A 44,399-nucleotide genomic window follows, 5' to 3' on the forward strand; every position below is an offset into this window, starting at 1 on the left:
GTCGGCGGATTGTGGTCATGCGCTCCGGTGAAAATGCCAAGGCGGTGATCGGCCGGGTCAAGGCCAAGCTGGAAGACCTGAAAAAGGGGCTGCCCGAAGGGGTATCCGTTGTCACCGCTTACGACAGGAGCAGCCTCATCGACCGGGCCATGGATACCCTCAAGCATGCCCTGATCGAGGAAATCCTGCTGGTCACCCTGGTACATATCCTTTTCCTCTGGCATTTCCGCTCCATCCTGATCGTTACGGCGCCGCTTCCCCTGGCGGTGCTCGCCTCGTTCATCGGCATGTACTATACGGGGATCAACTCCAACATCATGAGCCTCGGGGGGATTGCCATCGCCATCGGCGTACTGGTGGATGCCGGGATCGTCATGAACGAGAACGTCATCCGCCATGCCGGCCAGTGGGGGCCGGGGTACGAGAAGCATATCCTTTCCATCACCGAGAAGGCCGCCCACCAGGTGGGCCGCCCCATTTTCTTCGCCATGGCGATCATCATCCTCGCCTTCGTCCCGGTCTTCGCCCTGACCGGGATGGAAGGAAAGATGTTCCATCCCCTGGCGTCCACCAAGACCTTTGCCATGGTCGGCTCGTCCATTCTGGCGGTTACCCTCGTGCCGGTGCTCTGCTCGCTGCTGGTCAGGGGGAGGCTGCACCGTGAGGACGAGAACCGGTTGATGAAGGCACTGGTGAAAGGCTACAAGCCGGTGCTGACGTGGGCGCTTTCCCACCGCAAAATGACCCTCGGCAGCGCCGCTCTACTGTTCGTCTTTGCCCTGTTTCTTGCCTCCCGCATCGGCACAGAGTTCATGCCCCCCTTGGACGAGGGGAGCCTCCTGTTCATGCCGGTGACCCAGCCCAATATCTCCATCGGCGAGGCCAAGCGGCTGGCAATGGCCCAGGACCGGATAATCAAGGGGACGCCGGAAGTGGAGTACGTCCTGGGGAAGGTGGGGCGGGCGGATACGGCCACCGATCCTTCACCCCTCTCCATGTTCGAGACGATCATCCTCCTGAAATCGCGTGATAGGTGGCGTCCGGGGATGACGACGGAAAAGCTGGTGGGGGAGCTGAACGAAAAGCTGCAGATTCCCGGGGTGGCCAATGGCTGGACCATGCCGATCATCAACCGGATCAACATGCTTTCCACCGGCGTCCGTACCGATCTGGGGCTGAAGATCTTCGGCAGCGACCAGGAAACCCTGGCGCGACTCTCCCTGCAGGCGGCGGAACTGATCAAAAAGATTCCCGGCGCTGCGGATGTGGCCGCGGAGCGGACCCAGGCCGGGGATTACCTGGAAATAGAGGTGGACCGGGAAGCGGCGGCGCGGCATGGATTAAACCCGGCAACGGTCAACGAGACCATCGAGACGGCACTGGGAGGGATGGTCGTTACCAATACCATCGAGGGGCGCGAGCGCTACCCGGTGCGGGTCAGATTCATGCGTGACCACCGCCAGGAACTGGAATCCATCCGGCGGCTGCAGATTCCCCGGGCAGCCTCAGCTTCGCGGCAGGGTGCAGTCCCGCTGGCCACCGCTGCATATCAGCCGGGAGAACCGGGTGACGCCATGTCCCCGGCAGCCATGACCACCCCGTATCCCCAGGGAACGGCGCCTTCCATGGGAGTGATGGCCGACGGCCCGGTGGGGGGACAGGTGCAGCTGGGGCAGGTGACCAGGATCTCCTATGCCCCGGCTCCATCCATGATCAATACGGAAAACAGCTTCCTGCGGTCGGTGGTTTTTCTCAACGTCCGCGGCCGCGACATGGGGAGCTTCGTGGACGAGGCGAAGGATGTCCTGGCCGGGAACCTCAAGCTTCCGCCGGGATATTCCATGGAATGGTCCGGGCAGTACGAGAACCAGCTCCGGGCAAAGCGCACCCTGCAACTGGTGGTGCCCCTGGTGCTCCTCATCATTTTCGTGCTGCTGGTCATGGTCTACCGGTCGATGAAAGAAGCGCTCCATGTGCTTCTGACCGTTCCCTTCGCCCTGACCGGCGGCGTCTATCTCCTCTATTGCACCGGCTACAACTTTTCCGTTGCCGTCTGGGTCGGATTCATCGCCCTCTTCGGCACGGCCGTGCAGACGGGGGTTGTCATGGTCATCTACCTGGAGGAGGCGGTGGAACGGGTGAAGCAGCGGGATGGCCGGCTGACCAGGGATAACCTGCACGAAGCGGTCCTGGCGGGGGCGCTTTTGCGGCTGCGGCCCAAGTTGATGACCGTCACCACCATCGTCGTCGGCCTGGTACCCATCTTCTGGAGCAGCCGCACCGGGGCCGAGGTGATGAAGCCTCTGGCAACGCCGGTCCTGGGGGGGATGGTCTCCTCGTTGCTTCATGTTCTCATCGTTACGCCGGTGATCTTTGCCTGGCTGCGGGAGAGGGAGCTGGCGCAGCTGGAGGAAAGCGCCAGGGTGGGAAAGGCGGAGGGCATCTGAGGGTTTGTGCTGTCATGAAAGGGGGGATAGTTATCAACGGTAAGGTGGTAGTTGCAGTGGCCATGGCGCTTGCATGGCAGCGGCCATGGAGGCGCAGGGAGCACTGAACGGCAAGACGCTGTTGGAGTCGAGATGCACCTCTTGTCACGAGGTGAAAACGGTCATTGCCATGAAAAAAACGCGGCGGCAGTGGCATGGCGTTATCGTCGACATGAGAAGAACTGGTGCAAAGGTGAGTGATGCTGAAGCAACGGCAAGTCAACTACCTTTCGAAACCGGTGAAATAGATCAGGTGGAGGTTGTGGCGGGCGGCTCGGTCCCGGCGCTGCCCGCCATAACTTCCCAGTGCAGGAACGTCTTCAGCAGGAGCAGGATGCTTTTCCCTCCTTGCGCGAGCGCTTTTCCGCCTCCCGCAATTGTGCATTGATCCGGCCGCCGATACGGCCATGACCACCGCCTGAACGGCGCCGATTTCCTGGTCGGTGATTCCCTGTTCCTTGGTCACGCCAAGGTAGTACTCGATTCAGGGGGAGCAGCCAAGGGCCATTGCCGTTCCCAGGTGGATGAGAAGCGTGGTCTTCGGATCGAGGATGTCGTTGTTGCGGGCCGAGTAATAAAAATCGGCGTATTTTTTCTGGTGTTGTTCGGAAAGCATGATTCCTCCTTGAGGTATGGGTGATGGTGGTCGTTAGTGTGAACTAACCCGCACGGGACACTAGCAACAGCCGCTGCCGCCGAGACGGATATTGTGGTCCTTGAGCCATTCGTTGATGATCCCGCTGGCGCAGCCTACCCCGGCATCGACCCGGATGGCAGCGGTCGGGCAGTTCCTTTGGCAGGCTCCGCATTCCATGCAGGCATCCCGGTCGGCAAGGCGCGCCCTTTTGTCCGCAAGGGTGAAGACCTGATGGGGACAGACCTCCAGGCATCTGCCGCAGCCGATGCAGGCGGATTCGTTCAGCTCCAGGGTGGTGGCATTTTGCAGGTATCTGAAACCTTTCATGGTCTTCTCCTTTACAACAACCTGTTGATAATAGGGTTAAACAAATCTACCTGCCACAAACAGCAGGACACCCAGGGCAACGGCTCCTCCATGAGCGGCAGGGCGCGGCCCATCTCCCGTTTCACTCCGGTGCGGGAGGTATAGGTGGAGCAGCCGGTGAAATTGAGGGCGTAGAAGGCGGAAACGGCGGGAAGCGCCAGGAAGGCACCGATAGTTGCCGGCAGGCTCCAGGTGGCACCTTTTCCGGCAAAGTACCACAGGATGCACCACAGCACACCCGTTACGGTTCCCTTGATGGAAAAGCTTTTTCCCGGAAGCCAGGGGAGCAGAAGCGGTGCGGCCACTAGGCCGGCCAGTGTTGCCCCAAGGTAGGCGATTGCTGCCTGTAAACCGCTGGTGGCGCCGCCGAAAAGGGTGCCGCAGAGAAACAGGCAGAGGATGATGACGCGGTCGGCGCCAGGGAGTGCATTACTTCCACAGGTACCAGCACCAGCCTCTCGTAAGTGGAGAAGGTCAGCTCGCCCATGTCGGGGGTCGTCACCTGGCCGTTATCCAGGAATCGCGGCAGGTCCGAGGCCCTGATGGTTGCATAGACAATGGAAAAACCGGTTCGCTGGGCCACCTGGTGTGCCGCAACCCCTGGGGCTCCCAGGATCGGCAGCAGCAGCCGGCGATGGGTCACGATACGTGCCAGCCCGGTCATCTCCAGGCGGTGCACCAGCTCTTCGGTGCCGAAAGTGCCTTTTCCCGCCGCGCACCAGACATTGATGCCGTGGGTTTCCAGCACCAGAAGCCAGACATTGCGCCCGGCCAATTGGTGGCGGACGATGTCGAAGCTCATCTTGTAGTTGGCGGTCACCACCACCTGATCCGAGCCGGTGGGCCGGCCGATGGCGTACAGCCCTGGCGGGACCAGGTAGGACATCCTGCCGATTCCCCAGCGGGCCTTCCACCTGCCGATCAGGTCATGGAAACCAAGATGGGATGAAACCTGCGCCACCTTCCCGGCCTGGGTCTCAAGCCAGCCGGTGAATCCGGGAACCGCCTCGTCAATAATCCCGCCGCCGGCGGGGGGACGAGGACCTCAGCAGGGGGGCTTGGCCGTTTCACCGGCCGGGGTTCCGCATCCAGCCGAAGGGGCATTTATTTCCCCATACGTCTTTAACTGTTCGCTCATGTAGTGCTCCTTAGTTTTACTTGCAACATGCAACTTCTTTTTCTGCGGTTATGGTACAGCAACTGCCTGCTTTCGCCACCGCCTCGTTCAGTAGGGCAAGGGACCGGATGACGCTTTCCCGCTCGAAGGGGGACATGAACGAAAATATCTGCTCTATTTTGCCGGCCATGTACCGGTCGATCTGGTCCAAGACCCGTTCACCTTCGGACGTCAGTCGAAGGAGGTTCACCCGCCGGTCTTCAGGGGAGACCTGTCTTATGAGAAGCTTTCTCCCTTCCAGTGTTCTGATCTGCCGGCTGAAGGTGGTGAGGTCGACGCCCAGCTCATCGGCCACCTGCACCATGGCGGGGTTGCCCACCTGCGGATCTCGAAGAGAATATGGCTCTGTACCAGCGACACCTGTTCGCCGCAGCAGCTTTCACAGCAGGAGGCGTTCAAAAGGCCGAAGCGGCGCGTAAACAACTGTAGGTTTTCTCTGAGTGACTCCATGCTTCCTCCAGAAAGTAAGATAAGATTAAGTGTAATTATTGCAATATGCAAGTAATTTTTGAAAAAATTTTCTTGCGGTAAGATACTGACCCGTTTGTCTTTAAAACAGAGGTCATAATATTAAAGGAGATATTTATGAACGACCCGGTTACACATTCCCTGGAACTGTTTCGCAACGGCCTGTTTTGCTCGGAGGCGATAGTGCAGGCATTCAATGAGGACCTCCAGCTCGGCCTCGATGGGGCGGCCGTGCGCATTGCCACGGTGTTCGGCGCCGGTTTCGGCGGGGCGAAATGCAGTTGCGGCTCCCTTACCGGCGCGCTGGTGGTGCTTGGAGCGGTGCGGGGCCGGACCACGGCAGATGAGTCCGTGGATCTTCTTTTCTCCCAGGCGGCCGAGCTGCACGATACCTTCCGCAAGAGATTCGGCCAGGTATGCTGCCGATGGCTCACCCGTGAGCAGGAATGGGGAGCGCCTGAACACCATGCCTACTGTGAACGGTTCGTGCAGGGAGCTGGGGAAATTTTGCTTGATATTCTCAAGGGCCGGGACGAGCAGCTGACCACGGAAAGGGGAGGAGAGGGCCATGAAGATCATTGACGGAAAACGATTCAAAGCCGTTGTCTGCCACCATTGCCCACTCTGCAGGCATGCGCGGAAAAAGCCCGATTCGTTCATCGGGCGGATCATTCACCAGCGCCATGCCGAAGACTGTCCGTCGTGGCAAGCTGAGCAGGATCTCTATGGGAAGGAGTGAGCGCTGAATTCCATCGGAACGCGGAGAGTCTTTCGCTGTTTTGATGCACATTCGGACGCTGCTATTAATGGGCAAAAGGAAAACAGATGAAAAATACAGTCGAATACCCAGTCTCCAGGCGGGCCGATAGCCGGTCGAAGGCAATTTGGTATGTTCTCCCGGCCTTGGTGCTCCCTTTCCTGCTGCAGCCGGTTACGGGATTCTCCGAGGAGCTGCCGCGGGATACGGGTTACCTGTTTGCGCTGGCTGTTGCCGACAAACCGACCGTCCATGGGGTCGGCGAACGGATCAGGATTGCAAAAGGCTGGAACCTGACCGGATCGCTGAGTTTAACGGCGTGCATGAGGCGGTATCCTTTCCGGGCGATACCGACCCTGATGCCGACGATTTTAAAGAAGAAGCTTATGGTCAGCTTCGGGCCGAGATCCGCATGACTTTTGCCGAGTTGTCCTCGGTCAGAGCCCGGATCGAAGTGATTAAACAGAGCCTGGAGTTGCTGCGGCGCATGGTGCTTACCTCCACCGGTCTCTATGGCGAGGGAAAACTGGACCAGGGCCAGGCTCTGCAGGCACAGCTGGAATGGGAAAAACTGGTGGGCAATCTGCAATTCCTGGAGAAACGGGAGAAAATTTACAGCATTCGCATGAATGTTCTGACCGGCGCCCCTACGGAGAACTCGGTGCCCATCCTTCAACCACTGCAGGAGTATCGGCCGGATTTCGACAGCAGGACCATGATGGAATCGTACAGGTCCCGTCGTTTCCTGGAATTGTTTCAGCAATTGATACGGCAGGAAACTCAGCCCACAGGTGAAGGCTTGCATGGGAGTGATTCCCTGGATGTGGAAGCCGATGCATTCATCACTGTGGTCAGAATTTCTTTGGAAAGCCTTTACCAGCAGGCTCGACGCTATCGTACATCAATTATTCCAAAGGCTGAACTGGCTCATTCCATAAGACTCGAACTTTACAAAAATGGAAAGCAAGATTTCTCCTCGCTGATAGAAGGGCTTCTATACCTTTGCGAGATGCGGAGTGAATACCAGGCCCTGCTTGGAGAGGCCCATGGTTTGAAGGCCCGGGTGGAATATCTGACAGGTGTCGTTATAGATTGAGAATGCAACCGGGGTGTTCCCGGTTGCATCTCTGGTCGAATGGAATAAACAGCTGCATTCAGACAGCTGCCAGGGCCTGATCCAGATCGGCTATCAGGTCGTTTACGTTTTCTATGCCGACAGAAAGGCGTATGAAGTCCGGGGTTACACCGGCGGAGAGTTGTTCTTCCGGTGACAGCTGCTGGTGGGTGGTTGATGCCGGATGGATGACCAGGGATTTGGCATCGCCGATATTGGCCAGCAGTGAGTGCAACTTCAGCGCGTCAATAAACTTCTTGCCGTCCTCGATGCTTCCCCCTTTGATGCCGAACCCTACCATGGCTCCGAACAACCCGCGTGTATGATACTTACTGGCAATTTTGTATGACTGATTGTCGGGAAGGCCGGGATAGTTCACCCAGGCTACCTTGGTGATTTTTAAGGAATTGGGCTACAGCCAGGGCGTTTGTGCTGTGACGTTCCATTCTCAGATGCAGGGTCTCAAGACCCAGCAGGAAAAGGAATGAATTAAACGGGGAAACAGCCGGCCCCACGTCGCGCAGTAGGTGTACCCGCACCTTGATAATAAAGGCAATGTTGCCGAGGGCCTGCCAGAAATTAATCCCGTGGTAGGATGGGTCCGGTTCCGAAAGCTCAGGGAATTTTCCGTTGCCCCAGTTGAAGCTGCCGCCATCCACAATGACACCGCCAATGGATGTGCCATGGCCGCCGATAAACTTGGTGGCTGAATGGACAACGATATCGGCGCCGTGTTTCAGTGGCTGTACCAGATAGGGTGAGGGCATCGTGTTGTCGATGATCAACGGGAGGCCGTTTTCATGGGCGATTGCCGCTACCTTTTCGATATCAAGGGTGTCGAGCTTGGGGTTGCCGACAGTTTCGCCATATATCAGTCTTGTTTTAGGAGTGATTGCCTTGCGGAAATTCTCCGGGTCTGCAGGATCCACGAATCTGACCGTAATGCCCATCTGCGGAAGTGTGTAGTGAAACAGATTATAGGTGCCGCCGTAGAGGCTGGTGGCTGATACGATCTCATCACCGGCGTGGGCCAGAGTCAAAATGGCCAGAGTTATGGCCGATTGACCGGATGCCACTGCCAATGCGGCGACGCCACCTTCCAGTGCTGCTACTCTCTGCTCGAAAACATCGCTGGTCGGGTTCATTATCCGGGTGTAAATGTTGCCGAATTCCTGCAATCCGAACAACCGTGCCGCATGATCGGAATCATTGAAAACAAATGAAGTGGTCTGGTAGATGGGTACTGCCCGTGCGTTGGTTGCGGAGTCAGGTTTTTGCCCTGCATGCAAGGCCAGGGTTTCCGCCTGGTAGTTGATCTGGTCGCTCATAAAATAACCTCTCTCTTTGATTTTTTAGCCACTGGGTTAGTGGCGCCACATGCTCAGTTATCCCTGTGTCTATTGAATTTGAAAAAAAGAAAGAGGCCGGAAAATCCCTTTAAAGATTTTTCCGACCTCCAGTTGTCTGGGCAGTCAGCATGATTGTCGCCAATTTATCAGGGGGGGCTGTTACCGTCAAGCAAAAATATACAAAAACTATCGACTAAATATAAAATGCTTGACAGCAAGTCATTTTTTCGTTATCAATCTATTTAAAAGATAGACTAAAAAGTTTAGTTCTTCAGGAGCCCACTGGATAAACCGGAGGCGGGGATTTTTTCCTTGGCCTCTTTTTTTTTCGGCAGCAGGGAAGGGGAATCATGGCGGCAACTTGCTCGGCACCGGCGAGCGCTACCTTTCCACACCGCTTTTTCGAGATTCAGGTCATGGGCAAGCGGCATCGGTGAAACTTGGGCAGCGAAAGGGGGACCATGTATGAGTGATACGCAAACTGAAAAAACCGGCAATTATCTTTTTCCTCGAAAAAGGAGATCGGGTGGGTTGAAAAGGTATCGCAACGTGCAATTGATGAGGCAAATGGACAAAAGGTAACCGGTATTCTTTCCTGGCTGGCTGTTCTCAACAACCGGTTGCTGGATTACTATGCCGGGGTTGCCCTGCTGGTTTTGTGGGAGCTTGCACCGCGCCTGAAATGGGTTGATTCCAAGTTCATTCCTGCGCCCACGGCCATAATTGCAGAAGGCGCCAAGCTGGCTTCTTCGGGAGAACTGCTGGTTCATATTGCCATCAGTCTGCAGCGGACCTTGCAGGGTCTGTTCTTTGCCCTGATTGTCGCCATCCCGCTGGGTTTTATCCTCGCCGGATGGTTCCCGCGGCTAACTCGCTTTCTCGGGCCACTGCTCAGACTGCTGGGCGAGATCAATGCATTTTCCCTCTTTCCGCTGTTTGTCCTGTTCTTCGGCATTGGCGAGCTGGCCAAATTCAGCATCATCTTCTGGTCCTGCCTCTGGCCGATACTGTTTACTACCATTGCGGGGGTCAGGGGAGTGGACCCTCTTTTCGTCAAGCTGGCCCGCTCCATGGGAAGCGGGCGGCTGCTCCTCTTCTTCAAGGTGCTGCTGCCGGGAGCCCTCCCTTACATTTTTACCGGAATTCGGCTGGGGGCTACGGTCGCCTTCCTCATGCTGATAGCTGCTGAAATGATCGGAGCCAGCACCGGCCTGGGCTGGCTGATCCACAACTCCAATGTCAACTTCATCATGCCCCGCCTCTATCTGGGAGCGGTACTCATTGCCCTCCTGGGAATGGCGCTCGATTATGGGATTCGTTGGCTGGAGTTACGAGTGGTCCGTTGGAAGGAAGCATGAGGTCTTAGTCTGGAAAGCCTGAAAGGAGATCATCATCATGAGCGAAAATACGGGAAAACATTCTCTGTGGTCCTGGTCCAACTGGTTCAACCGCAGTTCAGTTCTTATCTTCTTTGTCGCCTGGGAGCTTGTGCCCCGCGCCGGCGGGTTGCTGGAGACCTTCATCGCTCCACCGTCGGTGGTGCTGAAGACTCTCTGGGAGATATTCAACAGCGGCCAATTGCTTGGACACGTGGGCGTAAGTCTAAGCCGTACTGCTTCAGGCTTCCTTGCCGCGTCGCTGGTAGCCATTCCCTTGGGTTTTTTGCTGGGGGGGAGTTTCAGGACATTGGAGCGCCTCATTAATCCCGTACTTCGTTTCTTCGGCCAGTTGAATCCTTTTTCTCTATTTCCTCTGTTCATCATGCTCTTCGGTATCGGCGAACTTTCAAAAGGGGCGATGATCTTCTGGGTCTGCATCTGGCCGATACTGTTCAATACCATCAACGGGGTCAAGGAGATAGATCCACTACTGATCAAGTCCGCCCGTTCAATGGGGACCGGGATCGTTACCCTGTTTTTCAAGGTCATTCTCCCGGCGGCGGCCCCCGGCATTTTCCTCGGCTTGAAAATGGGCTCTGGTACCGCATTCTTCATGCTGATTGCCGCCGAGATGATCGGTGCCAGCCGCGGTCTTGGCTGGCTGGTCTGGAATGCCCAGATAAACTTTCAGATTCCGCAACTGTTCGCCGCCACCGTCACCATCTCCGTGTTGGGACTGGCGTTGAACGGCATTTTTGCAATCATTGAAAAGGCTCTGCTGGGATGGAAGCAGCATTCCCATGCCTGATCCGGTCCGGCCCACAATGGAGCCGGGAGGCGAAAGTCACTTTGAAGAACAGTCCAATCCACTGCACCATACGAAGAAGAAGGGGTATAGGATGGGTATCGTTACACCACTGAAAACAAAAGATAAACCTTCCTACCCCTGGAATGTTGAAGCACCCCGCTTCTCCTGCGCACCGGGTGGGGTCTATATGGCGACTCTTGCCACCTTTGGCGCCGTGCCCATACTGCATTCGGGGGCAGGCTGCGGCATGTTCCGGAAATCAGGACAGGATCTTGCCGGCGGTCTCAATGGCGCCGGTCCCAACGGCAAGATCGGCACCCCTTGTTCCTGCATGGTGGACGAAGAACATGCGTTGTCCGGCGAGGAAAAACTGCGTGATTTGGTCCGGACCACAGCCGGCCTGGCCTGCGGCGACCTCTATACAGTCATTTCCGGCTGTGTGCCGGCGCTTGTCGGCGACGATGCGGGAGTCGCAGCCAGGGAATTCCGTGGTACCGCGCAGGTCATCCACGTGAATACCTCCGGCTTTGCCGGCAACTCTTACATGGGATACGAGCAGTATTTGGAAGCGGTGATAGACCAGTTGCTTGCGCCGCAGCCAGTGGTAAGAAAGCGCGTCAATCTGCTGGGTATAGTCCCGTACCAGCACGTGTTCTGGAAGGGGAACCTGCAGGTAATCAAGGATCTGCTTGGGCAGATAGGTGTGCAGGCAAACATGATCTTCATTGAAAATGATGGTCTTGAGGCGTTGAAAAGTATTCCTTCGGCAGAGCTGAACCTGGTCTTTTCCGCTTGGTCAGGTGTGAGCACAGCCCGGAAGTTGGAAGAAAAATTCGGCACTCCCCATGTGGTCATCCCGTCGGTGCCGGTTGGGCCGAAAGACACCTCTACCTTTCTCCGCTTTCTCGCTCGCCGGTTGCAACTTAGACGTACCAGAGTTGAAAAAGTCATCGCCGCTGAGGAACATCGGGCCTACCGTTTTGCCGAAAATATTGCCGACATCGCCATGATGGCGCTTCCCCATGCCTGTACCGCCATTGTCGCTGATACCGGTACGGCCATCGGGCTCACCAGGTACGGGAGCAATGAACTGGGATGGCTTCCGAAAGTGGTCGTTATAACCGATGATCCTCCGGAAGAATTCCGGGCCGATATTATTCGTCACCTGACAGAAGGGCTTGAGAGCGCTGTCAAGCCAGAAGTGCATTTCGAGATCGATCCCCACAAGATCCGCCTGCTTTTGCGGGAACATACCCTGCAGCTTGTCCTGGCCAGCTCACTTGAAAAGCATATTGCAACCGATGAACTGAATGCCATGCAGGTGAGCGTTGCTTTTCCCGCCCATGACCGGCTGATCGCCGATCGTTCCTATGCCGGGTATCGGGGCGGGTTGGCGTTGATGGAAGATGTAGCATACAAATACGGTGGGCCTTTATAGGAGAACGCCGGCTTTTGCGCCAGGGCTGCGTAAGTCTACGGCTTCCCTTGTGCGACGTAGCTTCCGCTACGCCTCCGCGGAAATCCTTGACAGCCTTGCCCTGACACAAAATCCAGCGTTCTGCAGCATTGGTGGTTATTCCACTAAAAAACTTAATCCAGGAGCTTACTATGGGAACAATTACAGATACTTTCTATCAGGAATCACCAGATGCCAAGATCGTCGTCAGGGACATCAACCGGGTCTTTTACCTGAAACGGACCAGGACAGAAGGGGCAAGGGAATTATCGCCCTCAAGGACATCAATCTGGAAGTGCAGAAAGGTGAGTTTCTGGTGCTGGTCGGGCCTTCCGGCTGCGGTAAGTCGACCCTCTTGGACATCCTCGCCGGGCTTGCCCAGCCCACCTCCGGCGCGTCTACATCGACGGCAAACAGGTTAGCGGTCCGGCCCTGGATCGAGGCATCGTTCTTCAGGGTTATGCACTGTTCCCGTGGCGGACCGTGCGCCAGAACGTTGAGTTCGGCCTGGAGATCAAGAAGGTTGCCAAAGTTGAGCGCAAGGCGATCAGCGACCATTTCATCAGCCTGGTTGGCCTGGATGGCTTTGCCGACCGCTATCCCCACGAACTGTCTGGCGGCATGAAGCAGCGGGTGGCCATCGCCAGGGCACTGGCCTATGATCCCGAGGTGCTGCTCATGGACGAACCCTTTGCCGCAGTCGATGCCCAAACCCGTGAGAGCCTGCAGGATGAACTCCTGCGCATCTGGAGGAGACGAAAAAAACTATCGTCTTCGTCACCCACAGTATTGAAGAAGCGGCCTTTCTCGGCGACCGGGTGGCTGTTTTGACTGCCAATCCCGGCACCCTGCGGAGATCGTCAAGATCGACTGCCCAGACCGCGGCACAACAGCGACATTCGTTCTTCCGCCGAGTTCGGGTGGGTCAGGCACAAAATCTGGGAGCTGTTGCAGAACCATCAGCCCGAGATAAGAGTCCCTGCCGACAGCCGCCCGGTGGCCGATATCATTTCGCCATCGGCATCGCTTTGAAACTTTAATTCCCCCTCCCGTTATGGGGGATGGCAATCGTCGCGTGTTCACTCCCCAACCCTCCCCCATCAAGGGGAGGGAGAAAAACAGATGGCACGCCACATTAATTCTTGAAGCATTTACTGATTCATTAGGTAATCCCATGCCGGTCATTCCTGAAAACTTACAACGATTTCTTATCCGTTCATCGGGCGTGATCACGTTTCTCCTGCTCTGGGAGATTGGGCCCCGGCTGGGCTGGTTGATCCGGAGTTCCTTCCCTCCTTTTCGACGGTCCTGATTGAGATAGGAAAGTTGTTCAACGACGGCACGTTAAAGGTTCATCTGCTGGTGAGCATCTGGCGCGCCACCACCGGACTGCTGCTGGCCCTGGCTATGGGTTTGCCTCTCGGCCTCCTGCTGGGTCGACATCAACGGCATCCGGCAGAGGCTATCGAGCCTTTATTACGGGTCCTGAGCCAGGTAAATCCCTTTACCCTGCTGCCGGTCTTTATTTTGTTCTTCGGCATCGGTGAGATGGCCAAGGTTGCGGTTGTCGCCTGGGTCTGTCTCTGGCCGGTTCTTTTTTACACCATTACCGCCAGCAGGCATGTGGAGGCGATCCAGATAAAGACGGCAGCTTCCATGGGTATTTCCACCATGGACATGATGCTGAAGGTCATTGTTCCCGGAGCGCTGCCCACTATTTTTGTCGGCATAAGGATCGGCGCCTGTTTGACCTTCTATATTCTGGTGGCAGCGGAGATGCTGGGCGCCAGCGCCGGACTCGGCTGGCTGGTGCACAATTCCGCCATGAATTACCTGATTCCCCGCATCTATGCAGGAGCCACCTTTATCGTCGTGCTGGGTTTTCTCCTGAATCGCTTCCTCCTTTACCTGGAACGAGCCCTTTTTTCCTGGCAGTCCGATACCCTCATGCTGTTCGGTTCTGCCGCTCCCCCGGCAGCCTTGCGCCCCGGAAAGGGTCTGGTAGCTGCCTTTACCGGTGCTCTGGTCCTGATCGCTCTCCTGGGTGGAATTCAAGTGCAGAAAATCAACAGGGAGGCGGCTACCGTCAGTGACGGACCACATTCCCATCACTCGGAGACAGGGGGGCACAATGGACACAGTGGATTCTGAGAGAGGGCATCAAAGTAGCCTATGTTTAATGAGAATAACTGTCGCAGCCCTGGCGCTTTTTGCCTGGGAATTGCTGCCCCGTCTGGAAGTGATAGATCCCCAGTTCGTCCCGCCACTGTCCAGTGTGCTGGTGACCATAAGGGGATTGCTGGAAAACGGGGACCTGTTGACGCACACGCTGGTCAGCCTGCAACGTGCGTTCAGTGGCCTGCTGGCTGCAACCCTGATCGGACTGCCGCTTGGCTTGGTTCTCGGGGGATGGTTTCCTCGCCTGCAGCAGGCTCTTGAGCCGTTGATGGAGCTTTTTGCCCAGGCGAACCCTGTCATACTGGCCCATATCATCATCTTCTTTCTTGGGATCGGGGAAGTGGCGAAGATCTTCACCATCTGCTGGCTCTGCATCTGGCCCATTACCTTCAGCACCATTGCCGGCATCCGGAATGTGGATCCACAGCTGATGAAGGCGGCACGATCCCTGGGACTCGGGCGGTGGCAACTTTTTTTGCACGTCGCGCTTCCTGCCTCGCTCCCTCCTTCTTTACCGGTTTGAGGCTGGCCGCCGGGTATGCGTTCCTGATGCTTATCGCTTCGGAAATGATGGGTGCAAGTAATGGGTTGGGGTGGCTGGTGATGCAGAGCCAGGAAAACTACCATATACAACGAATTTTTGCCGGGGCAACGACCATAACTGCCCTGGCGGTGATCACAGACCTGCTGTTGAAGTTGCTGGAAAAAAGGACTTTGGTCTGGACAGATACTGGTAGCGGCTGGCTGAAACCTCAAGGCCTGGGAATTCCCGTAGGGGAGCAAAGGTAAGGCAAAAAAAATGGTGATGGCAGCAAAGAAAGCAAATACCAGTGAACCAGGTGAAGGAGCGCCATGAGCCGCCCTTCCTTTCGCCACGCCTCCGCTTTGCTCCTCGTCATCCTCTATGGATTGATGGTAATGACCCCCCTTGTTCCTTTTGCCCTGCATTCGCAAGCCCTTGCACATGCCCTGGCAGGAGAATGCTCCGGCGACTGCAGGGTCTGTGGCTGTGAAACTGAACGAAGCGCCAATCATACCTGTTGCTGTTGGCAGAAGAAAGGCCGGATGGTTTCACTGGACAACGACTGCCGCACCAGGCACGATCAGCGCGAAAAGACAGTAACACCGGTTCTGTCCTGTACATCCCCCTGTGGCAAACAAAAACAGGCGCTCATATTCGGATGGGAAAAATGTGAGCAGCCTCCCTCTGATTTTGTCCGAAATGCAGTGTTCCATTGTCTTATGGAACTTGCCTCTCACCCTTGCGGTCATCCGCCTTTACGCTACCTGAATCCTCCTGATCCGCCACCAAAACTCCTGCATCTTTCCTGATTGTCAAAACTGGATCTTCCGCTGTGTGCATCGATCTGCACATGCCAGGGGAATCCCCCGGAAAGCGGAAATGACGGACATGCAATTGACGTGGGCGAGCGGCCTTTCTGCGTTATCGGCCTCTCAGGCTGAAATGCACCCGTTCGCCCAGATTTACAGGAGAGATACATGAGAGAAAAAATTCTGATAATTACCCTGGTGATGCTGTTGAGTTGTTGTGGAACAGAAGCGGCTGACTTGTTGGAAAACACGTCTCACCATGCCCATGGGGGCAATGGTACCCGGTTACTCTTCAACCCGGCCTTCGGCGAGGACATCTACCATACCCATTCTGCCGGAGCGTGGATGGTCAACTACAGAGACCTGCATACGAACCAGAAAGGGCTTGGTGCCGGATCATCCTCTGTTGCCGTCGAGCAGGTTATTCCCATGAATTCACCCTATGGCTACATGATGACCCCTACCGAAATGTCCATGGATATGCACATGCTGATGGTCATGTACGGAGTTAATGACCGCTTTACGTTGATGGGCATGGGAACGTACCAGGACAATCGCATGGACATGCTCATGGATATGGGGATGGGAATGGGGCAGAAAGTAATGTCCATGAGGACGAGCGGTATCGGCGACACGGAACTGCGCGGCATTTATAATGTGGGAGGCGGGATCGCAGCCAGCCTGGGATTAACCATCCCCACCGGGGATATTGATCAGGAATTCGAGACCATGGGCATGAAATTCCGGGCGCCTTACGACATGCAACTGGGTTCAGGCAGCTTCGATCTTGAACCGGTGCTGGCCTACTCGGCACTGACCGATGACGGGCTGTGGAACTGGGGTGGGCAGGTCTCCTATATCTGGCACACCAATGAAAATAATAATGGTTATCGCCTGGGAGACACCTTCAAGGCCACAAGTTGGGTGCAACGGGCACTGGGACCGGTGGCAGGCTGGTTGCGCCTTGCCTTCAACCATACCGGGCGCATCAAAGGCCGGGATGGCGAGATCGAGAAGCTTCTTGACACTACCATGGGGGCTCCGACTCCGGATGCTGTTGCTGACAACTATGGCGGGCGGCGATTGGATGGGTTTGTCGGCGTGAGTTACAACCAGGGTCCTTTCAGTGTGGGGGTGGAAGGAGGCCTTCCCCTTTACCAGTACGTGAACGGCCTGCAGTTAAAAAATGACTGGTATATTAATGCCGGGATTCAATTCACGCTTTGAAGGGGAATAACTTCTTGACAGAGTGCGGGAAATGGGATACAAAACTACAAAATCTATAGACTAAAAACGCCAACCGGAAAACCGGAGGTTTCCTTGCACTTGCTGCGGAACCTCCGGTTTTTTGTTGTCCATGCCTTTTATCAAGGAGGTATTCATGATACGCGTTGCCGTGGCATCGTCCGATGGTGAATCAATCGATGAACATTTCGGAAAGACAAGTCAGTTCATCATCTATGAGGTGGAGGATGACGGAAATTACCGGCAGGTTGAGAAACGGGAGGTACTTCCCGGTTGCAGCAATGCCGAGACCAGTGTCCATGGCCCAGGGGGTACGACTGACCGGCTTGGTGATGTACAGGCGGTCTTTGCCGTCCAGATAGGCCCGGGCGCCGCTGCCGCACTGCAGGAAAAAGGTGTCAGGGCTTTCAATCTCAAAGGCTCTGTCCACAAGGCTCTTACTGCCTATGGAAAACGGTACAAGCTGCTGGATGCAAAGGTCGCCGGCTTGACCCAGGGATGCGGATCGGGCGGCGGTTGCGGGTGCGGTGGCTCCGGCGGCAATTCTTGCCGGTAGCATACCACCAATCGATCACCAGAAAGGAAACGACATGTCCACCGCACCAGTTAAAGAAACAATGACATCCAGGGAACGGACCATTGCTGCACTTACCGGCCAGCCCTATGACCGGATTCCGGTCAATCTGCTCATCAGCGACCATGGGGCAAGGGTCATCGGCGTTACCGTCGGCGAATACAACAATTCCGCCAGTCTCATGGCCCAAGGGCAGGTTGCGGCCTGGCGCCGCTACGGAGCCGATAATGTCAATACCGGCCCCGGACTTACCGGTATTGCCGAGGCCATCGGCAGCAAACTCGCCTACCCCGACTCAACCCCTTACGTGGCCGACTATGTGGTCAAGGAAGAAGCCGATCTAGACCGGCTCAAGGTCCCAGATCCCGAGCGGGACGGCCGGTTACCTCTTTTCCTGGAGGCAGCGACCATAGTTCTCAAGGAAGTTGGGGACCAGGTGCCCCTTAATATGACCACTTCCGGTCCTTTTACCACCGCCACCAGCATCCGTGGCACGGAGAATTTCCTGCGCGATCTTCACAAGAACCCCCAATTCGCCCATCGGCTGCTGCGCCTGTCCAGCGACAGCATCATTCGTTTTGCGGCTGCGGCAATCAAGGTGGGGGCTCGCATCGGTCTGGCTGACCCGACAGCTTCAGGGACGATGATCAGTCCCCGTCAGTTCCGCGAATTCGCCCAACCCTATCTGCAGGAAGTAGTCACAGCCATTGCCGCCATCGCCGGCGCGGCTCCTTCGCTGCATATCTGCGGCAATACCAGCAAGATCTGGCCGGAAATGACTGCCACCGGCGTCTCGGTATTAAGCTGGATGACGCCGTCGATCTGGTCGAGGCAAAGACGCTGGTGGGGGACAAGGTTGCTTTGCTGGGCAACATCCGCCCGACCGCTGTCATGTACCTGGGCAAGCCGGACGATGTGCGGGAAAATGCACGGGAGTGCCTGGCAAAGGGCTGGGACAACCCCAAGGGCTATATACTTGGCCTGGGCTGTGGACTTCCCATCGACACGCCGCCGGAAAATATCCATGCCCTGGTGGGCGCGGCGAGGGAATATGGTCGCTGGCCCCTTGATCCGTCGCGGTTTTCCTTGAGTAACGCAGCATGATCATGGATCGGACCATTTTGCCGGTACCGGTGTAATTAACCAGAATAAGGAGTAACAGCCCATGGCTAACGGAGATTATAGTTTCGACACGGTGAAAGTGCGGGGAGGGTATGACCCGAAGGCTCACAACCTTGCGGTTTCGGTACCGATCTATCAGACGGCGTCCTTCGAGCTGGGGGACACGGAGCGGGTCGAGCGGCTGCTCCGCTTCAAAGAGCTTGGTTTCGTCTACACCCGGCTCGGCAACCCTACCGTGCAAGTGCTGGAGGAGCGGATCGCTGCACTGGACGGCGGCAGTGCCGCCATTGCGGTAGGGTCGGGGATGGCTGCAGTTACCTATGCCCTGTTCAACGTGGCGGAAGGGGGAGGGCGAATACTGACCACCCGCAACCTCTACGGCGGTACCGAGGACAGTTTCAAGAAGCTCTTTCCCACCTTCGGCATAGGCATTGACCAGGTTGATAATGCCGATGATGTCGATCAGTTTCGCCGGGGGATAAAACCGGAGACCAGGGCCATCTTCGTTGAGAGTATCAGCAACCCCAACGCCACGCTGCTGGATTTGGAGCGGATCGCTGCCGTGGCCCATGAAAACGGCATCCCGCTCATTGTCGACAATACCTTTGCTACCCCCTATCTCTTCAACCCCCTCAAGCATGGGGCGGATATCGTTGTATATTCGGCCACCAAGGCCTTGGGGGGGCACGGTAACACCATTGCCGGGGTTATTGTCGAAGGGGGCGCCTTCGACTGGGGGAACGGAAAGTTTCCCCAGTTTACCAAGCCCCACTACCTTTTGCGGGACGATACCGGTGTGGAGCGCAGTTTCCTGGAGATCACCTCCGAGTTCCCCTTTACCCTCCGGGTTCGCCTCAACTACCTGGTCTATTTCGGCGCCGTTCTGAGCCCGTTCGATGCCTATCTGATCCTGCAGGGGGTCGAAACCCTGTCGGAGCGGGTCCAGAAGCAGGTGACCAACACGGAAAAGATCATCCGTTATCTGGAATCGAAGGGCGAGGTTGCTGGATAAAACATCCCTCGGCAAAGGAAAGTCCCTATCGGGCACTGGCCGATCGATACTTTCCGAAAGGGGCAGGGTCCACCTTCACCTTCGGGTTCAAGGGGGATGAGGCGCAACGTGACGCCTTCATCAATTCTGTGAGGCTGTTCAGTTATCAGGCCAATGTGGGTGACAGCCGTTCCCTGATCATCAACTCCCCGAAAACCACCCATGGGGAATTGACGCCGGACGAGCTGGCGCTGGCAGATATCCCCCCCGAGACCATCCGGCTTTCCCTTGGGCTGGAGGACGCCAACGACTTGATTGCCGATCTTGAGCAGGCCTTTGCCCGGTCTCTCGGCGGGAAGGAGTGATCATGGCGGTACATCTGAACAATAGTGAAAGCGGCACCAGGGAAAACAGGCTCGGCTCTATCACCGCTTATCACGGGACCCTGCGCGACCTGAACACAAAGTCCGGGTGCGGCAGTCTTGGGGACAAGGGGCGCTGCTACAGCCAGGCAAGCCTCTGTAACGCCGCCTGCGCCCTGAGCCAGCTCAGCTTCATAACCGACGCCGCGGTGGTGCACCACGCTCCGGCAGGCTGCGCCGTTACCGCCATGCAGGTCAGCAATGCCAAGGATCAACTGGCGGAATCGCTCGGCCTTGATAATTCCCGCTCGGGCTATGTCTGCACCGACATGAACGATTCGGACGTCATTTTCGGCGCCACCGAACTTGAAGGACGTGGTGCGGGAGACCTGGAGCCGCTACAAACCATCAGCCATCTTCATCGGCGCCTCCTGCGTCAGCGGCATCATCGGCGAAGATCTTGAGAGTACGGCTGCCGAACTGATGGAAGAGTTGCCGGTGCCGGTCGCCCCTGTCCATTGCGAGGGTTTCAAGACCAAGATCTGGGCCTCGGGTTTCGACGGGGCCTATCATGCCATCCTTACCCATATCGTCAAGCCGCCGCAGAAAAAGACCAATACGGTCAACGTGATCAACTTTTTCGGCAGCGCCCGGAAGCAGATCACAGAGATTTTTGCCAATTTCGGCGTAGAGCCGCTTTTCCTTACCTCCAACACGACAATCGACCAACTCTCCCGGTTGGGGGAAGCGGCGGCTACCATAAGTACCTGCGGCACCCTGGGGACCTACCTGGGGGCAGGGCTGGAGGAGAAATATGGCGTCCCCTATGTGAAGTCGTTGCAGCCCCACGGCATCGCCGGGTTCGAGAGCTGGCTGCGGGGACTGGGGGAGGCTCTTGGGAAAGAGGCGGAAGTGGAAGCTTTTCTGGACAAGGAACGTTCCATTTACCTGCCATGGATCGATGCCATCCGCGCAAAACTCAAAGGGCTTAGGGCGGTGGTCGGCATGGGGCCCGGCTTCAACTTCAACACCTCCCGTGCCATCCAGGAACTGGGGATCGAGATTGCCCATGCTGCCGCTTGGCATTTCGACAAACAGTATGACGATGGCAAGGCGCCGGATGCCTTCACTTACCAGGTGGAGCATTCCCCCACCGACTACAGCCTGTCGGTGAATGATCTGCAGAACCACGAGCTGCTCAACATCCTCCAGCGGGAAAAGCCGGACATCTTCTTCTCCCGCCATGCCGGCTCCACGGTTTGGGCCATGAAGCTCGGCATTCCGGCCATTTGCGTCTACGACGAGTATGCCATCTTCGGCTACCGGGGGTTGTTGAATTTTGCCTCGTCAATCCATGATGTGGTGACCAACCGGAGTTTCACTGACAACCTGGCCGGCCGGGTGAGGCTCCCGTACACCGACTGGTGGTTCCGGCAGCGCACCGACCATTTTTATTCCAAGGAGAACGTAGATGACGAGAATAATTGACCAGCCAGGTATGTCTGTGCCCTGGGGGCGATGCAGACGGTCCAGGGTATTTACCGCGGGGTGCCTATCCTGCATGCCGGCCCTGGCTGCGCAGGGAAGCTGGCAGCGGGAATTGCCGGAAACAACGGCGATTCCGGCTACATCTCGCCTCAAGTATATCCCTGCACAAACGTATCCGAGACGGAGATCGTCTTCGGCGGCGAGGAGAATCTGCGGCAGACCATTGACAACGCGCTGAAAGTAATCGATGGCGATTTCTTTATCGTCCTGTCCGGCTGCACCACCGAGATCGTCGGCGATGATATCGCCACCGTGACCCGCGAGTTCGGCGATCGGGACAAGCCGGTCATTTTTGTGGAAACGGCCGGTTTCAAGGGAACCAACCTGGAAGGGCACGAGTGGGTAATCGACGCCATTATTGAGCAGTATCTGGCTAAAAAGCCGCCAGTCGAGAAGGTGAAGGGGCTGGTCAATATCTGGGGGCCGGTTCCTTCCTACGATCCTTTCTGGGTAGGAAACATCAGGGAACTGGAAGCGCTGGTTGCGGAACTGGGACTGACGCCCAACATCATTTTCGGTGAGTATCGAGGGATTGCCGAGATAGACAGGATTCCGGCGGCGGAATACAATCTTCTCGTGGCGCCGTGGGTCGGACTGAAGAACGTGAAGTCACTTCAAGAGAAATTCGGGACGCCGTACCTGCATTACCCGACCCTGCCCATCGGCGCCTTCGAAACCAGCAGGTTCCTGCGGGCAGTCGGTAAACTCGCTGGTGTGGATCCGTCGAAGGTCGAGGGGGTCATCGGCAGGCACGAGAGGGAATACTACTACCATATTGAACGAACCTCGGACGTCTTCCTGGAGAACCGCACCATGTCTCGTCGCTTTTCCACGGTGACCAACGCGGCCGATGCCCTGGCAATCTCCCGGTTCCTGGTGAACGACTTCGGTTGGTGCCGGACCGGCAGTACATCACCGACGGTACCCCGGCAGAGCATCGCGACGCTATTATCCAGCTGTTCAAGGAATTTCAGTACGGGATCGAGGCCGAGGTTGTCTTCTCGACGGACGGCTACCAGATCCACAACGATATCAGGAACAACGACTACTTCGGAGCGCCGCTCATCATCGGCAGCATCTATGAGAAGAAACTGGCCGAGGAATTAAACGGCAATTTTCTGGCGGTGTCGGTGCCGTTCAAAGAACGGCTGGTCCTGAGCAGTTCCTACGTGGGGTACCGCGGCGGCTTGAAATTGCTGGAAGATATCTATACCTATGTGCTCAAGCAATTCAATTGAGGTGTGGAAACACCGCTTGCAGCTGCATGCTGACCTGAAAACGGAGGCCATGGACTTTTCCCATGGTCTTTTTCATTTAAAAGGCCGGCACGGTATCGGGTTGGATGGGGAAATGGATGATTGTGTTTGTCTGAGCGTGGAAACATCTTGATGACTTAGAAAGTGCAGAACATGATCAACAGGGTTTCGATTAATGAGGGAGTGTCAGCCCATCTGGATGCCTGTCTTGCCATGGTACGCGATTCGGACCTGGGCCGGAATTATTTTCAAGATGAGGGACGACTTACCGGAATCATCGGTGAGGGGCTACTCAAAGGGGAGATACGGATAGCCTGCACCGCCGAAAATCCCTGTGCCGGATTTATCTGGTTTACCGGCGCCGGCATGTTTTACGGCTTTCCCTATATCAAGCTTCTTGCCGTTAATCCCGCCTGCCGTTCAGATGGCATCGGCTCTTTTTTACTTCAGTATGTGGAGGACCTCCTCCGGCAGCGGCAAGCCCGAAAGGTATTCTTGACGGTGGCAGAATTCAACCTGCGGGCGAAACGTTTGTATGAAAGGTTAGGCTATGGAGAAGTGGCGCTCATTTCCGATCTCTATATCGCCGGATATGCCGAACATGTGATGATGAAACAACTGGATGAGGTCCCTCGGCCAAAGGATCTTCTCTCGGAGGTAGGACATGCCATTGCATAATCTGAAATGTACGGCGCCTTTTTGTGCTATGATTTGGACTCGAAGGAGAGACCGAAACCAGACCCCGACGGCATCCTGAAACTTGCTGTTCTCTGGGATTCACCGCCTGAAGGTCTGGTCATGGTGGGGGATTACCAGTTGGCTGAAGAGTTCCAGGGGGACTGAAAAGATGTTCGAGATTCACAACTATATCGGCTTTATCACAGCCATTCTCCTCTTTCAGCTGGTTCCCGGCCCCGGAACTGTGGCTATTCTCAATGCAACTGCACGCAGTGGCCGGCGTGGCGGCATGGGTGCGGTTCTTGGTACATTAGCCGGCGATCTGGTTTATATGGTGGCTGCGGTTTCGGGATTGGCGGCCTTATTGACGGCCAGTCCTGTGCTCTTCTCGGTGGTACGCCTGGCAGGTATTGCGTATCTATGCCGCTTTGGCTGGACACTTCTACGTTCCACCACAACCAGCAATGTTCAGGAGACCTGTTCCGTGCCAGTGTACGGCGCTCCTTTCATCAGCCTTTGTCGTCGGACTCACCAATCCAAAGGTCATTGTCTTTTTCATGTCCTTTTTCCCACTCTTTATGACCTCAACAACCAGGCCGGTGACCCTGGTGATCATGATGGTCCATGTCAGTGCGCTCTGCCTTGTATATCAGACGTTGCTCGTTCTGGTCGGCGATCAGGTGGCTAAACGCCTTTCGCCCATGCCGCAGGTTCGGCTTCATGCCACACGCCTGGCAGGGGCGGCTTTGATCGTCTTCGGTATCAAATTGGCCCTGGAGTCCGATTGAAAAGCCCCAACAGCTATCGCCATATTTACAGTATTGTGTCCTGCATCCCCAAGGGGCGCGTGGCAACCTACGGACAGATTGCACAGCTGGCAGGGATACCGGGAGGCGCGAGGCTTGTGGGATACGCATTGAGTATCCTTGCTGACAGGTCAATTCCGTGGCACCGCGTCGTCAATGCCAGGGGGGCAATCAGCCACGCTCAGGCAGTGTTACTGCAGGTGACGTTCAGAGGCTTCGTCTTGAGGCGGAAGGGGTGCAGTTCGACAGGCAAGGTCGAATCGTACTTTCCAGGTATCAGTGGCGGCAACAACACGGAGCCAGACAAATTGCTTGATAGAAGCCTTCTTAACATCATTCAACCTCTCTCCGCAGGGTTAACTCCGTGGGGAACGTAACCATGAAGCACAAAAGGACAAGCATGAGCACACTACACTTTGATTTCGACAGGGTCATCGACCGCCGCCATACCGGCAGCGAAAAATGGGACAGGTACGCAGGACGGGACATCATTCCCCTCTGGGTTGCAGATATGGATTTCCGCTCGCCACCGGCGGTGATCGAGGCACTGCACGAGCGGGTCGAGCATGGTATTTTCGGCTATACCCATCCCCCGGCAGAGTTGGTTGAGGCCGTACAGGCATCGCTACTGGCCGACTACGACTGGGCGGTGGAGGCAGAATGGATCGTCTGGCTGCCGGGGCTGGTTTGCGGGCTCAATGTGCTCAGTCTTGCCGTTGGCGAACCGGGTGACCAGGTAATTACCTTCATACCGGTTTATCCGCCATTCATGTCTGCTCCCGGGCTCACCGGACGGACACTGGTCAAGGTTCCCCTCAAGCTGGAAGATGATCGCTGGCAGATGGATCTGCCTGGCTTGGAACTGGCCATAACTCCGCGTACCAGATTATTGCTCCTCTGTTCGCCACACAACCCGGTGGGACGTTCCTGGTCCAGGGAGGAACTGGCGGCAATTGCCCAGGTGGCTAAACGTCACAATCTCATCATCGGTTCCGATGACATCCACGCCGGGCTGGTGCTGGATGAGGACAAACGGCATATCCCCATCGCCACCCTGTCTCCGGAAACGGCACGGCGCACCATTACCCTGCTGGCGCCGAGCAAAACCTACAACATTCCAGGTCTCGGTTGTTCCTTTGCCGTCATCTCCGATCCAGGTTTGCGCCGCGCCTTCCGCAGCGCCAAGGGCCGCATTGTCCCCCATGTGAACACCCTGGGCTATACGGCGGCGCTGGCCGCCTACCGCCATGGGGAAGAATGGCGCCAGCAGCTGCTGGATTACCTGCGAGGCAACCGGATCTGCTTACCACAGAGATAAATTCCATGCCCGGCCTGACCATGACCCATGTGGAAGCCACCTATCTTGCCTGGATAGATGCACGTGGAACTGGCATAGAGGACCCGGCCGCGTTCTTTGAAGAGGCGGGGGTAGGTCTCTCCGATGGCGCCGATTTTGGCGCCCCCGGTTTTGTCAGGCTCAATTTCGGCTGCAGCAGAACTCTGCTGCTGGAGCTCTGGGCCGGATGCGTCAGGCCTTGTCGCAAGATGTGTCATCAAGAAGTAAAATCGTGAGGTAAACAACAGGTGCCGTGGCTGCTGTCTGCCTCTTCTCCTGCTGCTGATTGATAAATCCGATCAATATTCAGATTAGTATTGATAATATCAATATAATGCTTGCAAGATAGGTTTGTAGCTGCTATAAAACTATCAAATCGATAGATTAACGGAGGCGCTCAATGGAACCCATTTATCTTGATTACAACGCCACCACCCCCGTGGACCCATTGGTGGTCGAGGAACTCTTGCCCTACCTTCGGGAGGGGTTCGGCAATCCCTCCAGCAGCCACCCCTATGGCAAAAAGGCGAAGGAGGGGGTCGAGACGGCCAGGAAACGGGTTGCCGGGCTTTTGGGCTGCGATCCCGCCGAGATTGTTTTTACCAGCGGCGGCACCGAGGCCAACAATCAGGCATTGATCGGCACTGCCATGGCCAACAGGGAAAAGGGAAACCACATCATCACCACTGCCATCGAACATCCGGCAGTGCTTAATCCCTTACGCTGGCTGGAAGGGCAGGGCTTTGCCGTCACCTACCTGCCGGTGGACGGGTACGGCCTTGTTGATCCGCAAGCGGTTCGGCAGGCAATTAACAACAAGACCATCCTCATCAGCGTCATGCACGCCAACAATGAAGTGGGAACCATCCAGCCGCTGGCCGAGATCGGCGCCATTGCCCGTGAGCACGACATCCTGCTGCACACGGATGCAGCCCAGTCGGTGGGGAAGATACCTACCAGGGTGGACGAGCTGCGGGTCGATCTCCTTTCCATTGCCGGTCACAAGCTCTATGCCCCAAGGGGATAGGGGCGCTGTATGTGAGGCGGGGGGTGAAGATCGATTCCTATCTTCATGGAGCCGGGCATGAAGGCGGTCGCCGCGCCGGTACCGAAAATGTTCCTTACATGGCTGCCCTGGGCAAAGCTGCGGAACTGGCTGCCGAGCACCTGGCAACGGAGAGCGAACGCATCCTATCCTTGCGTGAGCGGTTCCATGGACGGCTCGAAGAACTGGTGGGCGATGTGCTTCTCAACGGGCACCCCACCTCCCGCCTTCCCAATACCCTCAATGTCAGCTTTGCCGGGGTAAATGGCGCCGATCTTCTGGCCCGTACCCCCGAAATTGCCGCTTCCACCGGTTCCGCCTGCCATGACGGCAGCTGCGAACTGTCCGGGGTCTCAAGGCCATGGGCCTTTCGCCGGAACAGGGATTCGGCGCCGTCCGCTTCAGTCTGGGACGTCTCACTACTATCGAAGAGCTGGACCGGGCGGCGGAGATAGTTGCCGCGAGGGTAAAGGAACTGCGGGGCATTCGCGGCGGGGTCTCCCACAACCATGTCCAGACCGGCCTTTCGGCCCTTGCCTCTTGCGCCGGCTGAGCGGCAAAACTCAGTCCTCAGGACCTGGCTCACGTGCTGAGTCAGCTACCCAGCAGCACCGATCCCAATGTGCTTATCGGCACCAAAACCGCCGATGATGCCGCCGTTTATCGGCTGAGCGACACCCTGGCCATTGTTGAAACTGTCGATTACTTTACGCCGGTGGTGGACGATCCCTACACCTTCGGCCAGATCACCGCCGCCAATTCCCTTTCCGACATCTACGCCATGGGGGCAACGCCGCTCTTTGCCCTCAATATCGCCGGTTTTCCGTCTGACACGCTGCCCCTGGATGTCCTGGCGAAGATCCTCCAGGGAGGGGCGGACAAAGCAGCGGAGGCCGGCATCAGCATCATCGGCGGCCACACCATCAAGGATGCGGAGCCAAAGTACGGTATGGCGGTTACCGGCGTGATCCACCCGGACAAGGTTATCAGCAATGCCGGCGCCAGACCCGGGGACCGCCTTATCCTCACCAAACCCCTCGGCATCGGCATCATTACCACGGCCATGAAGCAGGGCAAGGTTTCGGCTGCTACCATCGCCGCGGCAACAGAGATAATGGCAACCCTGAACAAGGGGGCGGCAGAGGCAATGGCAACGGTTGATGCCCACGCCTGCACCGATGTTACCGGCTTCGGCTTTCTCGGCCATCTCTCGGAAATGGTGCGGGGAAGCGGCGTTGGCGCCGTGATCAACCTGGCACAAGTGCCGGTGCTGGAGGAGACCTGGTCCTTGGTGCGGCAGGGACTTGCACCAGGGGGGAGCAGACGTAATCTGGAGTTTCTTCGGGAACGGCTGTTGCCGGGAGCTGGGGTGAACGAAGAAGCCCTGCTGGTGCTGGCAGATGCCCAGACTTCGGGCGGGTTGCTTATCGCCGTATCCGCTGCCGATGCCGAGCGCCTGAAGGAAGAACTGGCAAGGCGGAATGTGCCGGTGGTGGCGGAAGTCGGAGAGATAATCGATGACCCGGACAGCCGGATCAGGATCGAAGCGTGAAAAAACCTGGTTAGCCACCAATGACACGAATTTACACGAATTTTTGTACCAATTTATTGCTGCGAGATTCGTGGCTAAAGGCTCTTGCCAGATGAAGGGTTTGCTATGGATTATGAATTGATAAAAGCTTCCGTGCAACAACAGTTCAACCGGGTGGCCCATCATTATCTGAATGACAGCCCCATGGCCGAGGCCGGACTGCTTGACCTGATCATCCAGGCTGCAGAGCCGCGTTCGGAGCATCTTTCCCTTGATATTGCCTGTGGCGCCGGTTTGCTTGCCTGCCGGTTCGCCCCCTTGGTTTCAAAGCGACCGGTGTCGATCTGAGCCGGTCAATGCTGGCCGAGGCGGAAAAGGAGGCCCAGCGCCAGGGCCTTGCCAACACCGCCTTCGATCAGGCCGACAGCGAATCTTTGCCCTTTCTCGATAATACGTTCCACATTGTCACCTGCAAGCTGGCCCTGCACTATTTTCCCAACCCCCATCGTGCTATCCATGAAATGAAGCGGGTTGCGAGACCCGGCGGACGCATCATCCTTGTTGACCGGGTTGCCGCCGAAGACTCCCAGGCACGGGACCTGCACAACCGCATCGAAAAGCTGCGGACCCCAAGCAAGGTGAAGGTCTATGCCCCATCGGAGATTCAATCGCTGCTCGAAGGGGAGGGGCTGGCGGTGCGAGGCATCCGCCATTACGAGCAGTATCAGGATGTGGACCAATGGCTGGAGACGACCGGGGCACCCCCAGTAAATCAAAAGCTGGCCAGCGATCTGATTGTGCAATCCATCGAAGGCGACGCTGCAGGCCTGAAGCTTTTCCGGCAAAACGGCCGCCTGATGATGACCCACAGCACCGCTGTTTTCATCGCCGAGCGGTCCAGCCCGTAGGGGCCGCCCCCGCATGCTTTCGGTTCCTGGTCATCCCGAAAACTGTTGAACTTCTAAGGAGTGGGGAGTATTTAATAAGGACTTAATGATGTAGGGGTGTGATGATGGTTGCATGAGATGACAAGCCGTTTCCATTGATAAGGAAGCGGCTTTGTACTATTTTCCCCCGCATTTTTCCCCCGGCGCTGCACATCGGTCTTGATGATGACGAAGCGGGGCACGTCGGGATAACGGGCAGCGGTTTCCTCAACTGATGATAGTCTGTGTGTTTTTGTTGAAGCGAGTGGCATATTGGATTCCTCTCTCACTGTGCCGATTTTGCTTGGCTGGCAAGCCCTGACAGACCGTTGGCGATGGGCAGTGCAGGGTCTTTTGACCAGCCGATCCATGAGCTGTCATAATTATGCAGCTTCTCCAGGGGCCAACCGGAAAGGTAGAGGGCAAAAATGGCCTGGGTGGAGCGTACTCCTGACTGGCAGTAGAAGTACTGCTCCTTGCTGCGGTCGTAGCCCAGTTTCTTCAAGATCGGCTGTATCTCTGCTGCCGTCAACCACTCCGCCCGGTTCTGTTTCTTTTTGAAGAGGGCCCAGTCGCTATGGATGCTGCCCGGTATCCGCCCTGCCCGGTAGGCTCCTTTTTTTAATTCGTCGCCGGTAAACTCCTTTATATCCCGGTTGTCCCACAGCTGCGCTTTTCTTGTGTCTTGCTGGATGGCTACGACATCGGGCGTATCCACTCGAAATGACGGTATGGATACCTTGGCGACTAAATTTCCCTGACGACTAGGATTGGCTGGAGCCAAAATGTCTATGGGATAACCAGCCTTCTTCCATGCCTTGCTGCCGCCGTCCAGCACCCGGACATCACCTTTGCCGTAATAGGTGAACGCCCACCAGAGACGGGTTGCGTCGTATTTGCTGTCGTAGATAACTATCTTGCTGTCGCGGTTTATGCCCAGCTTTTGGACCAGTTTCGTGAATCCTGTCGCATCGATAATGTTGCCCGTTATTCCGTTCTGGGTTTCCGGTGGCGCCTCAATCTCGGGCCGGTCTACCTGGTAGGAACCGGGGATATGGCCAAGCCGATACTCGACGCTGTTCTCTGCGGCTAAAATAACCAGCTTCGTGTCCTTGGCGTCGATCAACTGCTTCAGTTCCTGCACGGTGATAAGCGCAATGCCGCGCGGGTAGCCTTTGTAGCCAGTGTCGTTGGCAAAGGAGCACGTAACCGCTGCCAGCAATGACGTAATCGTCAGCAGGGTAAGTAGGGATTTGTGCATAAGTTGAATCTCCTTTAAAAGAAAAAGGCCAGACGGAAAAGGGGCTCACATGCCCGCGTTTCGTCTGGCCTCCAGTGTTTCTGGTCAGCCTTGAAATTGTCCACCGATAATCACGGCTTTTGATAGTTTTAATTTAGCAATACTTTATAGCGCCTGTCAAGAATTATATTCCTATTGTCTATAGAAATAGTAGATTATACTCTTAAGCATCTCTAGTTGCCCTTCTCGCTGCAATCAAGAAATCCTGTTGACCTTCAATGGAGGAGGGAGTAATTAATAAGATCTTAATTATTTTAGAGGTAGTGATGATGGTTGAATGAGATGACAAAACCGTTGAAGCCGTTGAGCATGGCGGTATTGAACGGTGGCATGTGTGTCGGATGGAGAAAGTAGAGGATGTTGGCAACGGCAGGGCCGAGCCCCTTGATGCGACAGTCTATGTCTTCTGGTTGACAAAAATAATAAAATCAACTATTGTTGTCAACCAGGAAGTATAAATAAGCAGGAGACTGTATGTTTTCTACAAAATTGAAACAGCTACGCCTTGCCCGGGGATTGACACTCGACGGTCTGGCCGAAAAGATGGGCGGGATTGTGACGAAGCAGGCACTTTCCAAGTACGAGAAAGGGCTTACTTCTCCGACGCCTGCCGTTCTGACAAAGCTTGCTGACGCACTCTCCGTCAAGTCGGCCGAGCTTTTCAGGGAGAGCAGATATAACGTCGAACTCGTCGCATACCGGAAGCGTGCCACGCTCCTGAAGCGAGACCAGGAGGAGATCGAAAGCCTCGTCAGGGAGTCGTTGGATGAACGGCTACGCCTGCAGTCCCTGGTCCAGGAGGATGGCAGGTTGAACCTCCCTGTTCGGAAGTTCAAGGTCGAGCGGCTTGAGGATGCCGAGACGGCCGCAATGGAACTGAGAAAGAAGTGGAATCTTGGTGAGGCCCCTGTTGCGGATGTTATTGCCCTTCTTGAAGATCGGCTGATCCATGTGTTCGAGGTCGAAGGGGTAAGTGAAAAATTCGACGGCATTTCGGCTCTTGCTTACGATCAGGAGGGTGGGATCAAAGGGGCTGCTGTTGTCAGCAGGAAGCTGGTGGCCGGCGAGCGGCAGCGGCTGAATATAGTGCATGAACTCGGTCATGTGGTTCTTGACATAGCCGAGGATGTAGACGAGGAAAAGGCAGCATTCCGTTTCGCCGGGGCATTTCTCGCCCCAGCGGCTGTCATGTACCGCGAGGTGGGGAAAAGCAGGACCTCCATTCAGCTCAGGGAACTTCTCCTTCTCAAGAAACTTTTCGGGATGAGTATTCAGGCGCTTCTGTTCCGCCTGCGCGACCTGAAGATCATCAACGATTCGGCCTATAAGTGGTCATGCATTCAGGTAAATCGGATGAACATGAGACTGAGGGAACCGGGCGAGCTGCCGCGCGAAGAGCCGCAGTGCTGAAACGGAACGTCCTGAGGGCGGTTTCGGAAGGGGTACTTCCCCGTGACGAGGCGGAGCGGTTGATTGGAGAGCCACTTGAGGAGGAGCACCGGCAGTTTCTGGATCGGCGGGCGTTTATGAGACTTCCGGTTGAGGAGCGCCGAAAGATCCTCGAAGAGCAGGCGAAGGCACTGCAGGAGCACTATGAAGAGCTGGCGGAACGCGAGGAGCCGGGCGGAGGTGACTTCCTTGACTAGTAGAACTCTCCCGCCGTGCCGCGGCGACATTTGGCTCGTCAATCTCGACCCCACCATCGGCGCCGAAATCAAGAAAACCCGCCCCGCCGTCATTATCTCCTCCGACGCCGCAGGCAAACTACCTATCAAACTCATCGTCCCCATCACCGATTGGAAAGATGCTTTCCTCGGCAATCTCTGGCATGTACGTATAGATCCGGATTCCAGGAACGGCTTGTCGAAGACCTCTGCAGCAGATGCGCTCCAGGTGCGGGGTGTCGATCAGCGGCGGCTGGTGAAGAGATTGGGAAGGCTGAGCGCGCAGGAAGTGGAGGATGTTTCGGCGGCTATTGCGATGGTAGTGGAGTATGCATAGGGGAGTAGACGCGACATATTATGTCGTGTATGTCTGGTAACATGCGGTCGGAGGAATTGCTTTGTCGATGCTGGAGCGAACCATTCCAGAAGAGAAGCAGTACCAGTTTACTGGACCAGGACACGTTTATCTGGAGCTTATCGATCTAACACGCAACAGCAAAAAGTGGTATTCCATTGAGCTTCTTCAAGATCAGGATGGATTTGCTATCCGCAGGTCATGGGGCCGAATCGGAAAGCACCATCAGACCTTAAACACGATCATGTCTCATTGAAGAGTGCGCTCAAGGAAGCTAACTTAAAGTGCTGAGAGAAGCTGCAAAAGGGCTATACACAGAAAGAACGCCCAGCGAGGCCGGAAATACATGGTTGGTCGCAGGGTGTTCTTGAGTTTTTGATTTTATTTTCCTTCCGCTGTAAATTAGAGAGTTGACGCTTTCATCCTATTCGAGGTCAGGCCATAGAGCTTCTTGAGGTTTTGCATTTACGATGGAAAATCTGTTTGAACGAACAACAATAGTAAACGCTGCGCCGGTCGGTGCCTTGGCAACGTCAGGTGGGACAGCAATAAATACAATTCAGCATTATTATACTGGATTTGCCCCTGAGATGCTGCATAGACCAATCGAGACAGTACTGGAACAGTTTCGTAAGGGCAACAAGGATGTGGCAAAAGGGCAGCTTAAGATTCTGCGTGATATGGGAGGGCAGGACCCAAAAGTACTACCCGCGTTAGACGTCGTCTCGATCTTCCTTAATCTATTGGACGTTGACGAGACAGCAAAAGTCAGACAGCAACTTACAACATTTCTCGCTCAGCAACCGGTCACTGAGACCCCATCTCTGCTGACGGATTTATGCACTTCTGCGCTTCTTAGAGTTGCATGTAGGGAGGTAGATGCGGAAGCCGCACGTGTTGTGTGGAATTCTCTGAAATCTCCTGGGCCACATACTAAAGAGACTTTTCTTGCCCTCATAGCCACTGTTGACGAACTTGAGGATGTTAGGAGTAGAGGCCTCTTATTGACAGCCGGAGAGTTGCGAGGTGCCGTTGAAGGCGCTATCCGGTTGGGTAACTATGAAATTGCAGGTGCTGCAGCAAAGGGCCTTTTGGAGGTTGATGAAGGGACAACAACACGTTTCCTTGCTTTGTCGGCTAAAGCTGGGCTAGCTGAATCTGAATTTAAGAATAAGCACTTCTGGTCAATCACTGCTTCTCTTCATGATGACCTGATGCTTATGGCGAAAGAGACCAGCGAGCTGCTGTTATTAGAGCCATTGCCAGATTCACGACTACCACAATTGGCGGCCAAATTGTTCGTATACTTGCGTGGTGGCTCTGAAGACCTTGCAGAAGCGTGTCGGAAGAAAATAGACTTGATCCAGGCCGTTCATCCTGAATGTGCTTCGCTACTCCGTTTCCAGCATCAAAAAGACTGCTCTGGGTTTAGCGAGTTCGGGCAGAAGATCGTGAAAGCTGAGACAGATGAGGCATTTCGCAATCAGTACATCAATAATCTGATCTGCGAATCAAGCTTATCCATGGATGACGCTATATTTCTAAAGCACCATGCCGCGCCAGAGGTGTTGAAAAATTGGTTGGGTGGTGGAGGTAGGTGCATCGAAAAGGACGAACTCGCCAAGGATTTGATTACACTACATCTGCTTATTCGGTCGCTGGACCCTATTAAGGATATTACTGGTCGTCGGGAGCTCAGAAGCCATTGTCAGGAGTTCTTCACCCGGCATGGCCAAGACTTGGCGCGTCTGAATGCAGACCCTATTCTCGAGATTGCAGGTCAGCTGAATGCCTTGGATTTGCCACTGGAAGCTGCAAGGTTCTTGGAGCCACTTCTACCTAACGGCGATTACTGGCCGTCCCCCATATTTAGGTGCTACTTAGACTCATTGGTTCGTGCAGAAAAAAACGCAACTCTTGCGGCAGTCCTAGTCAAAATTCCGGATCGTTTCTGGAATAGGTGGTTATGGCAGCTGAAAGCACGGCTTGAATTTTTTCTTGCCAATTATGCAGAAGCTGAGAGTTCCCTTCAGAAAGGGGCGGCTTTTGGTATCACCCCTCAGTTAGCAGTAGGGCTTATTGATGTCATGAAGAAGCTGGGGAACGAGAGCGGAATCCCGGGTGTATTGTCCCAAGTTCCAGACACCGCTTTGGCCCTAGGTGATCAGTATTCTCAGCGATTGATAGTGGAGATGTTCAAGAACGGCCTTGAGGATAGAGCTACAAGCTTCGTGCTTGAATGTTTCATCGCAGGTCCAGATTTAAGTGCCGTTGCCATAACTGACATCTTTAACACTCTTTTCTATAGAGATGAACCACTACGTCTTGGAGTATTCAGCGGTGAGGCGGTGGTTAAAGGTGTCAGATACTCCGATGGGAAGTCAATATTGACAAAATTGATCTTGGCGCCGGAACAAGCACGGGGGCAATATTTTGTTAGCTCATCCTCGCCCCTTGGGGAACGGCTGCTTAAGGTGACTGTCGGTGAAACTTTCAAGGAGGGAATTGTAAGTTACAAACTAGAGGAGAGCCTACCAGCTATTGTCGCAGCTTACCAGATATCTCTTCACATCAGGGATGCAATGAACGAAGGCACTGATTGCTTCCACATGTTTCATGCCCCTGAAAATCCACATGATTTGCTCCAGCAATTACTAGAGATCAGTTCGACAAATAGGAACCAACGTCGTGAAATTCTAGAGCATGAATCACTGCCACTTATGTTTAAAGGCCACATGCTTCGTAAGGGCAATCCCGTTGATGCTGCACTTAGTGTCTTGTCCGATTCAGAGGCAAAAAGGCATCCTATGCCGGATTACGCCTCAGAAGAAGATTACCAGGCTGTGGTCATTGATGTGTATGGAGTAATATATCTGGCGATCACTGGCTTAACTACAGGTTAATAGCAGCCAAGACGGAAATAATCATTTCTGCTGAAACAGAAGCTTACCTTAAGCAGTGGTTGTCCGGACGGCAGCGGAGTGAGGGAGGGATGCTGGCAACTTTCCCGAACGGAAAGCCGCTCCTTTATACGATGGATCACGTCAGGCGCAGGACCGAACATATCGCCGAACAGATAATATTACTACTTGATGCAGCCCAAATCACGGCGCCCTCTTTGGCAGATCTGCAACCAGAGATGCTCGACTGGCGTGACTGCTTTGATTCCTCAGTTCTTTCTATAATACGTGTAGCCCAAACAAGAAATATCCCGTGGTTATGCATAGACTTCCAGATGGCCAAAGTTGCCGATAGCTTGGGATGTCCTGTTATCAAGAATTGCCTCCACTTGCTGATGAAGATAAGCGATTTGACACCGTTTAGCAGCAGGAAATACGGTATCTACCGACACGCTATCGACAAGCTCCCTTTTCCCTTGCGCCTTCTAGATTTTCACGACCTCAGCCGTGATGAAGAAGCAGGTTCAGCAGTAGTCTTATCTGCGTTGCTGCGACAGTACCCAAATGCATTTGACAATACACAGCATCGACTCGAGATGCTCGTCGACTTGTTTTTGCCAGTGCTGGCCAATAGTTGGGTTAGGCTCGGAAACTTTTATAATGTTAATGATGTAGCTTTTCCGAGTGAGGTGGAAAAAGTTGCTAATGCATGTTTTTACATCGCTTCACGTGGGGGGAATTCTACTGCGGAAATCAACTTTGCGGTCTTTCTGCATAAAATGATTTCATCACTTACTCTTTTAGCCCCTATTTCCAAAAAGGACCAGTAACTGTTATTTTGGGTCTCGCCAGTGGATTTTTGACAGGACATTTCATGAGCATTGACGTCGTCAACAGACATTTAATCGAGCTTAGAAAGGACAATTGACTATAGTTAATAACAACAGGAGGATTGATATGGCAGAAGATAAAAGCAATATAACTACTATTACGAACTCTGGCACAATTGGAGCAATAGCAGTTGGCACAGGTGCAATTGCGGTTGAGGCTGGTGGGTCAGTCTCTGTTACAGCCGCCCTTGATGCACAATTCGCTGCCTTAGAGAAACTTGTCGAACAACATCAATCGGCAGCAGGACTCAAAGCTTTGGTGGAGGAAGCTATAAGACTGTCGAAGTCAGGCAATCCCGCAGCCAGCAAACCGATCTGGGACGAAATAGCTCTCTATGGAGGGGCAATTGGGTCTTTGGTAGGGGGTATTGCTGGGACACTGGCCCTCTTGTGAATGAATCTGCCATTGGTACAGGTGGCATAATCGGCCGCTATTCGCTTAGGCCAAGAAAATGGGGACATAACGGACACATTACGCATTTCCTGAGTTGAAGGGGGCGAGAGGCAGGACTTGAAATATAATCCGCTGGAGCCGCAAGTTGAACGAAATTTGTCCTTCATTTACCGGTAGACCCTTTGAATTTGGGGACATCATATGGGACAACTTACTTAACTTTGGAAATTCTGGAAGGTTGTATTCAGCGTGTGCGTTGATGGTGGAATAAGCTACCCTTCAGATTTACAAAGTCATGATCTCCGCTGGTTGACCTCCTCTTGGGTCTATGTTATACAATGTAATACAAAAGGAGGTGGCCCATGCTTACAATACGTCTCGAAAAAGAGCTGGAAGAGCAGATCGATCTGCTTGCCAAGGTAAAGCGAAGCAACCGTAGCACGGTTGTGCGGGAGGCGGTGATCCGCTATCTGGAGGATAACGAAGATCTTGAGTTGGCCAAACAGGCTTTGACTGAGACAAAGGGCAGCCGGTCACTGAAAGAACTGAGGCGGGATCTTGACCTGGACCGTTGAGATCAGCGACGTGGCTGAGAAGCAGCTGCGCCGGCTCGACCGCCCGGTACAGAAACGCCTTCTCGACTGGCTCGACGACCGTATCGAGGGGTGCAAGAACCCCCGGCACTTCGGCGAGCCCTTACGTGGCGATTTATCTGGCCTCTGGCGCTATCGGGTGGGTGATTATCGCATTATCTGCGAGATTCAGGATGACCAGTTAGTAGTACTTGCTCTGGCAGTTGGACACCGGCGGGAAGTCTATCGGCCTGAATCTTCTCTACCATTATCGCCCCTGCTTCCACGAATCCACCAAACCCCTTGCCTCTCACCTTACCACCCGTTATAATCCTGTTATAACGAAAACCATGGGAGCATCGTATGCGTCGAAAGATTTGCGCCATAGGCAACAGCCGGGGGGTGTCGCTTCCCATCGAGGCCCTGGAGAAGCTGAAACTGGCGGTGGGATCGGAAGTGGATGTGCAAGTGGACGAAGAACATGGCCGGATTGTCATCGAGCCGGTGAAACCGGTTTCCTATGTGGAAGGGGTGGATGAAACCTTCGCCTTGCAGGTCAATGATTTCATCGAGCAGTACAAACCGGCGTTGAAAAAGCTCGCCGAATGATGAAATGCCTGACGCCACAACAGATACTCTTCATCCACTACCGGCTTATCGAGACGACCGGCGGCAGTCATGGGGTCCGTGATCTGGGCCTCTTACAAGCTGCTGCAGCAAGGCCGCAGGCGGCCTTTGACGGTGGAGACCTCTATCCGGACATTTTTGCCAAGGCAGCGGCACTAATGGAGTCCATAGTCAGAAATCACCCTTTCGTGGACGGCAACAAGCGGGCGGGGATTACCGCTGCGGGGCTATTGCTTCAGTTCAACGGATTCCGTCTCCAGACAACCCAGGATGAGCTATATCGCTTTACCATGGCCATGGCTGCCGGTAAGGCTGGTGCCAAGGAAGCGGAAGACTGGTTACGCAGCCGGGCGCGCGAGGATAATCGTGATAATTGAACGAGGCAATAGGCAATGACGAAAAAAATCAAGAGATCGATCAAAAGCGGCCTGCCCCCCGGCACCCTTGTCCACATTGGCGAAAAGAGCGACCGGGAAATCAAGATCACCGTTATGGATTACCATGCCGGAGGCTGTGAGGAAAAGGAGATAAAGGCACTTAAGGAATGCTTCTATTACTCCGATACCTCCATGGTCAGCTGGATAGATGTGGAGGGACTCCACGAAGTGGAGATTGTCCGGCAGGTGGGGGATTGCCAGGGGCTCCATCCGCTGGTCCTTGAGGACATCCTCAACACCAACCAGCGGCCAAAGGTGGAGGATTATGGCGACTACCTCTACATCGTCCTGAAAATGCTATACACCGGGGAAGATGGAAGAACCGTCACCGAACAGGTGAGCCTGGTTCTTGGCAGCAACTTTCTCATTTCTTTTCAGGAGGGAATGAAGGGGGATGTTTTCAACCCCATCAGGGAGCGTCTTCGCAGCGGTAAAGGCAGGATCAGGGAGTTGGGGGCGGACTACCTGGCTTATGCCTCATGGATGCCATTGTCGACAACTATTTCGTGGTCCTGGAACGGGTGGGGGAGCGGATCGAGGAACTGGAGGACGCGGTGGTGACCACCCCGCGCCCCGAAACGGTGCGGGAAATCCACCAGCTGAAACGGGAGGTGATTCTCCTGCGCAAGGCGGTCTGGCCCCTGCGCGAGGTAATTGGTGCCCTTGAACGCCGGGAATCAAGGCTTATCAGCGAGACGGTCGTCGTCTACCTGCGCGACCTCTATGACCATACCATCCAGGTGATCGATACTATCGAAGCGAGCCGCGACATGCTGGCAGGCATGCTGGATGTCTATCTCTCCAGCATCAGCAACCGCATGAACGAAGTCATGAAGTTCCTCACTATCATCGGCACCATCTTCATCCCTCTCACCTTCATCGCCGGACTCTATGGCATGAATTTCCAGAATATGCGAACTGCACTGGCAGTGGGGGTATTATGCCTGCCTGTTCCTGATGACCATAGTGGCTGTTTTTCTCCTCTTATATTTTAAAAGGAAGCGGTGGTTGTAGCCTTCCAAGCACTGTCTACTGTCCTGATAGACTGCAAGGGGGACATGTGGTATAGTCAGCCATCGATTGCTGCATGGTATATCACCTCACGTCCACTCGATCCTGACTATGCCTTATCAATACCTTGGGAACTGCCCAGACCATTGAACGCCACAATAACGAAACGAGCAGGGGAGCCGCCGAAAGTGGCTCACTTGTGTTGAGGAAATAACACTTATATGAAAATACCCGAAAAATTCGAAATACTGGTTACTAACGGCCTTGTGGACGAGGTTGTCTGTCAGTTGATGAGCGGCAAGGAAGCGGATGTTTATGTCGTACGCTCCAAGGGAGAGCTTCGCTGCGCAAAGGTGTACAAGGACGCGGGGAGCCGGAGCTTCAGCAAACAGGCCGTGTACCAGGAAGGTCGCAAGGTGAGGAACAGCCGCCAGGCGCGTGCCATAGTGAAAAACACCAGGTATGGCCGAAAAGAGCAGGAGGATGCCTGGCAGAATGCAGAGGTGAATGCGCTGCAGCGCCTTGCCTCCGTTGGGGTTCGCGTGCCGCAAGTATTCAGTTGTGTCGGTGGAATTCTGCTGATGGAGCTGATTGTGGACGATAGCGGCAACACCGCACCGAGGCTCAACGATGTAAAGCTGACCGGACCCCAGGCCCGCGAATTCCACAGTGTGCTGATCTCGCAGATCGTTCTTATGCTCTGCGCAGGGCTCGTCCACGGCGACCTGTCCGAGTACAACGTGCTCGTCGACAGCAACGGTCCAGTTATCATTGATCTGCCACAGGCCATCGATGCCGCGGGGAACAACAATGCAGCAGGTATGTTGCAGCGGGACGTGGACAACATGGCCGCCTACTTCGGCCGTTTCGCACCAGAACTTCTGACCACGGACTACGGCAGGGAGATCTGGAAACTTTACTCTACCGGGGAGCTTTCTCCCCATGTGGTCCTTACCGGCCATTATGAGCAGAGCACTATTCCGGCCGATGTGGGTGGTGTCATGGGGGATGTGGAAGCAGTGCGGCGTTGGCATGAGCGCCACCTGTGAATTCACATCTTTAGTGTCCCTTGGATCTATTGCAGCAGGTGAAGACGATATTAACTTTCCCTTGACATGAAAGAGCTCTTAATTTACTATTCCTATAAATTTAGTCATAAAAGGTCTTCAGTGAAATTAACCTCCCGCAGCGAATACGCTCTTCTTGCACTCATATACCTGGCCCGTAACGGCGGTGACAATCTTATCCCTGTCCAGACCATCGCCGCAGCACAGGGAATTCCACCAAAATTTCTCGAACAGATCCTGCTGATCCTGAAGCGGGCCAAATTTCTCCGCAGTCTGCGGGGCCAGGCAGGGGGCTATGCCCTGGCCAGACCTGCCAACCAGATCCATCTTGCCGAGGTGATCAGGCTCTTTGATGGGGCGCTGGCTCCCACGGAATCGGTCAGTGTCTACTTTTACGAGTCGACCCCCATTGAGAAAGAGCAGAAACTCATTTCCGTATTCAAGGATATCCGAGACTACATTGCAGATAAGTTGGAGAATACCACCCTGGCGGACGTGAGCGAATGAAACGGTTCTTTTTTGCCCTGGCTGTGTCAATCAGCGGGCTTGCTTGTGCGGCATACAGATGTACGCCTCCGCGCAATCCCGTGATGTCCTTGCCGGAACAAAAATCCTCGTTTCAGAAGGTAAAAAGAGCTGGATTTTTTTGTTCATTAATACGACAAAACCGGTAGGAAAAGGAGGAAAAGCAATGGTAACAAGTATTACGATTATCGGCGGCAAAGGCAAGAATGGAGCGGCAGAGGCGGTAGAGAGGCTGGAGCTGAAGATGGGGGATGTGGTCAGCATTGTCGGCCCGACCGGATCGGGGAAGACCACGTTGATAAATGACCTGGAGCTGTTTGCCGATGGCAGCACGCCCACGGGCCGCAGGGTGCTCATCAACGGCGCCTTGCCTGAGGCTGAATATCGCTATGATCCTTCCCGCAATCCTATTGCCCTGATTACCCAGCACACCACCTTTCTCTCCGATCTTCCCGTAAAGGAATTTCTCAGTACCCATGCCCGTATCCGCAGTACGGACGGCATAGAGGGAGAGCAGATCGTTGCCGAAACCCTGGACTTTGCCAACCAGCTGACCGGCGAAGCCATTGCCCTGGACAGCCGCATGACCGAGCTTTCCGGCGGTCAGACCCGCGCCCTGCTCATTGCCGATGCCACCATCATCTGCAATACCCCCATCGTTCTTCTGGATGAGGTGGAAAATGCCGGCATCCACCGTACCCGCGCCCTGGAGCTGCTGCGCCAGTACCGCAAGATCTTCATCTTCGTCACCCACGATCCCCGCATTGCCCTGTTATCGGACTATCGCATCGTCATGGAAAAGGGAACGATGACAAAAGTGCTGCATACCGACGAACAGGAACAGCGACTTTCCCACCAGGTAAGCCGCCTGGACGATATTCTGTCTGCTTTGCGTGAGAAGATGCGGCTTGGCGAAAATCTGGGTGGATTGGAACTGGAGGGATTGGCATGAAACTGGTCATCTGTGCAGGGCCGGCCACCACCGGCAAAACTTCCGTACTACGGCACATGGTTCGTAAGATCCTTGCCGGTGGACGCAAGGCGCATTCCTGAAGATCGACGTTCAGTATGCCGATGAGGATCTGGCCTTTGCCGGAGAGTTCGGCATTCCCACGCGCAAGGTTTACTCGGGGGAACTCTGCCTGACCATTGCAACGTCATGGTGCTGGGTGACGCCCTGCAGTGGGCGAGGAAGGAAGGATGCCAGGTGCTGCTGGTGGAGACGGCGGGGCTGTGTCTGCGTTGTTCACCATATGTGGAAGGGGCTCTGGGCATGATCGTCCTTGAGGCGACCAGCGGCATGAACCTGCCGCTCAAGGTGGGGCCGATGCTTTCATTGGCGGACATTGCCGTGGTGACAAAGATCGACAGGGTCTCCCAGGCTGAGCGGGAGGTTTTCCGCGCTCGCATCCAGGATGTGGCGCCTCTGGTAAAGATACGTGAAGTTCATGCCCTGCATGGCATCGGTATCGATCCGCTCCTGGATTATCTGGATCAGAGCCCGGATGTGCTCTTCAACGGCGATCACACCCCGCAGCGTATGCTGCTCCGTGGCAATCCGCCGGTGGGGACCTGCACCATCTGTGTCGGCAAGAAAGAAATCGGCTGGCAGTCCCACTTTGGCGTGGTCCGGCCCCTGGAAAACCAGACCTTCTATCGCGGGGAATGATCATGTCAACACGGATCTATTTCGACAACTCAGCCACCACACCGCTGGATCCGAGGGTACGGGAGGCGATGCTTCCTTTTCTGGACAACATCTTCGGCAACCCATCCAGCATGCACCTGGATGGGCTGGAGGCACGCCAGGCCGTTGAATATGCCCGTGGGCAACTTGCTGATCTTATAGGTGCCGGTACCGATGAGATCGTCTTTACCGCAAGCGGCACCGAGGCTTCCAATCTGGCCCTTGCCGGCTTTACCAGGGCTCAGCCCCCTGGCTGTCACATTATCACGACGGCTATCGAACATCCGGCGGTGCTTATGGCTTGTCGGGCGTTGGAACGTTCCGGTGTCGCAATTACCCGGCTCCCGGTGGGAGGCGATGGCATCGTCGATCCGGCAGCCCTTGCGGTAGCACTGCGGCCCACTACCCGACTGGTATCGGTGATGGCTGCCAATAACGTGGTGGGGACCTTGCAACCCATTGCGGAATTGGCACTCATTACCCGCAACCATGGGGCGGTATTCCACTGTGATGCGGTGCAGGCGGTGGGGAAGATTCCTCTGGATATGAGGACGCTGCCGGTGGATCTGCTCTCCCTTTCCGCCCACAAGTTCCATGGTCCCAAGGGGGTAGGGGCTCTGTACATCCGAAAAGGAGTCAGGCTTTCGCCCCTTATCCACGGAGGCGGTCAGGAAAAGGGTTTGCGCTCGGCAACGGAGAATGTCGCCGGCATTGCCGGCCTGGGTGCGGCAGCAGCCATCGCCGCAAATGGCATGTCGGCAGAAACGGCCAGACTGGTTTGTTTGCGTGACCGCCTTCTGGATCGCCTTCTTCAGCGCATCCCCCAGGCCTACCTAATCGGCCACCGCTACCGGCGCCTGCCCGGGCATCTCTGTCTCGGGATAGACGGCAGGGAAGGGGAGACCATCAAGCTCCTCATGGCTTTGGACGATGCGGGCATTGCTGTTTCCACCGGCAGCGCCTGCAGCGCCAGCCATGGCAGTGAGCCTTCATACATTCTGTCGGCCATGGGCTACGACCAGCTGCGGGCACGCGGTTCGCTACGTATAACCCTTGGCCGATTCAATACAGAGAAGGAAGTGGATCGTTTTATTGATGTCTTTGCTGCACAAATAATTAACAAACCTGAAAAGCGGTAACCACGAATGACACGAATAAACACGAATTTTTGAAACCTTGAGGTTTTGCTCTTCATTGGTGGCCATTCGTGCGATTCGTGGTTAATAAAACTTGTATTAATAGGGTAAAGGAGCATCAACAATGAGTGAATCAGCAAGAATGATAGATATAAACGATCTTCCCGGCTTGAACTGTGGGGTCTGCGGTTTTCGTCTCTGCGAGGAATTTGCTGCCAGATTGAAAACCGACCCCGGCCTTCTGCCTCGCTGCATCCATCTTTCCACCAATATCCATGCAGGTTCCGATTATTCCGAACAGCAGAGACCTGCCCCTTCAGGCTGCGGCGGCTGCTTGGGTGTCGAGAGCAGCATAACCACAGCAGTCCATCAGGACGACGCCCAGTGGACCGATTCCCTGGGGCGGGAATTCGATTTCTACCTGGAACATTTTCCCGAAGAGCCGGGACCCAGGGAAATCATCATTCCCCACAACCCGATCATTACCCGGGAGATGGAGATTGCCCCCGGCGACATCCTCATCGGCCGCCCCCTGGGCATGTCCTGCGGATGCCCCATCACCCACTGCGGAGTGGTCAAGGAAGTTGACCTGCGCACCGGCGTCATCGTCTGGTGCGTGACCGGGCCACTGACCCCAAGGGAAAAAGGCTTCAAGGATATGGCTATTACATCGCCGAAGGGTACGAGGGGCTGATTGCCAAAAGCAGGGTGGACCCCAAGATCGGCATGCGTTATTACTTCCAGCCCAGCATGTGCATGCTCCAGTGGCGTCACAGCGGCCTGGTCAATTACCTGAACCGTACGGAGAGCGGGCTGCAGGTCAGGGTAGAAGGGCTGTGGATTGGCTGAGGCATGGCTGTCAGCGGCATTGCAGTTCAAGTGTCAGCTGTATTTGCCTGCTAGGAGT

Annotated in this window: 50 protein-coding genes and 7 pseudogenes; 51 read left to right on the forward strand and 6 right to left on the reverse strand. The window is 55.2% G+C overall.

The annotated features are described in order from the left end of the window. A partial coding sequence (locus JCM15764_RS18410; protein ID WP_054698304.1) for an efflux RND transporter permease subunit occupies positions 1 to 2,447 on the forward strand: 2,447 nt, incomplete at its 5' end. A 73-nt stretch (positions 2,448 to 2,520) separates the two neighbouring features. Then, on the forward strand, positions 2,521 to 2,874 hold the full coding sequence (locus JCM15764_RS25095; protein ID WP_243689394.1) for a hypothetical protein: 354 nt from the start codon (positions 2,521 to 2,523) through the stop codon (positions 2,872 to 2,874). A 96-nt stretch (positions 2,875 to 2,970) separates the two neighbouring features. Here the strand turns inward: JCM15764_RS25095 and JCM15764_RS25100 are convergent, their stop codons facing one another. The 4 genes and pseudogenes from JCM15764_RS25100 to JCM15764_RS18430 form a co-directional block, all read right to left on the reverse strand. After that, entirely contained in the window at positions 2,971 to 3,102 is a 132-nt protein-coding gene (locus tag JCM15764_RS25100) for a carboxymuconolactone decarboxylase family protein (RefSeq protein ID WP_012647563.1), read from the reverse strand. Positions 3,103 to 3,162: 60 nt separating this feature from the next. After that, a complete protein-coding gene (gene hgcB / locus JCM15764_RS18420) occupies positions 3,163 to 3,450 on the reverse strand; it encodes a mercury methylation ferredoxin HgcB (protein WP_054698307.1) in 288 nt (95 codons plus the stop codon). Between the two features lie 36 nt (positions 3,451 to 3,486). Next, a pseudogene (gene hgcA, locus JCM15764_RS27255) lies at positions 3,487 to 4,627 on the reverse strand (mercury methylation corrinoid protein HgcA). Positions 4,628 to 4,643: 16 nt separating this feature from the next. Continuing rightward, positions 4,644 to 4,985 (reverse strand): MarR family winged helix-turn-helix transcriptional regulator, encoded by a 342-nt coding sequence (locus JCM15764_RS18430; protein WP_243689397.1) that lies wholly within the window; start codon positions 4,983 to 4,985, stop codon positions 4,644 to 4,646. Between the two features lie 266 nt (positions 4,986 to 5,251). On the opposite strand from JCM15764_RS18430, the gene JCM15764_RS18435 reads away from it, so the two are divergent. The 4 genes from JCM15764_RS18435 to JCM15764_RS18445 all read left to right on the forward strand — a co-directional run bounded on the left by JCM15764_RS18435 (position 5,252) and on the right by JCM15764_RS18445 (position 6,987). Next, on the forward strand, positions 5,252 to 5,716 hold the full coding sequence (locus JCM15764_RS18435; RefSeq protein ID WP_054698309.1) for a C-GCAxxG-C-C family (seleno)protein: 465 nt from the start codon (positions 5,252 to 5,254) through the stop codon (positions 5,714 to 5,716). Beyond that, complete coding sequence (locus JCM15764_RS25110; protein ID WP_243689398.1) at positions 5,703 to 5,873, forward strand: hypothetical protein; 171 nt, start codon at positions 5,703 to 5,705, stop codon at positions 5,871 to 5,873. Before JCM15764_RS18435 ends, JCM15764_RS25110 begins: the two co-directional genes overlap by 14 nt. Positions 5,874 to 5,959: 86 nt before the next feature. Beyond that, on the forward strand, positions 5,960 to 6,307 hold the full coding sequence (locus tag JCM15764_RS18440) for a hypothetical protein (RefSeq protein ID WP_054698311.1): 348 nt from the start codon (positions 5,960 to 5,962) through the stop codon (positions 6,305 to 6,307). After that, the gene (locus tag JCM15764_RS18445) at positions 6,304 to 6,987 is read left to right on the forward strand and encodes a hypothetical protein (RefSeq protein ID WP_054698313.1); all 684 of its coding nucleotides are present in this window, start codon (positions 6,304 to 6,306) and stop codon (positions 6,985 to 6,987) included. Before JCM15764_RS18440 ends, JCM15764_RS18445 begins: the two co-directional genes overlap by 4 nt. Before the next feature lie 58 nt (positions 6,988 to 7,045). Here the strand turns inward: JCM15764_RS18445 and JCM15764_RS18450 are convergent. Further along, a pseudogene (locus JCM15764_RS18450) lies at positions 7,046 to 8,333 on the reverse strand (homocysteine synthase). A gap of 641 nt (positions 8,334 to 8,974) precedes the next feature. Between JCM15764_RS18450 and JCM15764_RS18460 the strand changes: the two are divergent. The 25 genes and pseudogenes from JCM15764_RS18460 (at position 8,975) to JCM15764_RS18560 (ending at position 28,909) form a co-directional block, all read left to right on the forward strand. Continuing rightward, positions 8,975 to 9,712 (forward strand): ABC transporter permease, encoded by a 738-nt coding sequence (locus JCM15764_RS18460; protein ID WP_243689399.1) that lies wholly within the window; start codon positions 8,975 to 8,977, stop codon positions 9,710 to 9,712. 37 nt (positions 9,713 to 9,749) lie between these two features. Beyond that, complete coding sequence (locus tag JCM15764_RS18465; protein WP_054698319.1) at positions 9,750 to 10,541, forward strand: ABC transporter permease; 792 nt, start codon at positions 9,750 to 9,752, stop codon at positions 10,539 to 10,541. Next, positions 10,534 to 11,979, forward strand: coding sequence for a nitrogenase component 1 (locus tag JCM15764_RS18470; protein WP_243689400.1), 1,446 nt, complete (start codon positions 10,534 to 10,536; stop codon positions 11,977 to 11,979). Before JCM15764_RS18465 ends, JCM15764_RS18470 begins: the two co-directional genes overlap by 8 nt. A 501-nt stretch (positions 11,980 to 12,480) precedes the next feature. Then, a complete protein-coding gene (locus JCM15764_RS30275) occupies positions 12,481 to 12,828 on the forward strand; it encodes an ATP-binding cassette domain-containing protein (RefSeq protein WP_279384550.1) in 348 nt (115 codons plus the stop codon). 495 nt (positions 12,829 to 13,323) lie between these two features. Next, positions 13,324 to 14,148 (forward strand): ABC transporter permease, encoded by an 825-nt coding sequence (locus tag JCM15764_RS18480; RefSeq protein ID WP_054698321.1) that lies wholly within the window; start codon positions 13,324 to 13,326, stop codon positions 14,146 to 14,148. A 28-nt stretch (positions 14,149 to 14,176) separates the two neighbouring features. After that, a pseudogene (locus JCM15764_RS18485) lies at positions 14,177 to 14,964 on the forward strand (ABC transporter permease). A 711-nt stretch (positions 14,965 to 15,675) separates the two neighbouring features. Continuing rightward, positions 15,676 to 16,734 (forward strand): transporter, encoded by a 1,059-nt coding sequence (locus JCM15764_RS18495; protein WP_054698325.1) that lies wholly within the window; start codon positions 15,676 to 15,678, stop codon positions 16,732 to 16,734. Between the two features lie 154 nt (positions 16,735 to 16,888). Then, positions 16,889 to 17,308 carry a NifB/NifX family molybdenum-iron cluster-binding protein gene (locus JCM15764_RS18500; protein WP_054698328.1) on the forward strand — a complete coding sequence of 140 codons (420 nt, stop codon included), beginning with the start codon at positions 16,889 to 16,891 and terminating at the stop codon, positions 17,306 to 17,308. Between the two features lie 61 nt (positions 17,309 to 17,369). Beyond that, a pseudogene (locus JCM15764_RS18505) lies at positions 17,370 to 18,430 on the forward strand (uroporphyrinogen decarboxylase family protein). Positions 18,431 to 18,491: 61 nt separating this feature from the next. Beyond that, positions 18,492 to 19,460: an aminotransferase class I/II-fold pyridoxal phosphate-dependent enzyme gene (locus tag JCM15764_RS18510; protein WP_279384551.1), complete on the forward strand. Its 969-nt coding sequence runs from the start codon at positions 18,492 to 18,494 to the stop codon at positions 19,458 to 19,460. A 35-nt stretch (positions 19,461 to 19,495) separates the two neighbouring features. Then, positions 19,496 to 19,804 (forward strand): PLP-dependent transferase, encoded by a 309-nt coding sequence (locus JCM15764_RS30280; protein WP_279384555.1) that lies wholly within the window; start codon positions 19,496 to 19,498, stop codon positions 19,802 to 19,804. A 2-nt stretch (positions 19,805 to 19,806) separates the two neighbouring features. Beyond that, entirely contained in the window at positions 19,807 to 20,265 is a 459-nt protein-coding gene (locus JCM15764_RS30285; protein ID WP_243689401.1) for a hypothetical protein, read from the forward strand. Next, the gene (locus tag JCM15764_RS18515) at positions 20,180 to 21,289 is read left to right on the forward strand and encodes a nitrogenase component 1 (RefSeq protein ID WP_243689402.1); all 1,110 of its coding nucleotides are present in this window, start codon (positions 20,180 to 20,182) and stop codon (positions 21,287 to 21,289) included. Before JCM15764_RS30285 ends, JCM15764_RS18515 begins: the two co-directional genes overlap by 86 nt. A gap of 30 nt (positions 21,290 to 21,319) precedes the next feature. Next, positions 21,320 to 22,084 (forward strand): annotated as a pseudogene (locus JCM15764_RS27265) (nitrogenase component 1); the annotation flags it as partial. 158 nt (positions 22,085 to 22,242) lie between these two features. Further along, positions 22,243 to 22,587, forward strand: coding sequence for a nitrogenase component 1 (locus JCM15764_RS27270; protein ID WP_279384552.1), 345 nt, complete (start codon positions 22,243 to 22,245; stop codon positions 22,585 to 22,587). Positions 22,588 to 22,788: 201 nt separating this feature from the next. Next, the gene (locus tag JCM15764_RS18525) at positions 22,789 to 23,283 is read left to right on the forward strand and encodes a GNAT family N-acetyltransferase (RefSeq protein ID WP_243689403.1); all 495 of its coding nucleotides are present in this window, start codon (positions 22,789 to 22,791) and stop codon (positions 23,281 to 23,283) included. 21 nt (positions 23,284 to 23,304) lie between these two features. After that, positions 23,305 to 23,448, forward strand: coding sequence for a hypothetical protein (locus tag JCM15764_RS30290; RefSeq protein WP_243689404.1), 144 nt, complete (start codon positions 23,305 to 23,307; stop codon positions 23,446 to 23,448). A 4-nt stretch (positions 23,449 to 23,452) separates the two neighbouring features. Further along, positions 23,453 to 24,071, forward strand: a pseudogene (locus tag JCM15764_RS28855) (LysE family translocator). Further along, on the forward strand, positions 24,068 to 24,466 hold the full coding sequence (locus tag JCM15764_RS18535) for an MGMT family protein (protein ID WP_243689406.1): 399 nt from the start codon (positions 24,068 to 24,070) through the stop codon (positions 24,464 to 24,466). Before JCM15764_RS28855 ends, JCM15764_RS18535 begins: the two are co-directional and overlap by 4 nt. Positions 24,467 to 24,489: 23 nt before the next feature. Beyond that, positions 24,490 to 25,407 (forward strand): MalY/PatB family protein, encoded by a 918-nt coding sequence (locus JCM15764_RS18540; RefSeq protein ID WP_279384553.1) that lies wholly within the window; start codon positions 24,490 to 24,492, stop codon positions 25,405 to 25,407. A 5-nt stretch (positions 25,408 to 25,412) separates the two neighbouring features. Beyond that, a complete protein-coding gene (locus JCM15764_RS30295) occupies positions 25,413 to 25,661 on the forward strand; it encodes a hypothetical protein (protein ID WP_279384554.1) in 249 nt (82 codons plus the stop codon). Positions 25,662 to 25,825: 164 nt separating this feature from the next. Beyond that, positions 25,826 to 26,925 (forward strand): annotated as a pseudogene (locus JCM15764_RS18545) (cysteine desulfurase family protein). A gap of 29 nt (positions 26,926 to 26,954) precedes the next feature. Next, the gene (gene selD / locus JCM15764_RS18550; RefSeq protein WP_279384556.1) at positions 26,955 to 28,022 is read left to right on the forward strand and encodes a selenide, water dikinase SelD; all 1,068 of its coding nucleotides are present in this window, start codon (positions 26,955 to 26,957) and stop codon (positions 28,020 to 28,022) included. 105 nt (positions 28,023 to 28,127) lie between these two features. Continuing rightward, positions 28,128 to 28,349 carry a hypothetical protein gene (locus JCM15764_RS18555; protein ID WP_054698333.1) on the forward strand — a complete coding sequence of 74 codons (222 nt, stop codon included), beginning with the start codon at positions 28,128 to 28,130 and terminating at the stop codon, positions 28,347 to 28,349. Positions 28,350 to 28,357: 8 nt separating this feature from the next. Then, positions 28,358 to 28,909, forward strand: coding sequence for a class I SAM-dependent methyltransferase (locus JCM15764_RS18560; RefSeq protein ID WP_054698335.1), 552 nt, complete (start codon positions 28,358 to 28,360; stop codon positions 28,907 to 28,909). A 304-nt stretch (positions 28,910 to 29,213) separates the two neighbouring features. Here the strand turns inward: JCM15764_RS18560 and JCM15764_RS18565 are convergent, their stop codons facing one another. Then, positions 29,214 to 30,188 carry a sulfurtransferase gene (locus JCM15764_RS18565; RefSeq protein ID WP_054698337.1) on the reverse strand — a complete coding sequence of 325 codons (975 nt, stop codon included), beginning with the start codon at positions 30,186 to 30,188 and terminating at the stop codon, positions 29,214 to 29,216. Positions 30,189 to 30,701: 513 nt separating this feature from the next. Here JCM15764_RS18565 and JCM15764_RS18570 point away from each other — a divergent pair. The 20 genes from JCM15764_RS18570 to JCM15764_RS25150 all read left to right on the forward strand — a co-directional run bounded on the left by JCM15764_RS18570 (position 30,702) and on the right by JCM15764_RS25150 (position 44,341). Next, on the forward strand, positions 30,702 to 31,637 hold the full coding sequence (locus JCM15764_RS18570) for a helix-turn-helix domain-containing protein (protein ID WP_054698339.1): 936 nt from the start codon (positions 30,702 to 30,704) through the stop codon (positions 31,635 to 31,637). Then, positions 31,631 to 31,873 (forward strand): hypothetical protein, encoded by a 243-nt coding sequence (locus JCM15764_RS18575; RefSeq protein WP_054698341.1) that lies wholly within the window; start codon positions 31,631 to 31,633, stop codon positions 31,871 to 31,873. The genes JCM15764_RS18570 and JCM15764_RS18575 overlap by 7 nt, the downstream gene beginning before the upstream one ends. Beyond that, positions 31,866 to 32,228, forward strand: a complete 363-nt coding sequence (locus JCM15764_RS18580) for a type II toxin-antitoxin system PemK/MazF family toxin (RefSeq protein WP_243689407.1) — start codon at positions 31,866 to 31,868, stop codon at positions 32,226 to 32,228. The genes JCM15764_RS18575 and JCM15764_RS18580 overlap by 8 nt, the downstream gene beginning before the upstream one ends. Positions 32,229 to 32,295: 67 nt before the next feature. Beyond that, a complete protein-coding gene (locus JCM15764_RS18585; protein ID WP_054698345.1) occupies positions 32,296 to 32,502 on the forward strand; it encodes a WGR domain-containing protein in 207 nt (68 codons plus the stop codon). Positions 32,503 to 32,716: 214 nt separating this feature from the next. Then, positions 32,717 to 35,149, forward strand: a complete 2,433-nt coding sequence (locus tag JCM15764_RS18590) for a hypothetical protein (protein ID WP_243689408.1) — start codon at positions 32,717 to 32,719, stop codon at positions 35,147 to 35,149. Between the two features lie 23 nt (positions 35,150 to 35,172). Continuing rightward, a complete protein-coding gene (locus tag JCM15764_RS18595) occupies positions 35,173 to 35,976 on the forward strand; it encodes a hypothetical protein (protein ID WP_369412378.1) in 804 nt (267 codons plus the stop codon). Positions 35,977 to 36,103: 127 nt separating this feature from the next. After that, on the forward strand, positions 36,104 to 36,430 hold the full coding sequence (locus tag JCM15764_RS18600) for a hypothetical protein (protein ID WP_054698351.1): 327 nt from the start codon (positions 36,104 to 36,106) through the stop codon (positions 36,428 to 36,430). A 362-nt stretch (positions 36,431 to 36,792) separates the two neighbouring features. Next, positions 36,793 to 37,005, forward strand: coding sequence for a DUF6290 family protein (locus JCM15764_RS18605; protein ID WP_054698353.1), 213 nt, complete (start codon positions 36,793 to 36,795; stop codon positions 37,003 to 37,005). After that, the gene (locus JCM15764_RS25145) at positions 36,989 to 37,333 is read left to right on the forward strand and encodes a type II toxin-antitoxin system RelE family toxin (RefSeq protein WP_243689409.1); all 345 of its coding nucleotides are present in this window, start codon (positions 36,989 to 36,991) and stop codon (positions 37,331 to 37,333) included. The genes JCM15764_RS18605 and JCM15764_RS25145 overlap by 17 nt, the downstream gene beginning before the upstream one ends. A 32-nt stretch (positions 37,334 to 37,365) precedes the next feature. Further along, complete coding sequence (locus JCM15764_RS18610) at positions 37,366 to 37,611, forward strand: AbrB/MazE/SpoVT family DNA-binding domain-containing protein (RefSeq protein ID WP_054698355.1); 246 nt, start codon at positions 37,366 to 37,368, stop codon at positions 37,609 to 37,611. Beyond that, on the forward strand, positions 37,608 to 38,006 hold the full coding sequence (locus tag JCM15764_RS18615) for a type II toxin-antitoxin system death-on-curing family toxin (protein WP_243689410.1): 399 nt from the start codon (positions 37,608 to 37,610) through the stop codon (positions 38,004 to 38,006). Before JCM15764_RS18610 ends, JCM15764_RS18615 begins: the two co-directional genes overlap by 4 nt. Before the next feature lie 15 nt (positions 38,007 to 38,021). Then, positions 38,022 to 38,627 (forward strand): CorA family divalent cation transporter, encoded by a 606-nt coding sequence (locus JCM15764_RS30300; protein WP_439645336.1) that lies wholly within the window; start codon positions 38,022 to 38,024, stop codon positions 38,625 to 38,627. Beyond that, positions 38,546 to 39,061, forward strand: a complete 516-nt coding sequence (locus JCM15764_RS30305) for a CorA family divalent cation transporter (protein WP_439645337.1) — start codon at positions 38,546 to 38,548, stop codon at positions 39,059 to 39,061. The genes JCM15764_RS30300 and JCM15764_RS30305 overlap by 82 nt, the downstream gene beginning before the upstream one ends. Before the next feature lie 237 nt (positions 39,062 to 39,298). Then, positions 39,299 to 40,126: a PA4780 family RIO1-like protein kinase gene (locus tag JCM15764_RS18625; protein ID WP_054698359.1), complete on the forward strand. Its 828-nt coding sequence runs from the start codon at positions 39,299 to 39,301 to the stop codon at positions 40,124 to 40,126. 120 nt (positions 40,127 to 40,246) lie between these two features. Beyond that, positions 40,247 to 40,651 carry an RrF2 family transcriptional regulator gene (locus JCM15764_RS18630; RefSeq protein ID WP_054698364.1) on the forward strand — a complete coding sequence of 135 codons (405 nt, stop codon included), beginning with the start codon at positions 40,247 to 40,249 and terminating at the stop codon, positions 40,649 to 40,651. Between the two features lie 184 nt (positions 40,652 to 40,835). Next, positions 40,836 to 41,621, forward strand: coding sequence for an ATP-binding cassette domain-containing protein (locus JCM15764_RS18635; RefSeq protein ID WP_054698366.1), 786 nt, complete (start codon positions 40,836 to 40,838; stop codon positions 41,619 to 41,621). A 207-nt stretch (positions 41,622 to 41,828) separates the two neighbouring features. Further along, positions 41,829 to 42,338 carry a cobalamin biosynthesis protein gene (locus JCM15764_RS18640; RefSeq protein ID WP_243689411.1) on the forward strand — a complete coding sequence of 170 codons (510 nt, stop codon included), beginning with the start codon at positions 41,829 to 41,831 and terminating at the stop codon, positions 42,336 to 42,338. A gap of 2 nt (positions 42,339 to 42,340) precedes the next feature. Then, positions 42,341 to 43,495, forward strand: coding sequence for a cysteine desulfurase family protein (locus tag JCM15764_RS18645; protein WP_054698368.1), 1,155 nt, complete (start codon positions 42,341 to 42,343; stop codon positions 43,493 to 43,495). A 121-nt stretch (positions 43,496 to 43,616) separates the two neighbouring features. Then, positions 43,617 to 44,186, forward strand: a complete 570-nt coding sequence (locus JCM15764_RS18650) for a (Fe-S)-binding protein (RefSeq protein ID WP_243689412.1) — start codon at positions 43,617 to 43,619, stop codon at positions 44,184 to 44,186. A gap of 14 nt (positions 44,187 to 44,200) precedes the next feature. Then, a complete protein-coding gene (locus JCM15764_RS25150; RefSeq protein ID WP_243689413.1) occupies positions 44,201 to 44,341 on the forward strand; it encodes a hypothetical protein in 141 nt (46 codons plus the stop codon). Positions 44,342 to 44,399: the final 58 nt, after the last annotated feature.

The sequence above is a fragment of the Geotalea toluenoxydans JCM 15764 genome, assembly GCF_001311985.1.
GTDB lineage: Bacteria > Desulfobacterota > Desulfuromonadia > Geobacterales > Geobacteraceae > Geotalea > Geotalea toluenoxydans.

Excerpts from the sequence above, each read along its gene's own strand:
- JCM15764_RS25095 (WP_243689394.1), top strand. The coding sequence starts at position 2,521 with ATGGCAGCGGCCATGGAGGCGCAGGGAGCACTGAACGGCAAGACGCTG.
- JCM15764_RS25100 (WP_012647563.1), bottom strand. The coding sequence starts at position 3,102 with ATGCTTTCCGAACAACACCAGAAAAAATACGCCGATTTTTATTACTCG.
- hgcB (WP_054698307.1), bottom strand. The coding sequence starts at position 3,450 with ATGAAAGGTTTCAGATACCTGCAAAATGCCACCACCCTGGAGCTGAAC.
- JCM15764_RS18435 (WP_054698309.1), top strand. The coding sequence starts at position 5,252 with ATGAACGACCCGGTTACACATTCCCTGGAACTGTTTCGCAACGGCCTG.
- JCM15764_RS25110 (WP_243689398.1), top strand. The coding sequence starts at position 5,703 with ATGAAGATCATTGACGGAAAACGATTCAAAGCCGTTGTCTGCCACCAT.
- JCM15764_RS18440 (WP_054698311.1), top strand. The coding sequence starts at position 5,960 with ATGAAAAATACAGTCGAATACCCAGTCTCCAGGCGGGCCGATAGCCGG.
- JCM15764_RS18445 (WP_054698313.1), top strand. The coding sequence starts at position 6,304 with ATGACTTTTGCCGAGTTGTCCTCGGTCAGAGCCCGGATCGAAGTGATT.
- JCM15764_RS18465 (WP_054698319.1), top strand. The coding sequence starts at position 9,750 with ATGAGCGAAAATACGGGAAAACATTCTCTGTGGTCCTGGTCCAACTGG.
- JCM15764_RS18470 (WP_243689400.1), top strand. The coding sequence starts at position 10,534 with ATGCCTGATCCGGTCCGGCCCACAATGGAGCCGGGAGGCGAAAGTCAC.
- JCM15764_RS18495 (WP_054698325.1), top strand. The coding sequence starts at position 15,676 with ATGAGAGAAAAAATTCTGATAATTACCCTGGTGATGCTGTTGAGTTGT.
- JCM15764_RS18500 (WP_054698328.1), top strand. The coding sequence starts at position 16,889 with ATGATACGCGTTGCCGTGGCATCGTCCGATGGTGAATCAATCGATGAA.
- JCM15764_RS18510 (WP_279384551.1), top strand. The coding sequence starts at position 18,492 with ATGGCTAACGGAGATTATAGTTTCGACACGGTGAAAGTGCGGGGAGGG.
- JCM15764_RS30285 (WP_243689401.1), top strand. The coding sequence starts at position 19,807 with ATGGCGGTACATCTGAACAATAGTGAAAGCGGCACCAGGGAAAACAGG.
- JCM15764_RS18540 (WP_279384553.1), top strand. The coding sequence starts at position 24,490 with ATGAGCACACTACACTTTGATTTCGACAGGGTCATCGACCGCCGCCAT.
- JCM15764_RS30295 (WP_279384554.1), top strand. The coding sequence starts at position 25,413 with ATGCCCGGCCTGACCATGACCCATGTGGAAGCCACCTATCTTGCCTGG.
- JCM15764_RS18555 (WP_054698333.1), top strand. The coding sequence starts at position 28,128 with ATGGATTATGAATTGATAAAAGCTTCCGTGCAACAACAGTTCAACCGG.
- JCM15764_RS18560 (WP_054698335.1), top strand. The coding sequence starts at position 28,358 with ATGCTGGCCGAGGCGGAAAAGGAGGCCCAGCGCCAGGGCCTTGCCAAC.
- JCM15764_RS18565 (WP_054698337.1), bottom strand. The coding sequence starts at position 30,188 with ATGCACAAATCCCTACTTACCCTGCTGACGATTACGTCATTGCTGGCA.
- JCM15764_RS18570 (WP_054698339.1), top strand. The coding sequence starts at position 30,702 with ATGTTTTCTACAAAATTGAAACAGCTACGCCTTGCCCGGGGATTGACA.
- JCM15764_RS18585 (WP_054698345.1), top strand. The coding sequence starts at position 32,296 with ATGCTGGAGCGAACCATTCCAGAAGAGAAGCAGTACCAGTTTACTGGA.
- JCM15764_RS18590 (WP_243689408.1), top strand. The coding sequence starts at position 32,717 with ATGGAAAATCTGTTTGAACGAACAACAATAGTAAACGCTGCGCCGGTC.
- JCM15764_RS18600 (WP_054698351.1), top strand. The coding sequence starts at position 36,104 with ATGGCAGAAGATAAAAGCAATATAACTACTATTACGAACTCTGGCACA.
- JCM15764_RS18605 (WP_054698353.1), top strand. The coding sequence starts at position 36,793 with ATGCTTACAATACGTCTCGAAAAAGAGCTGGAAGAGCAGATCGATCTG.
- JCM15764_RS18610 (WP_054698355.1), top strand. The coding sequence starts at position 37,366 with ATGCGTCGAAAGATTTGCGCCATAGGCAACAGCCGGGGGGTGTCGCTT.
- JCM15764_RS18615 (WP_243689410.1), top strand. The coding sequence starts at position 37,608 with ATGATGAAATGCCTGACGCCACAACAGATACTCTTCATCCACTACCGG.
- JCM15764_RS30300 (WP_439645336.1), top strand. The coding sequence starts at position 38,022 with ATGACGAAAAAAATCAAGAGATCGATCAAAAGCGGCCTGCCCCCCGGC.
- JCM15764_RS30305 (WP_439645337.1), top strand. The coding sequence starts at position 38,546 with ATGGATGCCATTGTCGACAACTATTTCGTGGTCCTGGAACGGGTGGGG.
- JCM15764_RS18625 (WP_054698359.1), top strand. The coding sequence starts at position 39,299 with ATGAAAATACCCGAAAAATTCGAAATACTGGTTACTAACGGCCTTGTG.
- JCM15764_RS18635 (WP_054698366.1), top strand. The coding sequence starts at position 40,836 with ATGGTAACAAGTATTACGATTATCGGCGGCAAAGGCAAGAATGGAGCG.
- JCM15764_RS18640 (WP_243689411.1), top strand. The coding sequence starts at position 41,829 with ATGGTGCTGGGTGACGCCCTGCAGTGGGCGAGGAAGGAAGGATGCCAG.
- JCM15764_RS18645 (WP_054698368.1), top strand. The coding sequence starts at position 42,341 with ATGTCAACACGGATCTATTTCGACAACTCAGCCACCACACCGCTGGAT.
- JCM15764_RS18650 (WP_243689412.1), top strand. The coding sequence starts at position 43,617 with ATGAGTGAATCAGCAAGAATGATAGATATAAACGATCTTCCCGGCTTG.